Annotated in this window: 53 protein-coding genes and 6 pseudogenes (1 of these 59 cut by a window edge); 24 read left to right on the plus strand and 35 right to left on the minus strand. The window is 63.3% G+C overall.

Features of this window, described 5'->3' with window-relative positions; translation table 11 throughout:
- Positions 1-366 precede the first annotated feature (366 nt).
- On the minus strand, positions 367-1,941 hold the full coding sequence (gene mqo / locus NJG22_RS16915) for a malate dehydrogenase (quinone) (protein ID WP_253096121.1): 1,575 nt from the start codon (positions 1,939-1,941) through the stop codon (positions 367-369).
- A 150-nt stretch (positions 1,942-2,091) separates the two neighbouring features.
- Here mqo and NJG22_RS16920 point away from each other — a divergent pair, with 150 nt between their 5' ends.
- From NJG22_RS16920 to NJG22_RS16930, 3 genes are all read left to right on the plus strand, one after another.
- Complete coding sequence (locus NJG22_RS16920; RefSeq protein WP_253096124.1) at positions 2,092-3,879, plus strand: thiamine pyrophosphate-requiring protein; 1,788 nt, start codon at positions 2,092-2,094, stop codon at positions 3,877-3,879.
- Positions 3,880-3,965: 86 nt separating this feature from the next.
- Entirely contained in the window at positions 3,966-5,186 is a 1,221-nt protein-coding gene (locus NJG22_RS16925) for a putative DNA modification/repair radical SAM protein (RefSeq protein ID WP_253096126.1), read from the plus strand.
- Complete coding sequence (locus tag NJG22_RS16930; RefSeq protein WP_253096278.1) at positions 5,177-6,031, plus strand: TIGR03915 family putative DNA repair protein; 855 nt, start codon at positions 5,177-5,179, stop codon at positions 6,029-6,031. Before NJG22_RS16925 ends, NJG22_RS16930 begins: the two co-directional genes overlap by 10 nt.
- 111 nt (positions 6,032-6,142) lie before the next feature.
- Here the strand turns inward: NJG22_RS16930 and NJG22_RS16935 are convergent, their stop codons facing one another.
- The 20 genes from NJG22_RS16935 to NJG22_RS17030 all read right to left on the minus strand — a co-directional run bounded on the left by NJG22_RS16935 (position 6,143) and on the right by NJG22_RS17030 (position 24,631).
- The gene (locus NJG22_RS16935) at positions 6,143-6,979 is read right to left on the minus strand and encodes a CsgG/HfaB family protein (protein ID WP_253096128.1); all 837 of its coding nucleotides are present in this window, start codon (positions 6,977-6,979) and stop codon (positions 6,143-6,145) included.
- 33 nt (positions 6,980-7,012) lie between these two features.
- A complete protein-coding gene (locus NJG22_RS16940) occupies positions 7,013-7,432 on the minus strand; it encodes a curli assembly protein CsgF (RefSeq protein ID WP_253096130.1) in 420 nt (139 codons plus the stop codon).
- Complete coding sequence (gene csgE, locus NJG22_RS16945) at positions 7,429-7,824, minus strand: curli production assembly/transport protein CsgE (RefSeq protein ID WP_217848009.1); 396 nt, start codon at positions 7,822-7,824, stop codon at positions 7,429-7,431. The genes NJG22_RS16940 and csgE overlap by 4 nt, the downstream gene beginning before the upstream one ends.
- On the minus strand, positions 7,821-8,342 hold the full coding sequence (locus NJG22_RS16950) for a type II secretion system protein (RefSeq protein ID WP_253096132.1): 522 nt from the start codon (positions 8,340-8,342) through the stop codon (positions 7,821-7,823). Before NJG22_RS16950 ends, csgE begins: the two co-directional genes overlap by 4 nt.
- Positions 8,317-8,691, minus strand: a complete 375-nt coding sequence (locus NJG22_RS16955; protein WP_217848011.1) for a type II secretion system protein — start codon at positions 8,689-8,691, stop codon at positions 8,317-8,319. Before NJG22_RS16955 ends, NJG22_RS16950 begins: the two co-directional genes overlap by 26 nt.
- A gap of 5 nt (positions 8,692-8,696) precedes the next feature.
- On the minus strand, positions 8,697-9,170 hold the full coding sequence (locus tag NJG22_RS16960) for a type II secretion system protein (RefSeq protein WP_253096133.1): 474 nt from the start codon (positions 9,168-9,170) through the stop codon (positions 8,697-8,699).
- Complete coding sequence (locus tag NJG22_RS16965) at positions 9,167-11,044, minus strand: secretin N-terminal domain-containing protein (RefSeq protein ID WP_253096135.1); 1,878 nt, start codon at positions 11,042-11,044, stop codon at positions 9,167-9,169. Before NJG22_RS16965 ends, NJG22_RS16960 begins: the two co-directional genes overlap by 4 nt.
- Positions 11,041-11,535: a hypothetical protein gene (locus tag NJG22_RS16970; protein WP_253096137.1), complete on the minus strand. Its 495-nt coding sequence runs from the start codon at positions 11,533-11,535 to the stop codon at positions 11,041-11,043. The genes NJG22_RS16965 and NJG22_RS16970 overlap by 4 nt, the downstream gene beginning before the upstream one ends.
- A complete protein-coding gene (gene pilO / locus NJG22_RS16975; protein ID WP_253096140.1) occupies positions 11,535-12,086 on the minus strand; it encodes a type 4a pilus biogenesis protein PilO in 552 nt (183 codons plus the stop codon). The genes NJG22_RS16970 and pilO overlap by 1 nt, the downstream gene beginning before the upstream one ends.
- Positions 12,073-12,615, minus strand: a complete 543-nt coding sequence (locus tag NJG22_RS16980) for a PilN domain-containing protein (protein ID WP_253096142.1) — start codon at positions 12,613-12,615, stop codon at positions 12,073-12,075. Before NJG22_RS16980 ends, pilO begins: the two co-directional genes overlap by 14 nt.
- A gap of 1 nt (position 12,616) precedes the next feature.
- Positions 12,617-13,399: a hypothetical protein gene (locus NJG22_RS16985; RefSeq protein WP_253096144.1), complete on the minus strand. Its 783-nt coding sequence runs from the start codon at positions 13,397-13,399 to the stop codon at positions 12,617-12,619.
- Positions 13,380-15,068 carry a GspE/PulE family protein gene (locus NJG22_RS16990; protein ID WP_253096146.1) on the minus strand — a complete coding sequence of 563 codons (1,689 nt, stop codon included), beginning with the start codon at positions 15,066-15,068 and terminating at the stop codon, positions 13,380-13,382. Before NJG22_RS16990 ends, NJG22_RS16985 begins: the two co-directional genes overlap by 20 nt.
- 53 nt (positions 15,069-15,121) lie before the next feature.
- Positions 15,122-15,655: a response regulator gene (locus tag NJG22_RS16995; protein ID WP_253096148.1), complete on the minus strand. Its 534-nt coding sequence runs from the start codon at positions 15,653-15,655 to the stop codon at positions 15,122-15,124.
- A gap of 239 nt (positions 15,656-15,894) precedes the next feature.
- The gene (locus NJG22_RS17000; RefSeq protein ID WP_253096150.1) at positions 15,895-16,530 is read right to left on the minus strand and encodes a SurA N-terminal domain-containing protein; all 636 of its coding nucleotides are present in this window, start codon (positions 16,528-16,530) and stop codon (positions 15,895-15,897) included.
- An 87-nt stretch (positions 16,531-16,617) separates the two neighbouring features.
- Positions 16,618-18,108, minus strand: coding sequence for an ABC transporter substrate-binding protein (locus NJG22_RS17005; RefSeq protein WP_253096280.1), 1,491 nt, complete (start codon positions 18,106-18,108; stop codon positions 16,618-16,620).
- 197 nt (positions 18,109-18,305) lie between these two features.
- A complete protein-coding gene (locus NJG22_RS17010) occupies positions 18,306-18,953 on the minus strand; it encodes an SCO family protein (RefSeq protein WP_253096153.1) in 648 nt (215 codons plus the stop codon).
- A complete protein-coding gene (locus NJG22_RS17015) occupies positions 18,950-19,603 on the minus strand; it encodes an SCO family protein (RefSeq protein WP_253096156.1) in 654 nt (217 codons plus the stop codon). The genes NJG22_RS17010 and NJG22_RS17015 overlap by 4 nt, the downstream gene beginning before the upstream one ends.
- Positions 19,600-21,579, minus strand: coding sequence for a YncE family protein (locus NJG22_RS17020; RefSeq protein WP_253096158.1), 1,980 nt, complete (start codon positions 21,577-21,579; stop codon positions 19,600-19,602). Before NJG22_RS17020 ends, NJG22_RS17015 begins: the two co-directional genes overlap by 4 nt.
- Before the next feature lie 417 nt (positions 21,580-21,996).
- Positions 21,997-23,397 carry a hypothetical protein gene (locus tag NJG22_RS17025; RefSeq protein ID WP_253096160.1) on the minus strand — a complete coding sequence of 467 codons (1,401 nt, stop codon included), beginning with the start codon at positions 23,395-23,397 and terminating at the stop codon, positions 21,997-21,999.
- A gap of 211 nt (positions 23,398-23,608) precedes the next feature.
- Positions 23,609-24,631 (minus strand): zinc-dependent alcohol dehydrogenase family protein, encoded by a 1,023-nt coding sequence (locus NJG22_RS17030; RefSeq protein ID WP_253096162.1) that lies wholly within the window; start codon positions 24,629-24,631, stop codon positions 23,609-23,611.
- A 207-nt stretch (positions 24,632-24,838) separates the two neighbouring features.
- Between NJG22_RS17030 and NJG22_RS17035 the strand changes: the two genes are divergently transcribed.
- Positions 24,839-25,753, plus strand: a complete 915-nt coding sequence (locus tag NJG22_RS17035; RefSeq protein ID WP_253096165.1) for a LysR family transcriptional regulator — start codon at positions 24,839-24,841, stop codon at positions 25,751-25,753.
- A gap of 109 nt (positions 25,754-25,862) precedes the next feature.
- On the opposite strand, the gene NJG22_RS17040 is transcribed toward NJG22_RS17035, so the two are convergent.
- From NJG22_RS17040 to NJG22_RS17055, 4 genes are all read right to left on the minus strand, one after another.
- Positions 25,863-27,863, minus strand: coding sequence for a tetratricopeptide repeat protein (locus NJG22_RS17040; protein ID WP_253096167.1), 2,001 nt, complete (start codon positions 27,861-27,863; stop codon positions 25,863-25,865).
- A 38-nt stretch (positions 27,864-27,901) separates the two neighbouring features.
- Positions 27,902-28,729, minus strand: coding sequence for a hypothetical protein (locus tag NJG22_RS17045; RefSeq protein WP_253096169.1), 828 nt, complete (start codon positions 28,727-28,729; stop codon positions 27,902-27,904).
- A 260-nt stretch (positions 28,730-28,989) separates the two neighbouring features.
- Positions 28,990-31,455: a DEAD/DEAH box helicase gene (locus tag NJG22_RS17050; protein WP_253096171.1), complete on the minus strand. Its 2,466-nt coding sequence runs from the start codon at positions 31,453-31,455 to the stop codon at positions 28,990-28,992.
- A gap of 1 nt (position 31,456) precedes the next feature.
- A complete protein-coding gene (locus NJG22_RS17055; RefSeq protein WP_112253705.1) occupies positions 31,457-32,257 on the minus strand; it encodes a hypothetical protein in 801 nt (266 codons plus the stop codon).
- 452 nt (positions 32,258-32,709) lie between these two features.
- Here NJG22_RS17055 and NJG22_RS17060 point away from each other — a divergent pair, with 452 nt between their 5' ends.
- The 3 genes and pseudogenes from NJG22_RS17060 to NJG22_RS17070 form a co-directional block, all read left to right on the plus strand.
- The gene (locus NJG22_RS17060) at positions 32,710-33,027 is read left to right on the plus strand and encodes a type II toxin-antitoxin system PrlF family antitoxin (protein WP_253096173.1); all 318 of its coding nucleotides are present in this window, start codon (positions 32,710-32,712) and stop codon (positions 33,025-33,027) included.
- Complete coding sequence (locus NJG22_RS17065; protein ID WP_253096175.1) at positions 33,027-33,488, plus strand: type II toxin-antitoxin system YhaV family toxin; 462 nt, start codon at positions 33,027-33,029, stop codon at positions 33,486-33,488. The genes NJG22_RS17060 and NJG22_RS17065 overlap by 1 nt, the downstream gene beginning before the upstream one ends.
- A 223-nt stretch (positions 33,489-33,711) precedes the next feature.
- A pseudogene (locus tag NJG22_RS17070) lies at positions 33,712-34,418 on the plus strand (tyrosine-type recombinase/integrase); the annotation flags it as partial.
- 379 nt (positions 34,419-34,797) lie between these two features.
- On the opposite strand, the gene NJG22_RS17075 reads toward NJG22_RS17070, so the two are convergent.
- A complete protein-coding gene (locus tag NJG22_RS17075) occupies positions 34,798-35,781 on the minus strand; it encodes an IS5 family transposase (RefSeq protein ID WP_253096177.1) in 984 nt (327 codons plus the stop codon).
- A gap of 351 nt (positions 35,782-36,132) precedes the next feature.
- Here NJG22_RS17075 and NJG22_RS17080 point away from each other — a divergent pair, with 351 nt between their 5' ends.
- Complete coding sequence (locus NJG22_RS17080) at positions 36,133-36,327, plus strand: hypothetical protein (RefSeq protein WP_253096179.1); 195 nt, start codon at positions 36,133-36,135, stop codon at positions 36,325-36,327.
- Between the two features lie 41 nt (positions 36,328-36,368).
- On the opposite strand, the gene NJG22_RS17085 is transcribed toward NJG22_RS17080, so the two are convergent.
- Both NJG22_RS17085 and NJG22_RS24595 read right to left on the minus strand, forming a co-directional pair.
- The gene (locus NJG22_RS17085; RefSeq protein ID WP_253096182.1) at positions 36,369-36,797 is read right to left on the minus strand and encodes a hypothetical protein; all 429 of its coding nucleotides are present in this window, start codon (positions 36,795-36,797) and stop codon (positions 36,369-36,371) included.
- Between the two features lie 117 nt (positions 36,798-36,914).
- Positions 36,915-37,037 carry a hypothetical protein gene (locus NJG22_RS24595; RefSeq protein WP_290445137.1) on the minus strand — a complete coding sequence of 41 codons (123 nt, stop codon included), beginning with the start codon at positions 37,035-37,037 and terminating at the stop codon, positions 36,915-36,917.
- A gap of 439 nt (positions 37,038-37,476) precedes the next feature.
- Here NJG22_RS24595 and NJG22_RS17090 point away from each other — a divergent pair, with 439 nt between their 5' ends.
- Together NJG22_RS17090 and NJG22_RS17095 are read left to right on the plus strand one after the other, a co-directional pair.
- Positions 37,477-37,761, plus strand: a complete 285-nt coding sequence (locus NJG22_RS17090; RefSeq protein WP_253096184.1) for a hypothetical protein — start codon at positions 37,477-37,479, stop codon at positions 37,759-37,761.
- Between the two features lie 62 nt (positions 37,762-37,823).
- Entirely contained in the window at positions 37,824-38,054 is a 231-nt protein-coding gene (locus NJG22_RS17095; RefSeq protein WP_253096186.1) for a hypothetical protein, read from the plus strand.
- Positions 38,055-38,184: 130 nt separating this feature from the next.
- Here the strand turns inward: NJG22_RS17095 and NJG22_RS17100 are convergent.
- Positions 38,185-38,437, minus strand: a pseudogene (locus NJG22_RS17100) (DUF1799 domain-containing protein).
- A 62-nt stretch (positions 38,438-38,499) separates the two neighbouring features.
- Positions 38,500-38,823: a phage tail assembly chaperone gene (locus NJG22_RS17105; RefSeq protein ID WP_290445141.1), complete on the minus strand. Its 324-nt coding sequence runs from the start codon at positions 38,821-38,823 to the stop codon at positions 38,500-38,502.
- Positions 38,824-39,288: 465 nt separating this feature from the next.
- On the opposite strand from NJG22_RS17105, the pseudogene NJG22_RS17110 reads away from it, so the two are divergent.
- Positions 39,289-39,426: pseudogene (locus NJG22_RS17110) on the plus strand (DNA cytosine methyltransferase); the annotation flags it as partial.
- Positions 39,427-39,738: 312 nt separating this feature from the next.
- Positions 39,739-39,927 (plus strand): annotated as a pseudogene (locus tag NJG22_RS17115) (hypothetical protein); the annotation flags it as partial.
- Between the two features lie 47 nt (positions 39,928-39,974).
- Here NJG22_RS17115 and NJG22_RS17120 read toward each other — a convergent pair.
- Positions 39,975-40,304: a hypothetical protein gene (locus NJG22_RS17120; RefSeq protein ID WP_253096190.1), complete on the minus strand. Its 330-nt coding sequence runs from the start codon at positions 40,302-40,304 to the stop codon at positions 39,975-39,977.
- A 133-nt stretch (positions 40,305-40,437) separates the two neighbouring features.
- Here NJG22_RS17120 and NJG22_RS17125 point away from each other — a divergent pair, with 133 nt between their 5' ends.
- The 4 genes and pseudogenes from NJG22_RS17125 to NJG22_RS17140 all read left to right on the plus strand — a co-directional run bounded on the left by NJG22_RS17125 (position 40,438) and on the right by NJG22_RS17140 (position 45,638).
- Positions 40,438-40,773, plus strand: coding sequence for a hypothetical protein (locus NJG22_RS17125; protein ID WP_253096191.1), 336 nt, complete (start codon positions 40,438-40,440; stop codon positions 40,771-40,773).
- 725 nt (positions 40,774-41,498) lie between these two features.
- Positions 41,499-42,691 (plus strand): annotated as a pseudogene (locus NJG22_RS17130) (tyrosine-type recombinase/integrase).
- 20 nt (positions 42,692-42,711) lie between these two features.
- On the plus strand, positions 42,712-44,298 hold the full coding sequence (locus tag NJG22_RS17135; RefSeq protein ID WP_134689693.1) for an ABC-F family ATPase: 1,587 nt from the start codon (positions 42,712-42,714) through the stop codon (positions 44,296-44,298).
- A gap of 161 nt (positions 44,299-44,459) precedes the next feature.
- Positions 44,460-45,638 (plus strand): MFS transporter, encoded by a 1,179-nt coding sequence (locus NJG22_RS17140; RefSeq protein WP_253096193.1) that lies wholly within the window; start codon positions 44,460-44,462, stop codon positions 45,636-45,638.
- On the opposite strand, the pseudogene NJG22_RS17145 reads toward NJG22_RS17140, so the two are convergent.
- Both NJG22_RS17145 and NJG22_RS17150 read right to left on the minus strand, forming a co-directional pair.
- A pseudogene (locus NJG22_RS17145) lies at positions 45,588-46,645 on the minus strand (dienelactone hydrolase). The gene NJG22_RS17140 and the pseudogene NJG22_RS17145 sit on opposite strands and share 51 nt — an antisense overlap.
- A gap of 129 nt (positions 46,646-46,774) precedes the next feature.
- On the minus strand, positions 46,775-47,386 hold the full coding sequence (locus NJG22_RS17150) for an FMN-dependent NADH-azoreductase (RefSeq protein WP_253096196.1): 612 nt from the start codon (positions 47,384-47,386) through the stop codon (positions 46,775-46,777).
- A 133-nt stretch (positions 47,387-47,519) separates the two neighbouring features.
- Between NJG22_RS17150 and NJG22_RS17155 the strand changes: the two genes are divergently transcribed.
- Positions 47,520-48,422, plus strand: coding sequence for a LysR substrate-binding domain-containing protein (locus NJG22_RS17155; RefSeq protein ID WP_253096198.1), 903 nt, complete (start codon positions 47,520-47,522; stop codon positions 48,420-48,422).
- Positions 48,415-48,777 (plus strand): MmcQ/YjbR family DNA-binding protein, encoded by a 363-nt coding sequence (locus tag NJG22_RS17160; RefSeq protein WP_253096201.1) that lies wholly within the window; start codon positions 48,415-48,417, stop codon positions 48,775-48,777. Before NJG22_RS17155 ends, NJG22_RS17160 begins: the two co-directional genes overlap by 8 nt.
- 15 nt (positions 48,778-48,792) lie before the next feature.
- Here NJG22_RS17160 and NJG22_RS17165 read toward each other — a convergent pair whose 3' ends face one another.
- Together NJG22_RS17165 and NJG22_RS17170 are read right to left on the minus strand one after the other, a co-directional pair.
- Positions 48,793-49,215 carry a DUF1294 domain-containing protein gene (locus tag NJG22_RS17165; protein WP_253096204.1) on the minus strand — a complete coding sequence of 141 codons (423 nt, stop codon included), beginning with the start codon at positions 49,213-49,215 and terminating at the stop codon, positions 48,793-48,795.
- On the minus strand, positions 49,215-50,045 hold the full coding sequence (locus NJG22_RS17170) for an undecaprenyl-diphosphate phosphatase (protein ID WP_253096207.1): 831 nt from the start codon (positions 50,043-50,045) through the stop codon (positions 49,215-49,217). The genes NJG22_RS17165 and NJG22_RS17170 overlap by 1 nt, the downstream gene beginning before the upstream one ends.
- A gap of 299 nt (positions 50,046-50,344) precedes the next feature.
- Here NJG22_RS17170 and NJG22_RS17175 point away from each other — a divergent pair, with 299 nt between their 5' ends.
- The 6 genes from NJG22_RS17175 to NJG22_RS17200 form a co-directional block, all read left to right on the plus strand.
- Entirely contained in the window at positions 50,345-51,979 is a 1,635-nt protein-coding gene (locus NJG22_RS17175) for a methyl-accepting chemotaxis protein (RefSeq protein WP_253096209.1), read from the plus strand.
- A gap of 188 nt (positions 51,980-52,167) precedes the next feature.
- Positions 52,168-52,734: a nicotinamide riboside transporter PnuC gene (gene pnuC, locus NJG22_RS17180; protein WP_217848156.1), complete on the plus strand. Its 567-nt coding sequence runs from the start codon at positions 52,168-52,170 to the stop codon at positions 52,732-52,734.
- The gene (locus NJG22_RS17185) at positions 52,731-53,282 is read left to right on the plus strand and encodes an AAA family ATPase (RefSeq protein WP_253096211.1); all 552 of its coding nucleotides are present in this window, start codon (positions 52,731-52,733) and stop codon (positions 53,280-53,282) included. Before pnuC ends, NJG22_RS17185 begins: the two co-directional genes overlap by 4 nt.
- Positions 53,283-53,583: 301 nt before the next feature.
- Positions 53,584-54,024 (plus strand): hypothetical protein, encoded by a 441-nt coding sequence (locus NJG22_RS17190; RefSeq protein WP_253096212.1) that lies wholly within the window; start codon positions 53,584-53,586, stop codon positions 54,022-54,024.
- 1 nt (position 54,025) lies between these two features.
- Positions 54,026-54,598, plus strand: a complete 573-nt coding sequence (locus NJG22_RS17195; RefSeq protein WP_253096213.1) for an adhesin — start codon at positions 54,026-54,028, stop codon at positions 54,596-54,598.
- 50 nt (positions 54,599-54,648) lie between these two features.
- Positions 54,649-55,528 carry the 5' portion of a heme utilization protein gene (locus NJG22_RS17200; protein ID WP_253096214.1) on the plus strand. Its footprint extends 431 nt past the window's final position, so the window shows 880 of its 1,311 coding nt (coding positions 1-880); the start codon lies at positions 54,649-54,651; its stop codon lies off the right edge, out of view.

The following is a 55,528-nucleotide window of genomic DNA, read 5'->3' on the forward strand; positions in this document are numbered from 1 at the left end:
GCACGGCAGTGCATGCACATGTTTCAACCGATCGGGTCATCAAGGCCGCTAAAACCAAAAGACCTTGAAAGGGATGGCCGTAAGGGCGGAAAGGTGACTAAGCGTCGATATAGCAAATGAATGCGCTTACATCTGTGAATACCTACACCGACCGTCTTTGACTTTGACTTTGACTTTGACTTTGACTTTGACTTTGACTTTGACTTTGACTTTGACTTTGACTTTGACTTTGACTTCAAAAACCATAACCTATTGAAGCCCTACCCGCCAATACAACAATCAACGCCATACAAAGAATAGCGAAACAAACACCCAAAAAGAAGGGATGCCACCCCACCTCCCGGCAGCAGCGAACATCCCCCCCAGCTACTGCCCCGCCACCTCACTGGCCGGCGCCAGTTGCAACACCTCGCTGGTATAAGCCCACTCCTCCTGAACCTTCTGCGGATGCTCGTTCAACTTGATCCCGTAGGACGGAATGATCTGCCTGACCTTAGCCTGCCACTGCGGCGTGGCCAACTTGTCCTTGAATACCTTGCCCAGCAAGTCGAGCATGATCGGCGGCGCGGTCGAGGCCCCCGGCGAGGCGCCGAGCAAGCCGGCGATGCTGCCGTCCTTGGCGGTGACGATCTCGGTGCCCAACTTCAGCACCCCACCCAGGTTCTCGTCCTTCTTGATGATCTGCACCCGCTGCCCAGCCTGCCACAAGCGCCAATCCTCCTTCCTGGCCTCGGGAAAGTAGGTCTGCAAGGCGGCGAAACGGTCATCGTCCGATTGCAACACCTGGCCAACCAGGTACTGCACCAGGTCGAATTCACGCACCCCGACCCGCACCATCGGCCAGGTGTTGTGCAGCGACATGCTGGCGAACAGGTCGAGCAGCGAACCCTCCTTGAGGAACTTGGTGGAGAACGTGGCGAACGGCCCGAACAGGATCATGCGCTTGCCATCGAGCACCCGGGTGTCCAGGTGCGGCACCGACATCGGCGGCGCGCCGGTGGCGGCGATGCCATAGGCCTTGGCCATGTGCCGCTGGGCGATGGCCGGGTTGTCGGTAACCAGGAACGAGCCCCCCACCGGGAAGCCGGCATAGTCCTTGGCCTCGTCGATCCCCGACTTCTGCAGCAGCGTCAACGCCGCGCCGCCGGCGCCGATGAACAGGAACTTGGCATCGGTGGCGGCGCTGCTGCCGTCCTTGAGGTTCTTGTACTGCACATGCCAACTGCCATCGTCGTTGCGGGTGATGGCCTCGACCTCGCTGGACAGCTTGAGGTCGAAGTTCGGCCGGGTCTGCAGGTAGCCGACGTATTGGCGGGTGATCTCTCCGAAGTTGACGTCGGTGCCGATCGGCGTCCAGGTGACCGCGAGTTTCTGCTTGGGGTCGCGCCCTTCCATCATCAGCGGCACCCACTTGGCGATCTGCGCCGGGTCTTCGGAATACTGCATCGGCTTGAACAGCGGGCTGGCCTGCAACGCCTGGTAGCGGCGCTTGAGGAAGCTGATGTTGTCGTCGCCCCAGACAAAGCTCATGTGCGGCGTGGTATTGATGAACGAGCGCGGGTTCTGCAGCACCCCCTGCTTGACCTGCCAGGCGAGAAACTGCCGCGTCACCTGAAACGACTCGTTGATCTCCACCGCCTTGCTGATGTCGATCTTGCCGTCCTTCTCCGGCGTGTAGTTGAGTTCGGCCAGGGCCGAGTGGCCGGTACCGGCGTTGTTCCAGCCGTTGGAGCTCTCTTCGGCGACCTTGTCCAGGCGCTCGACCATCTGCATCGACCAACTCGGTTCCAGCTCGTTGAGCCAGACCGCCAGGGTGGAACTCATGATGCCGCCGCCCACCAGCAGCACGTCCACGCGCTTGCTCTCGGCAGCCTGGGCATGCAACCCCAGGGCCAGGGCCAGGCCGGCCAGCGCCCATTTGCTCTTGTACGAGATATTCATGTGCTGCGTCCTCACCTGCGCGGGTCCTTGAAGCCTAACTGGGGCAAGCTTAGCTGACTGAAATGCTCAAGCATGGTGAGTGAATCAATATGAACGCCTGTCACCCGCCATCAGTCGGACCCTGAAACCGTTCGCGAACGAGGCATGCACATGACAAGCACAGTCGGCGATTTTCTGGTGGAACGCCTCTCACAGTGGGGCGTCAAGCGTATCTACGGGTATCCTGGCGACGGCATCAACGGTGTATTCGGAGCCTTGCGCCGTTCTGGCAAGATCGAGTTCATCCAGTGCCGCCATGAGGAAATGGCGGCCTTCATGGCCAGCGCACACGCCAAGTTCAGCGGGGAACTTGGCGTGTGCATCGCCACCTCGGGGCCAGGCGCCTCGCATCTGCTGACCGGCCTGTACGACGCCCGCCTGGACCACATGCCAGTGCTGGCCATTGTCGGCCAGCAGGCCCGCGGCGCCCTCGGCGGCCACTACCAGCAGGAGCTCGACCTGGTATCGATGTTCAAGGATGTCGCCGGTGCCTATGTGCAGCAAGCCTCGACCCCCGGGCAAGTACGGCACCTGGTGGACCGCGCCGTGCGCACCGCCTTGGGCGAGCGCCGGGTTACCGCCCTGATATTGCCCAACGACCTGCAGGAACAGCCCTACGAGGCCCCCACCAGAACCCATGGCACGTTGCATTCAGGCATCGGGTTCAGCCGGCCCCGCGTGGTACCCCATGAGCCGGACCTGGCCAGGGCCGCGCAACTGCTCAACGCAGGCGAAAAAGTGGCGATACTGGTCGGTGCCGGCGCCCTTGGCGCGCGTGAGCAGGTCCAGGCGCTGGCCGAAAAGCTCGGCGCTGGCGTGGCCAAGGCACTCCTGGGCAAGGCCGTGCTGCCAGACAACCTGCCCTGGGTCACCGGCTGCATCGGCCTGCTGGGCACCGAACCCAGTCTCAAGTTGATGGCCGAATGCGACACCCTGCTGATGATCGGTTCAGGCTTCCCCTATGCCGAGTTCCTGCCCAAGGAAGGCCAAGCGCGTGGTGTGCAAATCGACATCGCCCCAGACATGCTCAGCCTGCGCTACCCGATGGAGATCAACCTGGTAGGCGATGCCGCCGACACCCTGGCCGCGCTACTGCCGCTGGTCGAACACAAGCCCCGGCGCACCTGGCGCAACAGGATCGAACGCTGGCGCCAGGCCTGGGACGCCAAACTGGGCAAACGCGCGCTGGCCAAGGCCAGCCCGATCAATCCGCAGCGGGTGGTGCATGAGCTGTCCCCGCGCCTGCCGAGCAACGCCATCATCACCAGCGACTCGGGCTCGTGCGCCAACTGGTTCGCCCGCGACCTGCACATACAGCCAGGCATGATGTGCTCGCTGTCTGGTGGCCTGGCCTCGATGGGCGCCGCGGTACCCTATGCCATCGCCGCCAAGTTCGCCCATCCCGAACGTAGCGTGGTGGCGCTGGTGGGCGACGGCGCGATGCAGATGAACAACCTGGCCGAACTGATCACCGTGGCCAAGTACTGGCGCCAATGGGGCAACGGTCGCTGGGTCTGCGCGGTGTTCAACAATCAGGACCTCAACCAGGTGACCTGGGAGCAGCGGGTGATGGAAGGCGACCCGAAATACCTCGCCAGCCAGGCGCTACCCGACGTGCCCTACCACCTGTTCGCCATATCCATCGGGCTCAAGGGCCTCTATGTCGAGCGCGAAGAAGACGTCGCCCCTGCCTGGGAGCAGGCATTGGCCAGCGATGTGCCGGTGGTTATCGACTTTCGCACCGACCCTGACGTGCCACCGCTGCCACCGCATATTTCGCTCAAGCAGGCCAGGCAGTTCGCCGGCGCGTTGCTGCAAGACCCGGATCGCGCAGGCATCATCAAGCAGACTGCCAGGCAGTTGGTCAGCGGCGCACTGCCTGGGCGGCGCACCCCATGAGCGCACCTGCCTCCATGAATTTCGAGCTTGCCATCGGCCGATTCTAGAAATACTGTATGAATATTCAGTACTCTTGAGCCAACAGCATGCAACTGATCGCCAAGCTCGGCATCCTCGCCGATGCCGCCAAGTACGACGCGTCCTGCGCCAGCAGTGGTGCGCCAAAGCGCAGCTCGCGCGGCCGCGACGGCCTGGGCGCCACCGATGGCATGGGCATCTGCCATAGCTACACGCCCGATGGCCGGTGCGTGTCGCTGCTCAAGGTGCTGCTGACCAACTTTTGCCTGTACGACTGCCAATACTGTGTCAACCGCCGCTCCAGCAATGTACCGCGTGCGCGCTTCAGCCCCGAGGAGGTGGTGCGCCTGACCCTGGACTTCTATCGGCGCAACTGCATCAGCGGGCTGTTCCTGAGCTCGGGCATCATCCGCTCGGCGGACTACACCATGGAGCAACTGATCCGTGTCGCCCGCCTGCTGCGGGAGGAGCATAACTTTCGCGGCTATATCCACCTCAAGACCATCCCCGATGCCGACCCGCTGCTGATCGAGCAAGCGGGGTACCTGGCCGACCGGCTGAGCGTGAATATCGAGCTGCCGACCGATGCCAGCCTGCGACGCCTGGCGCCAGAGAAGCGCGCCAGCACCATCCGCCAGGCCATGGGCGTGATCCACCAGGGGCTGCAAGCCGTGGCCCATGAGCCGCACGCCCCGCGCTTCACCCCCGCCGGGCAGAGCACTCAAGTGATTGTGGGGGCCGACGCCACCGACGACAGCACCTTGCTACGCAACGCCGAGTCGCTTTACCAAGGCTATGGCCTCAAGCGCGTCTACTACTCAGCCTTCAGCCCGATCCCCGAGAGCCCGGCTAGCGTGCCGCTGGCGGCGCCGCCACTGCTGCGCGAGCACCGCCTGTACCAGGCCGACTTCCTGTTGCGCGGCTATGGCTACAAGGCCGGCGAGCTGCTGGGCGAGGTCGGTAACCTGGCCTTGGACATCGACCCCAAGCTGGCGTGGGCACTGGCCAACCGCGAGGTTTTCCCACTGGATGTCAATCGCGCCGAACCTGCATTGCTGGCGCGTATCCCCGGCATCGGGCTGCGCAGCGTGCAGCGCATGGTCGCCCTGCGCCGCGAGCGGCGCATCCGCTATGACGACCTGATCCAACTGCGTTGCGTGCTGGAAAAAGCCCGGCCCTTCGTGATCACCAGCGATTATCGACCGGCCCAGGCCGAGCTGCGCAGCGGCCTGTTGCGGGCGCGACTGCGCGAGCCTCGGGCCCCGATGCAATTGGGGCTCTGGGCATGATCGCGCTCGACTGCGGCGATGACTTCAGGACCTGGCGCAGCCAGGCTCGGCACCTGCTCAGCCATGGCTTCGATCCAGCAGAAGTCACCTGGAACCATGGCCCCATGGACGACCTGCTGGCAGTGCCCACGCCATTGCCCACCTCCCCAGGGCCATTCCGTGCCCAGGTGCCCGCCACCTTGCTCGATCAGCTCGAGCAGGCGTCACGCTTTCGCGGCGAGCAACGCTGGAATCTATTGTACGAGGTGCTCTGGCGGGTCGCCCATGGCGACCGCAGCGCAATGCTGGCCGGCGACCGGCTGGGCAGCGAGCTGCACAGGCGGATCAAGCAGGTCAGCCGCGAGGCCCACCACCTGCATGCCTTCGTGCGCTTCGTGCCGCTGCCAGCGCCATTGGCCGATACGCTGCAGCTGGACCTGGTCGCCTACCACGAGCCCGCGCACGCCATCCTCGACTGTGCCTGCGGCCATTTTGCCGAGCGCCTGGGGCGGCTGCGCTGGCTGATCGCCACGCCACGCGATGCGGTGCGCTACGATGGCCAGACCCTGGACTACCGCCGACGCTGTCCAGATCAGTGGCGCCAATGGGCGCGCAATGCCGACGACCCTGGGGCCGAGTTGTGGCGCACTTATTATCGGCACATCTTCAATCCGGCGCGGCTCAACCCCGGTGCCCTGCGCCAGCATCTGCCGGGGCGGTTCTGGCGCCACCTCCCGGAAGGGCCCCTGATCCCCGAGCTGGTCGGGCAGGCCCGCCAGGGTAAGCAGCGAGATGGCCAGGCGCTGCAAGTGGCTACGCTTGCAGGCAAACGCATCGGAGACAATCGCCCCACCGGCAAGCCCTGAAATCCACCCCATCAGGCGCCGGCCTTGCAGGGGGGCGGAAATGGCAGCGGCTGCGCCGCTATTCGCCGGCCAGGCCGGCGCCTACAGGGCCGTATCCTCAAGCCGGCGCCTTCATGGCTGCTGATACTGGCTCAGATACTTGTCCAGCAGCGCCTTGTCGCCCTCCCCGGCCACCTGCCACAGGCGCCGCTCGATACCCTGGGCCAGCAGATGCCCCACCGCCGCCTCGATCGCCGACAGCACGCAGAGCTGCGCCGGCTCGTTGGTGGTGTAGCCCACCTCGGCCTCGAGCAGCTTCTTGAACTCGATGAACTTGAACACCCCGGCGCTGCGGCCCACCGAGTAGATGGTCTTGCTGGTCATGACGTTGGCCAGCACCTGCCCGGTGCGTACATCCACCGCCCGCAGGTTGACCGTGACCTGGTCGACCCGGTACTCGCGGGACAGGTCGATGCCCAGGTAGCGCGCGCCCTCGCCGCCACTGCGCACATTGGTGTCGTAGGCGATGATGCCGCCCTCGAGCATCAGGTTGGCGGCCTGCAGCGGCGGCAGCTCGCCCTGGATATTCTCGGCCACGTCGGGCTTTTTCTGCGAGGCGCGGATGATCTTGCGCTCGGTCAGCAGGTTCTGCAGGCCTTCGCGCTCCAGCACCACGAACCAGCCACTGGCATTGAGCGCGTCCATCAGCATGCTGGCGGCGCCTTGGGTGACGCTGGTGGAAAACGAGCTGGCCGGGGTCGGCTTGTACTGCCCGGTCTGGTCGCGGAAACCATACACCACCGCCATCAACCGCCCCCGCGGCCTGGGCATGTTGATCAGGTCGTAGTAGGTCGAGGCGCGCGGCGTCAGGGTTGGGGTCTGGCTGTCCTGTTCGGCCGGCATCGGCTCGCGCAGGCCGCAGCCTTGCAGGGCGGCGAGGATCAGCAGTGTGCTCAGCAGACGTTTCATGGTGTTCTCTCCCCTTGGAAATGGCCGTCCCTCTCAGGGGTTCAGGCCGCTCACGTCGATGATCGAGACTTGCCCGGTGGCGCGGTCGGTGACCCGGATGCTCAAGGCACCGGAGTCGTCGATCACATCGATGAGAAAGGCATCGGTGGCCATGCTGCCGCCCTGGCCGTTGCCAATGTTGTCCAGCAGTTGCCCCAGCAGCCGCGATTCAAGCTGGTTGCTGAAGCGCTCCAGGGCGCTGGTAGTGGCGAACGCGGAGCTGCGGTCCTTGAGGTCGGGATCGTCATGGTCGTTCTGCGCCTGGGCGTTATTCAGCAGCCAGGTGCCGTTGAGCGGGTTGCCGCCGAAGGCCGGGTTGACCGGGGTGTATACCAGCTCCGTGGCCAGGGCCTGGTAACCGAGGCTGGCGGCCAGCAGGCAGGCGGCGACTCGCAGGGGTATGTGGTGGCTCATAGCTCGTCCCTCTCCAGATCGGTTGTGTCCTGCAGCAGCCGTTGCAACTTGCGCTGGATAATCTGCTGGCGGACCAGGTCGGCGGCCTCGACGGCCTCGTCATTGAGTTGCGTGGTGTTCGGCGGCAGGAAGCGCCGGTACACCACCTCGCGTTCGTACTCCACCGTCACCAGGCTGCCCCAGCGGGCATCCGGGCGCTCGCGCACCACCAGGTTGAAGTCGAGCCGGCTGGTGGCGCGCAGCCGGTCGCTGAAGGCGTAGTAGAAGTCGTGACCGATGTGCGAGATGGTGTTGTCGACGATGAACCCCATCATCTCGTCCTCGTCGCCGGCGTAAACCTGTGCCTGCGCCAGGGCCAGGCACAGGCAGGCCATGGCCGCCAGGCGCTTCATGGCGCATCTCCTGAGCCTGCATGGCTGCGGGCGCCGCTGGCGCTCTCGGCGAATGCCTGCTCGGCCACGAACTGCCAGTCGCTGTAGCGCTGCAGGCCTTCGAACGCGCTCCACTGGGCGTCGAAGCCGCTGCGCTTGAGCGGCGTGGCGTCGGAGCGGCTGTACACGCCGGTGATGCGGCCATCGACCGCGCGCAGCAGGCCCCAGTCGTCACTGCCGGTGACCGGGTCGGGGTACAGCCGACGCAGGTGCCGTTGCGGCGACGGGAAGCGGTTGTCCTCGAGCAGTTCGGCCAGCGCCTGCGGGTACTGGGCCAGCCCAGGGGAGGCGCGATAGAAGCTGCGCAGGGCCTGGGCGTACTGGCCGCCGACCCACAGCAGCTGGCGCTCGTGCTCGCGCTGCACGCAGGTGCTCCACAAGGTGCCGCTGGCGGCCAGGGCCACGCTGCTGACCGCGATCAGCAACAGCACCCCCAGGTAGGTGAAGCCACGTTCACCACTCGGCATAGAGGCTGCCATCACGCGCCCTCCCTGTAGCCCCGCTCTTGATGTCGGCGACGCCACCGGCCACGCCTTCGGGCGGTGGCACCAGCTGCCAGGCGTCGCGGCGCTCGCTGATCGGGTCCAGCGGCGCGCTGCGCAGGTAGCGTTGCTCCACCAGTTGCTCGAGGGAATCGGGGTAGCGCCCGGTGTCGCCGTAGTAATGGTCCAGGGCCTCGCGCAGCACCGCCAGGCTCTGGCGCAGGGTGGCCTCGCGGGAGGCCTCGAGGCTGTTGAAGTAGCGCGGCAGGGCGATGGTCATCAGGGTGGCGATGATGGCCATGACCACCAGCAGTTCGATGAGGGTGAAGCCCTTGCTCGGTTTCATCGCCGTCACCATTGCCCATAGGGGATGTTGTTCAGGCCCTTGCCCGGGGCCTGGGAGTACACGTCGAACACATCCTCGCCTTCGCGCGGGTTGTCCGCGGCGCTGTCGTAGGCGCGCAGGCCCCAGCCGCCCTGGTCGTCGGCCTTGGCCGCGCGCAGCGGGTCGTGGGGGATGCGCCGCAGGAAGTAGAACTTCGCGCCCTTGGCGCTGCGCACATCGCGCACGCCGTCCACCAGCACCTGCAGGTTCGGCGGGTAGCCGCTGGCGTTCAGGCGTTTTTCGATATAGCCGGCGTCGAAGGCGCGCTTGTAGGCGTCGATGGCGTCGCGGATCTGGTACAGCGCCTCGCGCAGCTGCTGCTCCTTGCCCCGGCGCACCACGGTCTCGGTCAGCGGCGCGGCCATGCTGGCCAACAGCCCGAGCAGCGCCAGGGTCAGCACCACCTCGATCAGGCTGAAGCCATGCTGGCGGCGGTTCATGGCCGTGGGCTCCGCTCGCTGGGCACCACCGCCATCTGGCCCTGGACCGCCGGCACGGCGTCGGTTTCCGGGCTGGGCGCGTCGGTCGGCACGGCGCCGCTGGGCAGCGGCTGGGCCGGCTGGCGCACCTGCAGGCTCGATTCGGTGCCGGTGGCGAACTCCATGTCCGAGGGGCTCTGGTACGGCAGGTTGCGCACGATGCGCGGGGTGATCGCCAGGACCAGCTCGGACTTGCTGTTCTCGTCATGGTTGCTGCCGAACAGCCGGCCCAGGCCGGGAATGTCGCCAAGGCCGGGGATCTTGTTGCCGCTGCCGGTCTTGTCGTTGCGCACCAGGCCCGCCAGTACCTGGGTCTCGCCATCGTGCAGGCGCAGGCTGGTCTGGGCGTTGCGGGTGTCCACCTGCACCGGGATGGTGCCCTGGCGGGTCGGCTCCAGGGGCGTGGCGTTGCTCACTTCCAGCGCCACCTTGATCGCCACTTCGTTGTTCAGGTGCACGGTGGGCTGCACCTCGAGCTTCAGGCCGACGTCGAGGTAGGTGACGCTCTCGGTGATCACCGGGCCCTGGGTCGACGGTACCGAAGTGGCGCTGATGATCGGCACCCGCTGGCCAATGTGGATGCGCGCCTGCTCACGGTTGCTGACGCGGATCACCGGGCTGGCCAGGGTGTTGATGTCCTTGTCCTGGGCGTTGATCTTGGCCTGGGGCGCCGGGGCGATGGAGATGCGCCCGGAGTTGATGCCGCGCAGCTGGTCGAGCACACCCACCGGGGTGCCGTCGCTGTTGATCACGCCGAAGGTGTTCGGCCATTGCAGGCCGAGGTCGAGGATGCGCGAACGGGCCACCTCCATCACCTCCACCTCCAGCACCACCTCGGGGTTGGACTGGTCCTGGGACTGCAGCAGCTTCTCGGCCATGCGCACGGCGTCGGGGGTGTCGCGCATGGTCAGGGTGTTGAGGCGCTCGTCGACGAACACGTCGCGGGTCTTGAGCATGGTCTTGACCATGTTCAGCGCGGTATTGGCGTCGATGCTGGTCAGGTAGAAGGTGCGCATGACCAGTTCCTGGTAGTCCTTGGTCTTTTGCGGCGAGTCGGGGTAGATCAGCAAGGTGTTGTCGTTGACGATCTTCTGGTGCAGCTGGTTCTGCTCCAGCAGCAGCGCCACGGCGTCCTCGATGCGCACCTCGCGCACGAAGATGGTGGCTTTGATGTCCGGGCGCAGGTCCTTGTCGAAGATGAAGTTGATCCCGGCGACCTGGGCCAGCACCTCGAAGATGGTCTTCAGGTTGGCGTCGCGAAATTCCAGGGTCACCGGCCGCTCCAGCTTGCTGCGCAACTGCGGGAACGGCGTGGCGGTGCGCGCCTGGACGTTCTCGATGTCGCTGCGCAGGGTCTGGCCCTTCTGGTTCTGCGGGTCGAGGCGCAGCACTTCGCGCATGTAGCGCTCGGCGCCGAACAAGTCGCCCTGGCGCAGCGCCGCCTGGCCCAGGGCGACGCGCTCGTCGAGGGTGCGCAGCAGCTCCAGTTGGCGGATGCCTTCCAGGGCTCGGCGATTGTTCGGCTCCAAGGTCAGGACCCGGCCATAGCCCATGCGCGCGCTGGCGAAGTCGTGGCGGCCGCGGTCGCTGTCGGCCTGGCCGAGCAAGGCTTCGACCGCGGTCTGCCGGCCGTGGGCCAGGGCGATGTTCAGCTCGGTGTTGCGCGGGTCATCGCGCAGGGCCTCTTCCAGGCGGGCGATGCCGGCCTCGTACTGGCCTTCCTTGATCAGGTCCTCGCCGTCCTCGCGCACGGCGCTGGAGCCGCAGGCGGCCAGCGCCGCGCACAGGGCCAGGAGCAGGAATGGAGCAGGCTTGCACGACTTCGAAGGCTTCATGGTGCGCTCCCGACAGACAAGGTCTGTGGCTGGTGCAGTGGCAGGTAGACCAGGCTCAGCTCGGTGGCCGAGACGCGGTCGAGGCGGTAGGTGTCGTCGATCACATCGCCCTGGCGCACGACGTAGAGCTTTTCGCCGCTCTGCAGGAAGACCTGCAGGTCGTCGCGCTCCCCCATGCGGCCGATGAACTGGAACGGCAGCGCCGGGGCACTGGGGGCAACGGGCGCGGGTGCGCTGAGTACAGGTTGTTCGGTGACCGTGGCCAGGGTTTGCGGTGCGGTCCATTGCTGGCTGGGGAACAGGTCGCGTGAAGGGCTGGCGGCCTCGTCGCCGGGCACGGCCGCTTCCACCTTGACGGGCTTCGCATGGGAGCGGGCTTGCCCCGTGATCGGGGCAATCGCCGCCACGCCGAACCAGTGCCCCGGCGCCCAGGCCAGCGCGGCGCTCAAGCCCAGGAAACCGACCCACATCACCGCACGCTGAGTGTTCATCACGACCTCGACAGGTAAAGGGTCATGCGGACACGGCCGCTGAGTTCGCGGTCGCCGATACGCTTGCGTTGCAGCTCCAGGTCCTCGAGCACCAGAGTCGGCAACTGGCCGCTCAAGCCCTTGAGGAAGCCGCGAATCTGCGGGTAGCTGCCACGCACCGGCAGGACGATCTGGTAGCGCGCCAGCTGTGTCCTGGGGTCGATGCCCAGGGCATATTCGCCGCGCGCCAGGCTGATGCGCTCGGCGCTGGCCAGGTGGTACAGGCGCTCGATCAGTTCGCTGGCCTCGGGTTGGCCGGGCAGTTGCTGGCGCAGCTCGTCCAGGGCCTGCTGCTCGGGCTTGGCCTGGACCTTCAGCTCGCCCCGCGCCAGGCGCTGAAGCTGCACCGTCGCGTCGGCCTCGGCGGCGCGCAGCGCCCGCACGGCCTGCCACTGCGGCAGCACCGTGGCCAGGGCGAAGCCCAGGGCCAGCAGGCCGGCCAGCAGCGCGGCCAGCCCTGCCCGCCCCAGGCGCAGGACGGCTTCATGGAGCAACAGGCTAGGGACGCGCATGGCCGGTCTCCCAGGTGGCGGTGAGGTTGAAGCGCACCGGGTGCTCGGCCTGCCCGGCCAGCACTTCGTGGTTGAGCAAGGACACGTCCGAGAGCTGTTCGCTGCGCTCCAGGCGCTGGTGGTACTGCAGCATCGCCTCGAGGTTGCGAGCCTCGGCGCTGATCCGCAGTTGGCCCTTGCGCGCGTCGGGGGTGAGGCTGAGCAGCGCCACGTCTTCCTGGGGCATGGCCTCGAGCATGGCGAACAGCTGCTGCCAGGGCCGCTGCAGCTGCAACGAGACGCTGCGCATCTGGGCCAGGCGCTCGGCCTGCTGACGGAGCACCGCGCTGCTCTGCGGCGCGGCAGTGGCCGGGCGCCGGCCGAGCTTGAGTTCGAGCTGGTGCACGCGGCCTTCGAGGGCCGCCTGCTCGCTCACCAGGTGCTGCTGGGCCAGTACCAGCACCGCCAGCGCGGCGCCGCCCAGGGCCAGCAGGGCCCAGGCTGCCGGGCCGCTGTGGCGGGGCTGGAATTCCAGGTCGAGGCGGCGCATCTCAGGCCACCGCCCGCCACATGGCGCACAGCGGGTCGGCCTCGGCGCCCGGTGGGCACAGCTGCACCGCGCCGATAACCGGGTGTGCGCCACGGCCCGGGGCATGCAGGTACACCCGCGGTGGTTGCGCGCCGTACAGCTCGCAGGTGCGCTCGATCAGCGCCTGCAAGGCCTGGTCGTTGTCGGCGCAGCCTTGGGCCAGCACCTGCTGCCAGGCACCGCCGGCGGCCAGCAGCAACACGCTGCGGCGCGGTTCGGCGAGGACGAAGAGAAAATCGCCCGGCTGCAACTGCGCCGCGCAGCGGTTGTAGGCGGCCATCAGGTAGGGCTGCACCGAACGCAGCCTCAGCTGGTTGTCCCGGCCTAGCGCCTGCAAGCCTTGCAGCAGGGCCTCGGGCAGCGCCGTGGCGATGCGCGCGGCGCCCGCCGGCTCGGGCGAAAGCACGATGCGCCAGTCGTCCAGGGCCTGGCCGTAGAGGTGTTCGAAGCAGGCTCGGGCATAGGCCTGCAGTTCGCGCGGATGACCGATGGCATCGCTCCAGGGCACCAGGCAGAAGCGGCTGTAGCGCGCCGAGAGCAGCACCTGCAACGGCGCGCCGCGCACCGGCTGCTCGGCCAGCAGGCCGCCCAGGGCGGTCAACGCCGGGGCCCAGGCCGGCTGGGCGGCCTCGCAGGCAACCTCGCGGCTGCCCAGCCACAGGTGTTGATGAGCGTGCCAGCACCCCAGGCCGACACTCTCGGCGCCGAGCACGGCGCAGTATTTGTCAGGCGATAAATGTGACACGGTTGATCTCCTCCAAGGTGGTGCGGCCCGCGCGGACCAGGTCCAGGGCCGAGGCCCGCAGCAAGCGCAGGCCGCGCTGGCAGGCCAACTGCTTGATCTGCCCGAGCGGGCGGCGTTCGACGATCATCTGCCGCAGATCGTCGTCCAGGTGCAGCAGCTCGGCGATGGCGCAGCGCCCGCGGTAACCGCTGCCACGGCACTGGCCGCAGCCGTGGGCGCGGACCAGCTGCCAGCCGCCGACCGCCTCGCGGCTAAGGCCCGAGGCAGCCAGCAGCTCGTCGTCCGCCTCGCAGGCCTGGGCGCAATGCGGGCAGGCCAGGCGCACCAGGCGCTGGGCCAGCACGGCGTTGAGCGCCGAGACGAAGCTGTAGGGATCGACCTGCATCTGGCTGAAACGGCCGATCACGTCGAAGACGTTGTTGGCGTGGATGGTGGTGAACACCAGGTGCCCGGTGAGCGCCGATTGCACGGCGATCTGCGCGGTGTCCGGGTCGCGGATCTCGCCGACCAGGATCTTGTCCGGGTCATGGCGCAGGATCGAGCGCAGGCCACGGGCGAAGGTCAGGCCCTTCTTCTCGTTGACCGGGATCTGCAGCACGCCGGGCAGCTGGTACTCGACCGGGTCCTCGATGGTGATGATCTTGTCCACGCCATGGTTGATCTCGCTGAGCATGGCGTACAGGGTGGTGGTCTTGCCGCTGCCAGTGGGGCCGGTGACCAGGATCATGCCGTAGGGTTCGCCGGCCAGGCGACGCAGCGCGCGCAGGGTCTGCTCCTCGAAGCCCAGGGCCTGCAGCTGCACGCCGCTGACCTGGTCGCACAGCGCCTGCTTGTCGAGCACCCGCAGCACCGCATCCTCGCCGAAGATGCTCGGCATGATCGATACGCGAAAGTCGATCTGGCGCTCGCCGATGGCCACCTTGAAACGGCCGTCCTGGGGCACGCGCTTCTCGCCGATATCCAGCTCGGCCATCACCTTGATGCGCGAGATTACCTGTTCGGCAAAGCTGCTGCCGCTGGCCTTGCCGGCAGCGTTGAGGACGCCGTCGATGCGGTACTTGATCACCAGGCCCTGGCCGGTCATGCCCAGGTGGATATCGCTGGCGTGCTGCTTGAGGGCGTCGTAGAGGGTCGAGTTGACCAGCTTGACCACCCGGCTCTGGTCCTCGCTGATGCTGGTCAGCGACAAGCGTTGCAGCGGGTCGGCCTCGGTGCTGGCCTCGCTGTCCTGGCCGAGGGCCTCGACGGCGTGGAAACTTTCTTCATGGCGGGCAAGGTAGGTGGCCAGGTCGGCGGCGTGGGCCAGGTACAGCGGCAGGCCTTGCAGGCAGTCGTCAATCCAGGCCAGGCGGGCACTGTCGAAGGGGTCGGCGAACACGCCGATCAGCGCGCCGTCGTGCTCGACCAAGGCGAACTCGCGCTTCAGGCATTGCGCCAGGCTGACCCGGTCAAAGGCCGGGGCGCAGGCGAACAGGGTCTGGGTGGCGAGCATCGGGTAATGCAGGGTGACCGCCAGGCGCTGGGTGAAAGTGGCCGGGGTGTCGCCGCAGAGGCGCTCCAGGCAGGCCAGCAGGCGCTCTTCGCCGGCTTGCTGGCGGGCCTGGGCGATGAGGTCGCGGGGGTAGCCTCGCGCTGGGTCCAGTGGATCTGTATCGAATGCCTGGGACATGGCCTGCGACTCCGCTCAGGGGCGGCGCCGCAGGCCTGTGGCCTTGGGCGCCGCTATTCCCCGGTGAGCAGTTGTTCGTCGTCAGGTTCGGCGGGCTTGCCACCGTTGCGTCGGCGGTCGGCCAGGACCCAGCTGCCATCGTACAACTGCAAGGGGAACGAATCGTTCCTGTGCTGGCGTCGCTCGACGAACCCCGCGGCGGGGTGGTCCGTGGCCCTGCGCTGGCGCTCGATGCCCATCAGGTCGAAGACGGCGCGGGCCAGTTCCATCAGCGGGAACGGCTTGAACAGGACATGGCTCACCCCAAGCTCGGCGGCCCGCTCACGGACCTCGGCGGTCGGGTGGGCGGTGATCAGCACGAAATGGCACTGCCTGTTGCTGCGCACGGCCTCCAGGACCTGAAATCCCTCCATGTCGGGCAAGCGGTAATCCAGCACGATCACGTCCGGTGCCAGGCTCGTGGCCAGTTCGATGCCTGCGGCACCGTCGTGGGCGAGATGGACCTCCAGGCCTTGCGCCTGCAAATACGCCTGCAGGTTCTGTGCAAGGGTCTGTTCGTCATCGACTACCAGTACTCTGTTCACCAAGGTCCACTCCCCTGAACTGCCCGGTTCCCCGGTCTGCGAAGTGCGGCCTTGTAGAGGCTTGAGCAGGCTTCGTGCCAGGCATGAAAATCATCGCAAACCGCTGTTAAACCACTGATATTGCTGAAACTAATTTGTCGCCTTGGGCCGCGCGAGCGGTCGGGTCCCCACAACCGGGGAAGCTGATGGCACATTGCCCTGCGGCGATTCCCCAACACTGGGGAATCGCCTTGGCTGGCCCCTCAATCGGCGCGCTCCACTGTAGCCCAATCACGCAAACGTTGGCGCGCCGCTTGCCGCGCCTGGGCCTGCAATTGCGCGACAAGCGCATCCCTGGCCAGGCGCAGGCCGTGTTCAGTTGAGACAGAAGTATTATCACTTTGGTTCTGCTTTGCTTGCAGTGCTTGGCCTTTGGCCTCATGGAAGGCGGCGACTTCGGCGGCACTGGGCTCGGCGATGACGGTCAGCCGGGCATAGGCCTGCTGTGCGGCCAGTTCATGACGAGTGTAGTCAGCGAAGCCCGCCCGATCGAAGCCCGCCTCCTGCAACCGCCGCTCGAACAGCGCCGGGCTGGCGAACGCCGCCTCCAGTGCGGCCACCTGGGCCTGGACCTGCGCGTCGCTGATCTCGATGCCCTGGCGCCGCGCCTCCTGCCACAGCAGCTCCTTGTCGATCAGCTCATCCAGCGCCTGGTCGCGCAGGCGCTTGTACAGCGTGGGGTTGCGGATGCTGGTCAGCGCCCGGCCCTGGGCCTGGAGGTAGTCGCTGAAGTAGCGCTCCAGGCGCAGCACGCCGATTTCCACGCCGTTGACCCGCGCCACCGGCTGCTCGGCGCAGCTCAGCTGGGCGAACAGCAACAGGCAAAGCAACATTCTCATCAGCGCATCCTCGCTACCAACCCGTAGAAGCCAGCTTTGCCGGCGACCCCTGGGACGTCCCGTCCCCGCGCCAGATCCTGGATTCGTTCATGGCATCTGCGCCGGTGCACGATACGGCGCCACCTCGACAAACCGCGGCCCCGGCAAGCTGACCGCCACCACATAGGCACCTGCCAGGCCCTGGCGCCGCCCCGGGCCAAACCCCAGCAACGGGGTGAGCCCGGTGTCGACGTCATGCAACTGCTCCAGGGCCGCCAGCAACTGCTCGCGGCTGGCATCGCGGCCAACCTGCTGCAACGCCTCCGTCAGCAGCCGCCAGGCGCACAAGGTGCTGATCTGCAACGAGGCTTGCCGGGCATCCAGCCCCTGGCGCCGCTGCATCCCGGCCAGGGCCGCCCTGCCCTGCGCGGTCCAGTCGCCGGGCACGAAGGGGTAAGCCAGGAACACCCGCTGCGACCACTGCGCCGGCAAACCTGGCAGGGCACTGGCCACCTGCGCCGAGGCCGCGAACAGATAGGGGGTGCGCCCAACGGCCTGCAAGCGCCCGGCCAGTTCGGCGAAGGCCTGGGCTCGGCCAACAAAGACGATGGCCTCGCCCTGGGCCTGGGTGCCGACGGTCTCTTGCGGCGGCGGTGGCGACCACCCCAGCTGCTGCAGGCGCTGGCGCAAGGCCTCGGCGTCGGCGGCCTGGTCTGCTCCGGCATAGACGATCTGCAGGTTCTCCAGGCGCAAGGTTTCGCGGGCATGCAGCGCAACGCTGAGCAACTGTTCGGGCACGCTGGGCAAGGGGTCGAATACCAGGCTGGCGCCGCCTGTACGAGGCGTGCTGCCAATCAACGGCACGCCCGCGCGCTCCAGGGCCTGGGTCTGGAGCAGCGGCGCCACGGGCGCGACCAGCGCGAACACCTGTTGTTGCAACAGCGCCTGCAATGCCTGCTGGGTGCTGACCGGGTCGTACCCCGGATCCTGCACCACCAGTTGCACGCGCCGGCCATGCACGCCGCCCAGCTGGTTCAGTTGCTCGACACTATCCTCCAGCACTGCGCGCACCACCCGCCCGGCCTCAGCCAGCGGCCCCTGCTGCGGCAGCAAGGTGCCCAGGCGCAAGCTGTTCTCTTGCACCCCGGGATCACGGTCCTCGCCCAGGCGCTTGAGGTAGGCCGTGAGGTTGCGCTGGTCGGCCAGGCTCAGCTCGAAGCGCGGCATCGCCGGGTCGAGGCGGTTGCCGGCAGGGTCGATGCCAGTACGGATGACGCGCGCCAGGCTGGCGTCGCTGTAGGCCGGGTAGCGCCGGCTATTGCTTTCGCGCTCGCCCTGGCCCAGCGCCAGGCGCTGCCAGTCCAGGCTCGGCGGGCGCACCCCGCCTTCGCTGCGGCCACGGCCGTCGTTGCCATGGCAACTGGCGCAAGGCAGCACGCTGGCCGGCACGCTGATGTCGCTGGCGCCGACCCGGGCGGTGAGTTGGGCGTCGCTGCTGGACTGGCCTTCCCGGTACAAGCGTTTGCCGGCTTGTTCGTTCGCGCTGAGGTCAAGGGCCACGGCCGGGTCCTGGGTCGCCAGGCAGTAGATAAGAGCCATCATCCATGAAAGCCCCAAGCGCAACCTTGGGGGAGCGGCCTTGCGTCGCGAAAGGGGCACGCAGCGTCTCCAGGATGTCAGCGCAGGCACCTGAATCGCCAGGGCTGCTTCGCAGCCCTTTCGCGACGCAAGGCCGCTCCTACAGGCCCCGCGCCAGCGCTCGACAATGTGTTGCCACAGCGACCGGCCCATGGCTGCTATCGCCCGGCCAGGGGCTGGGCCAGCAGTTGCAAGCGCTGGGCAATGGCCGCAGGCGGCGCGTCTGGGCGGATCTTGCTCCAGCGCTTGCCTGCCACGTCACCGGCGATCAGCTGGGTCGAGTGCTGTTCAGGGCTGGGCAGGAAGTGCCCCAACCGCCCGAGCACCAGCTCGACGCTGGCCTTGTCGCCGGTGAGGAACAGCCAGTTCGGTCCATCCACCCCCTGCTGGCCGGCAAAGGCCTTGAGCACCTCGGGGCTGTCGTTGAGCGGGTCGCTGCTCACCGAGACAAAGGTCACCTGCGCCGCCAACGCCGGCCCCATGGCCTCGCGCACCTCGCGCAGCTTGCGGGTGATCAGCGGGCAGGCATCGTTGCAGTGGGTGAAGATCACATTGAGCATCACCACCTTGTCCTTGAGCACATCGCTGTAAAAGCGCAGCGCGCGGCCGTTCTGGTCTTTGAGCACGGTATCGGTGAACCAGGCCTGTGCATCGCGGGTACCGCCGCCGCTGACCATCGGCTGCGGCGCAGGTTGCGCGGTCGGGGCGTGGCCCTCGTGGGCCAACGCCATCGAGGTGAAGATCCACAGGCAGGCCGCCAGCACCAGCCAGTCGAGGCTGCGCATGCGTGAAGTGTGGCTACTCATGGTTGAGCCTCCTGGCCGGCAATGGCCGTGCTCTTGGCATGCACCCGGCGGGCGCCGAGGCGGTTGATCTCGGCGACCAGCACGTTGGGGTCGGTGAAACCGTAAAAACGTGTCCAATGGCCACTGCGCCCGTCACCGACCAGGATCAGCGGCGGGTGCTCGCTGAGGTTGGCGCTGAAACTGCCCAGCCCCTTGAGGGTTTCGCTGATGGCGTAGGGCGAGCCGGTCAACCAGCTCCAGCCCGGCCCGTGCTGGAAGGCCCGGGCATACCCGGCCAGGCGCTTGGCATCGTCGCGCTGCGGGTCGATGCTGATCGACACCAGGCGGATCTCCTCCCCCACCCGACCGCCGAGCTGCTGCTGGACCTTGCTCATGATCGACGACACCACCGGGCACACCGTGGTGCAGCTGGTGTAGATGAAGCCCATGACCACCAGGTGGTCGCCGACCAGGTCCTGTTCCAGGCGCACCGGCATGCCGTCCTGGTCAAGCAGCGGCACATCGGCGAAGCGCACGCTGGCCTTTTCCTGGCGCGCGGCGGGCGGCTCGGCGGGCTTGGCGCCGTGCTCATGGCCGGCATGGGCCAGGGCCAACGGGCTGGCCAGCAACAGGCTCAAGCCCAGCAGGGTGGTGGCGGTGGGTCGGTTCATCGCAGGCTCCTGGGTTCCTCTTGGGAAACAGTAGGCGCCGCCGTGGCCGGCAGCACGCGCAGGCTGGTGTAGTTCTCTTCGGCGAAGGTGCGGCCAAGGCTGGGCGACTGCACGTGCAGGTACCAGGCGCCGGCCTCGGCCAGTTCCAGCGCGGCCTGGTAGACCCCCTCGCCCATGTCCACCAGCTGCACGTTGCGCGGCAGCGACGAGGGCGCGAGGAAGTAGCGCAGGGTCAGGTCGCTCAAGCCGGTGCGCGGTTGGCCGTCCTCGCCGAGGATGCGCACCCGGGCCAGGTACGGGCTGTGCTGGCGCGCCAGCTGGTCGGCACCGATGAACTCGGCATGCACGCGCTTGTGCAGGCTGGACTGCGGCAGCGCCGCCACTTCGGTGCTGAAGCAATGGATGATCTGCGGCTGGTTGAGCAAGAACGCCACATCGAAGGTGCCGGCGGCCGGCAGTTTCACCGTCGAGCCATACACCCCCGGCGCCACCTCGCGCAGGCTGCGGTCGATGACCATGGCCGCGCGGGCCTGCTGGCCGCGGTTGTTGTAGCCGGACATCGGCGCGTTCATGCCTTCGGCGTAGAAGTAGGTGGTGTTGTCCACCGGGTTGACCACGAACACCGCGTTGTCGTCGCGCGACACGCTCACGCCCTGGGCCAGTGGCAGGTCGCCGGCCTGGCGCGGCGCCGCGGGCCCGGCCTCGAAGCCCTGGACGATCGGCTCACGGCCCTGGCCAAGGCTGGCCAGGTTGATCATGCTGACTTTCGCCGAGGCCAGGCCGCGCACGTAGGCATAGCCCTTGGTGAAGGTCAGCTGGTAGGGCTCGGCAGCCACCGGGATGCGGTGGAGCAACTGGTCGTTGCTGGCATCGATCACCAGGGCCTGGTTCTCCAGGGTGTTGAGCACCACGCCATAGCGCCCGTCGCGGCTGAAGCGCATCGGCCCCAGGCCCTGCTCGGCCTTGACCTTGTGGCGCAACTGGTGGCTGCGGGCGTCGATCACCCACACCACGCCCTCCTCGCCATCGACCACATACACCGCCTGGGACAACGGCGAATAGGCCACCGCCAACGGCTGGCGACCGACCTCAAGGGTTTTCACCAGGCGCATCTGGGCGGTGTCGATCACGCTCAAGGTGCCGGCGTCGCGGTTGCTGACGAAGGCATACCGCGAGTCGGCGCTGAAGGCGATCTCGTGGTGACCGGAGCCAGTGGCGAACGATTTGAGCGTGGTGCGGCTGGGCACATCGATCACCGTCACCCCGCCCTTGGCCGGGTCGCTGCTGTTGTTGCCCACCCACAGCAGCCGCTGGTCAGGTTGCAGGGCCACCCGCAGCGGCTGTTCGCCGGCCTCCAGGGTGGCCACGCGGGTGAAGGTCTCGGTGTCGACCAGCGCCACCTGGTTGCGTTCGGGCATGGACACGAACACCAGCTTGTCGTCGCCGGTGGCCACCCAGTCCATGGGCCGGCCGGGCAGATCGATGCGCGCCAGGGTGCTGGTGACCCCGCCCACCGAAACCGTGGGGTCGATCACCGTGAGGCTGGCGTCCTTGTTCAGCACCAACAGGAAGTAGCTGTTGAGGTCGAGCAAGGGGCGGGCGCCGATGCTGCTTTTGAGGAACAGCGCCACCCGTGCCTTGCAGCTGCTGTCGCGATCACCGAGCGGCGCCGCTTGCGCCGGATCCAGCCAGGCACCGGGGGCCATGCCCGACAGCGGCTGGCCGCTGGCCTGGTCGCTGACCTTGAAGCGAATGCTGGCGAAGTCGCCCTCGCGCAGTTCGCTGCCGCTCAGGGGCCGCGCCTCGAACTCGACGGTCACCCCGTCGCGGCTGAGCCGATGCAGGGCCTGGGGATCGGCGGCTTCCTGCAACAGCTCGCGGGGGTCGCACCAGAGCTTTTCGTAGGCGATCCCCAGGCCGATCAGCGCGCCGCCCAGCAGCAGGCCCAGGTATACCGGGCGTAGCTTGCGGTTCATGCTGACACGCGGGGGCGCGGGAGTTCGAGGGGGATGAGCATGCTGCACCTCCACGGGTTCAAGGGGGCTCTGAAGGGGTGGAAGCAAGCGTTATGCCATGAAATAAAGGCTTTTTAATCAAGGGCTTGGATCGGGGCTGCTCGAGAATGCTGGGGGGTGTGACCCAAAGCCGGGGGGACGAGGCGGGTTTGGTTGATGGGGGAAGTAGCCCTGGTTGGTGTTGTTCGCTGGCGCCCTGTGCCAAGGCTGGCAACCATGGCCTGACAGTAGCTCCGGATCGATGTGAAGCCGCTTTTCAGCCCCTCAAATGGCGTTGGCGACTCGCCAGGAATAAACGGCTCCAATCAAAAATCCGAACACCGAGCCGATAACCCAGCATGTGCTTGGGACGACGAAACAGCATGACGGCGTAACACGTCAGCATAGAGACACCGGCCCCTGGCAGCAGGCCAATTCGGGTACCCGCCGCAGCCACAGGTCGCGTTGCGCCAACAGCCGATACAAACGCCATACCTCAGGCCGCAAAGTACTTGCATAGACCGCCCGCAGCTGCACAAGCGTCAACCCGCTGGTCTCGGTCAGCCACTGGCTGACCGGGCCAGGACATGATCTGCCCTGTAGTGCCCTGTGCAGATAGGGCAAGGCGACCCGCATAGTGGGATGGCAGCTCAACACGAAGGCCTCAAGGTTGCGCCCATGCGCATCGAAGGGCTTGAACAACAAGCACTGCAGCTGTTTCTCGCCCACTCCATAGGCGTCACCCAGGCGCTCCTGGGCCTCGGTGCGCAACACCGTACCCTGCGGCCAGGCCACCGGGGCCTCGCCCAGGCCAGTGAAGTACGCCTGGGCTCCCTCGCGATAGCTGCGTTGTTCGACAGCTTGGGCCCTCAGGCCATGCAGGTGCGCCAACGGCAGCGGATCGAACAGCCCCGCCGGCCCCTGGGGCTGGCAGGTGTCGGTCAATTGCCGGCCAAGCATGCGCTCGAGCGGCGCGGCTTGCTCCGGGTGCGGCAATAACGCCTCGACCGAAACCACCCGCACCACCCGCCCCCCCTCTGCAGTGGGTTGAGATGAAGGGGGTCGCAGCGGATCGGACAAGGCATCGCCCAGTTGCTTCATGCCCTCGGCCCAACTGACGACACTGTCAGTGCCCGCGCTTTGCGCCACATGTCCGGTATGGCGCAGGCAGCGCCGCCCCCAGGCCATCAGGTGATGCAGGCGCGACGGCGCGATGGCGCTGACCAGCAAGTTGGCGCCGTCTTCGTCGCCAAGCGCCTGTGCCAGGCTGGCCGCCAGTTCCACGTAGCCCCTGGCGCCAAGCAGAGCATCGGGCGCAGCACCGGTGAGGTGGCCGAACAGCAGCCAGGCCTGGCCCGCTTCGCTTGCCTGGCTGGGCGAACAAGCCGACCGGGCGCCGAACGGACCCAGCTGGCCGCCGTCGGCGCGCAGCAGCTCGACCCGAGGGTCGTCCTGGAGGAACAGTGCACTGAAGCAACGCTCGTGAAGGGCCAATGCCTCGCCGTCCAGGCCGGGCAACCTGGCCACCAGCACCTGCAAGCGGAACGTGCCGGCATGGCGCAGGGCAATGATCAACTGGGCGGCCCGCAGGCAGGCCAGCAGGTGCGTGCTGCGCGAGTCCAACCCCTGTAGCACCAGCACCCGGAAAGCGCCGATGTTGTCCGCGCCGCCACCCATCACCAGCATCCGCTGTACCAGCAACTGCACCGAGGCGCGCTGCGCCTGGTTCATGTGATCGAGCAGGCGCTGCAGTACCTGCTGGTAGATATAGTGCATGGCCTGATCGTGGGTTGTGCTCATGCGTTCGCTCCATCTTCCTGACGGCTTCTAGGTGAAGCCCGGATTCTGGCAGTGAATACAGCACCACAGTTGAAGGACGCTTCCTATAACCCTGTAAGACAATTATCGGAATGCCGTGTCAGGACTTGCAGCCGCCTCCCCCGCTCTAGTCCTGCGCCCATGAAAAAGCCCGGGTCGATACCCGGGCTTCGCTATCAGGCCAGCGCGCGCATCATTGCACGCCCATGTCCAGCACCACGCGCCCGCCACAGGGGCACTCATCCATGTAGCGATGCGCCTCGACCACCTGGTCGAACGGGTAGACCTTGATGATCTGCGGCGTCAGCAGCTGATCGGCGGTGAACTGGTTGATATCGCGCAGCGCCCGTTGCAGCGCCACCTGGTCCTGGGCGATACCCAGCTCCGGCTTGCCGGTGAAGTTGCCGATGCAGTGCACATGGAACTGAATGTTCTTCTGGAACGCCGCGCAGGCCGGAAACGGCGTCTGGTTGCCGCCCTGCAGCCCATACAGCACCAGGCTGCCGCGGGGCGCCAGGGCATCGCCGAGCAGCGACATCTGCGGCCCGCCCATGCCATCGAGTACCATGTCCACGCCACGGCCATCGGTGTACTTGCCCACCTGCATCAGCAGGTCCTGCTCCTCGCTGACGATCACCTTGTCGGCGCCCAGGCCCAGCAGGTACTCGCGTTGCTCCGGCTCCTTGGTCACGGCGAACACCTGGAGCCCCAGGGCCTTGCCCAGTTGTACGAAGGCCGGGCCCGCGCAATGGCTGGCGTCGGTGATCAGCGCGGTCTGCCCGGCCTTGGCCCGCGCCAGGTCGACATAGGCGAAATAGGCGATCAGCAGCGGCGTGTAATGCACGCTGGCCTCGATCGGGGTCAACACGTCGGGGTAACGGGTGATGGCGCTGCGCGGCAGGACGATGACATCGCCGTATACCGGGTGATCGTTGGGGCTGGTGGCCGGGAAGCTGGCGACCCGGTCGCCCAGGGCAATGTCGTCCACGCCATCGCCGACCGCCGTGACCACACCGGCCATCTCGTGGCCGATGCCCGCCGGCAGGCGCGCCTGGGAGGGGGCCAGGTTCTGCCGCCAGAGCACGTCATACCAGCTGACGCCGATCGCCTCGACGCGCACCTGCACCTCGCCGGCCGCCGGGGACGGCGCGGCCTGCTCCTCGCAACGGAGCACATCGGCCTGGCCGAACTTGTGGAAACGGATCATGCGGGACATCGCATACCTCGCCTGTGTGAATCTCGTATTACCACGGACTTTATCCGGGCTTTGGCGGATCGACCATCAGTGGCTGTTAATAGTCGACATGCCTGTCATTGATTGGGCCCCTGACTTTTATGTGCATTGGCCCCCGGAAATCGGTGCAGGGTAACAGCCTTTGGCCTTAAGATTCACCCCTGCCCCACTTCTGGCGAGCCGCATCGAATGAATCGTAACGACTTGCGTCGCGTAGACCTCAACCTGCTCATCGTGTTCGAGACGCTGATGCACGAACGCAGCGTGACCCGCGCCGCCGAGAAGCTGTTCCTCGGCCAGCCGGCGATCAGCGCCGCGCTGTCGCGCCTGCGCAACCTGTTCGACGATCCTCTGTTCGTGCGCACCGGCCGCAGCATGGAGCCCTCGGCCCGGGCCCACGAAATCTTCGCCCTGCTGTCGCCGGCGCTGGACTCGATCTCCACCGCGGTCAGCCGCGCCGCCGAGTTCGACCCGGCCACCAGCAACGCGGTGTTCCGCATCGGTTTGTCCGACGATGCCGAGTTCGCCCTGTTGCCGCAGTTGCTCAAGCGCGTGCGTGCCGAGGCGCCCGGTATTGTCCTGGTGGTGCGCCGGGTCAACTACTTGTTGATGCCGACCCTGCTCGCCTCGGGCGAGATCTCGGTGGGCGTGAGCTACACCAGCGAACTGCCGGCCAACGCCAAGCGCAAGGTATTGCGGCGCAGCAAGCCCAAGCTGCTGCGCGCCGACAGCATGCCGGGCAGCATCGGCCTGGACGATTTCTGCGCCCGACCGCATGCGTTGGTGTCGTTCGCTGGCGACCTGTCCGGGTTCATCGACGAAGCCCTCGACGAAATCGGCCGCAAGCGCCATGTGGTGCTGGCGGTGCCGCAGTTCAACGGGCTGGGGAGCTTGCTGGCGGGGACCGATATCGTCGCCACGGTGCCGGACTACACCGCCGATGCGCTGACCGCCGCGGGCGGCTTGCGCGCCGAGGACCTGCCGCTGGAGGTAAGGACGTTCGAATTGCACATGGCGTGGCGTGGGGCGCAGGACAATGACCCGGCGGAACGCTGGTTGAGGTCGCGGATACAGATGTTCTTCGGGGACCCTGACAGTCTTTAGGGGCTTCGTCCTCGACCGACTGAAGTCGGCCGATTGCTGCCTTGGCCATCGGCAGAGATCGGCCAAATGCAGGCGTTTGAGAACGCCCGAGGCGATTCTAAATCCTCGGTCAGTGAGTGCTTGCTCGCCGTTTCAGCTCTTCCAACCTCCCCGACAACGCATCCCTATACTTCCCCGCCTGGCACGACTCCAGCGCTGCCTTCGTTTGCGCGATCGCAGAGTCTGTCGCACCCAATGCTTCGTGACATTTACTGAGCAACTCATGATAACTAGCGATGCGCTCAAGCCCTTTCTTATCATCTTTAGCAAGCGCAAGAGCACGTTCAGCGGTGCTCAGTCCATCCTCCAGCTTGTGAACTCCCAATTCTGCCTCAGCCTTGCGGTACAGGAGCCAATGGTCCTTGTTGAGGGCTTCAGTCGGAATCTTCATGATTACATCCAGCGCCTCCGCCGGCATCCTTGCGAAAAGGAACATTTTGGCTACTGCGCGTGCGTCAAAGCTCCTAATTCCAGGCTTGCTCCCCAGAGCCGTGGCAAATACAACGCCCGCCGCCGTGATTCGGTCGCGCAAATTAGTCTTGCCTGCACTGTCGGCAGCTGCTGCAGTATTACCAAGCGACTCGCACGCGCTACTCCATTGGCCCTTATCAACCAACTCAGGGGGCGTGGAGAGAATCTCCGGGAAACCCTCGGCCAGCGCCACGCAAATCTCCGGGTGCGGATAAGCAAAAATCGAGGTGAAGGACAGGTAGGCCTCATAAAATTGGTCTAGCCCCTCTAGAGCCGACAGAGCAATCACGTCTGCGAGAGCCCGCACTTGCTCAGTATTGCTCACCGTCTCGTCGGCGACTTTCCTGTAAGACCGGAGTCGCGCGACGGACGCCAACGAGACCCGCAATGGCACATCCCACGGAGCTTCGATAACTCGGTCGACGAGGGTTTGCATCGCATGTGCTCCCGCCATTTTGATTGGGTCATCGGCATCCTTCTGTGTTCCCATATGCGCAATCTGCAGACAAGTCGCATGCCACTCGGGCCGAATCTCCAGAAGCTTTTGAAAGCAGGTCAGAGCCTCATGCAATCTGCCGCAACGGCGCAATGCCTTGCCCTGGTGGTGCAAAAGCTCGAGGTTTACTTCAGATGCTGGATCCCCTTGCTGAGCCTTGCCATATTCTTCCGCCCAAGCACTAAAGTGCTGACGCCGATCGTCGTGATCCAATGAATAGGCAAATGCCTCTTGCGCGTCGATGACACAAAGTAGCTCTTGCAATGGCGCTCCCCCGTGAGTACTCCGGCGATGCAGCTCCTGCTCTTGCACAAGACTACGGCCACTATCCAGTTGCAGCAAAGCGTAAGTCAGCCAGTCTGGCTGCTGGGCTTGGCGCCGCTGATAGATCTCCGTCAGCTGGGATGCGCACAAGTGAATCTGTCGAATTACACTGGGGATCATCTCCCCCGAGTGTTTTTCGACATACTTCGTGACGGCGGTAGCGATAGGTTCGGCATCTGGTTTGTCGCGAACGGCCTGGCAGATGAGATCGTGCACAGACAGAAGCCCTGGCGCGACTGCCGGTTTCAGTATCGACAGACGCTGAAGGTGAGACTTTACAGCGTGTCCCAGGAAATGCCCGAGAAACCTGGCGTCGTTCGAAAATGATCCAGAGTTTGCAATCTGTTGCAGGCCTCGGAGATATCTTGAATCCAATCGCCGCAAGATACTGCCCATAATTGCCGCGCCATTGCTATCTGAAATGACCTGCGGTTCTGCGAGTATTTCTTCATAGAGCTCTTCCCGCGGTACGCCTTCCGCTTCGACCAGCTTGCGTACAGTTGCGAGGATAAGGGGAGAGAATCGACAAGCCTCGATAAATCTTGCTGCAGTTGCGTTTAGCTTGTTCCTGTCCTCGCCCAAAATGGCGGCAGCCGCTTCCGTCGAAATTGTAGGCATATGAAGCACTGATTTGCTCGCTGGATTGAGCTGTGAGGTCACTATCACATGACCGCCTCGCCCGAACCCCTTTGAGAGGTCATCGAGTGAGTTCTCGACCAATTCACGCTCCAGGCTGTCGATTACGAGCAACGTCTTGTAGCTGTTGAAGATGCCCGCCACATTGACAGCAACGCCACCTCTAACGCGTTGAACTGAGCTTAGCGAGGTGTCTGGCTTCCAGTCCCCCCAGTGATCCACATGTAGTTCTCGTAGTACTTACCTTCCTGTTGCAGGTAGTCAACAGTCGCCTGCGTCTTACCAGAACCGCTGATTCCGGTCAGCAGACAAACGCGGTTGCCCTGATCGAAATGGTCCCGTATTGCAACCACTACGGCAGCATCGGAGACGTGATATTCACATGATGCAGGTGCCTTACCGTAGTAGGCATAGTTGTCGAGGTCTTGGGAAAAACCAGGGAAAAATGTAGTGTAGAAAGCGGCAGCGGTCTGATTCTGCGTAGAGAACTCGAAGATTAGCCTTGCCAACTCCCGCGCATCAAGAATGTTAAGACGCTCTCCATGCTCCTTAGCGATCCCCGTGCGATTGAACTTCGCGCGAAAAGATTCTGGCTCCTCCTGGCTACATATCAGATAAATTTTTTGGGGCAGCTTGCCTGCGGCATGGTCAAGGACATGCTGAACGTCTTTTTCGATCTTGGCGTAAGTCGCTACGGGGGCTTCGGCGTTCGCGCCCTCCGTATCTTGCCCTTGTGAGGAACCTTGCCCGTCTGGTGCCTTGCTTACCTTGCCAAGGAAGTAATCTTTCTCGGCGCTGTATTCGCCGGCGACCAGGAAATCTTGCGAAAAGGTGTCGATCGTGTATCCGACAGGCCGATAGTCCTTATTAAGCCCGTGATGGATCAGGCGATTATCCTCGAGCAACTCAATGAGGCTATGACCAACAATTTCCAGAGAAGAAGCATCTAGTTCGACGACCTCGCCGATCAGGTTACCAATAATTCTTTTTTTAATAAGATCGGACTGCATATGCTTTCTGTCTCGAGTAAGGACCGGTCAGCTGAGCGCTGAGACGCTAGGTGCGACAGCTGGAGGGGCGACTCCACGATAATCACCACCCACTCGCATGGTGACTAGTACGCGCAGCGATTGGAAGCCTGGACTGTAAAGATTAATTGGCCGATATGAGTGGTCAGGCCCAAGAATCACGTAGATTGGGCTTTCGGAGGCTGATGACCGACGCCAGGGAGGCAATCTGATAACCTCCCAAGCGCTTCCAGAAGCCTCAATCAAACAGGTTTGAGGTTCATCTTGGCTTCAAAAATCAGTAGATCGCTTTCCTCATTGTTGATCATCATGTTGACTAGGCGAGGACTCACTTCGATGTCTCCGCCTAGCGTCGCACGCACGGTTTCGGGGTAGCGTTCAAGCATCAGATCCGCCAAACCATGACTGTAGCCATCCCGGATGAGCTTGATCTTGGTGTCATCTGCAGTGCCGTACTTGATGAGCTTGTAGAAGCCAGGATCCAGGGCGCCTACCCCATTCAGCACCTCGACGAACTTGAAGATCTTGTTGTCGAAGAAATCGTCCTCGTCCTTGAGACGAACGATCGCCAGGTTAATCCGCTCAGCGTCATCTTTCTGGGAGATCCTTACCCAATTTTCGTAGTTGCTGTCGCGATACTTGGTATCACCCCATTTCCCCACGAACACGTGATCGCTATGGCTACTCTCTACAAGCTTTTTCCAGTACGCGAGCGTCAATCGGATCGTCTGCTTAACGCTGAGTTTCTTCAACTTCCAATCCAGAATCATGGCGTAGAAATTCCGGGCAGCCTCTTGATTGAGACGCACCAGGTCGCTGTACTCTCGACTCTTATCGAAGTGGTCAATGAACGATTTGGAGATGGCAAGCATTAATCTGTCAACGGTGTTGATGACACCGTTCGCCTCGATGCCTCGCTTGATCTTCCGCTCAATCGCCTCCTCCTCTACGAACACATCAATTTCACTAACGCTGTTCGCGATGAGGAGCTTGCCCACCTGAGTGGTCACGTACCGGCACTCCCGGTCCTTAACCACGCCAGGATGTAGATTCTCAAGCCGAGCCACAGCGTCGTCGTAGAGAACCGAGACCTTCCCATCGATGATCTTCGTGGCCTCAAGCAGTACGTTGCTAACCGTGTCCTTCACTACTTTGGAGACGTTGACCGATTTATCGTAGAAGGTTTCAAGCGCCGCATTGTTGCGGGTGTAGCCATCCACGCCCAACAGGTAGATGCTGGACTCCAGCTTTCTCAACGCAGCCTCAGCGCCAGGCGCGAAGACCTCACTGAATCGGTTAACGCGCCCGATCAAATTCTTGAATTGAGATGGCGTCAGCGTTTTCTTCCCTTTGAAGTAATCAAAGACGAAGAGCCGTTCGATCGGCAGGTTCACCCCTTCCAGAAGCGTGGAGTTGCAGACCAGAAACCTCATCTGCTTAGAGCTACTGAACAGGTTCTCTAGATACAGGCGGATGGTGTCAGGGATCGAACCATGGTGGTACATCACCCCTTTACGCAAGCATCCGATCAGTTTGTAGCGTCGGTCAAAAAGCTCTTCGAGCTCAGCACAAGCCGTCTGGATCAGCGGACAATCCACGGGCGGCAACACCGCTGCCAGTTCGACCGCGAATGACTCAATGCTCTTCTTCCTGTTGCCATAAACGATGTTTTTGGACAGTGCTTCGCCTTTGATGAGCTCAAAGCAGTTGGCATACCTCCGATCAAACTCCATCCAGTCATTCAGGAAGTGGTCATAAAGCTTGAGCTTTGTCCGCTCCCTCCCCGCCCTGAAGTCCTTGATGTAGAAGCGCTCAGATTTGATGTACTCGTCGATTTTGAACCCGTTCGGGATCATGTCCAGGAAGCGCACACGGACATTGAGCTCATCACACAGGAAGGGAGTCAGGAACTTGAATGACGTTTCAGGGTTACGCGCCCCCAGAATGCACAGCATGGCAGCCAGCAACTCACTTCTGCGATCACTCTGCAAGAGATTGTGGGCCTCGTCGACGAAGACCATGTCGAAGGTCAGCCCGGCGTTCTCGTTCAAGAGCCTGTTGAGCCGTTCCTGGGTTAGGACAAATGCCCTGTTATTTCGCTCAACCGAATACATTTCGGGGTGGGTGACCACCTTGCCCAGGCCCTCGATGTCCGCGTAGATCAACCGCTTCTTCGTCTGTGCCAGCAGGGCCTTCGAGGGGACGAGAATCAACACTCGCTGCCCCGGATTCTCCTTCACCGATTGGATGATGAGCTCAGATTTGCCGTAGCTGGTCGGTGCAACCACGACTGACGACTTACGGTACTCCGACTGTACAAATGTTCGCAGTGCGTCCTGTTGCTCAGTGAGCACGATGCCCTGATCACGGAAGGTATCGACGTAGCTGCCCACGATGTTTCTGATGAACGACTCGCTGCGGTGGTCGTCCTCGGAAAAATAGCTGCTGATCACCGCTGAGACAGGGTGTAGGCCACTGTCGAGCGCCACATCGTAGAGTGCCTGGTACTGACCCGTAGCGTTCCCGTAAAACAAGATGATTCGGTAGCCAAGACGCCGAATTTCGGGGGTTTTGTGGTTTAGGAGCAGCACGGCGATGGCCAGTAACTTTACGGTCTGCGTGTTACCCAACTCGTCTCCCTTGAGGAGTTGAAAATACAGATCCTTGAACTTGGTGTTGCCCAGCTTCCTGATGGTCAACTCTTCCATGCTACTGCTCCGCCTCCTGCCTCAAGAACTCTTCCAGCTTTTCCATAGTGCCCTTGTGCAGGGACAGTACCCACACCGTCTTGAACACCGCCTCCGCCACAAGCTTCGTGGTGAAATTTGATACGGTCTTCTCGGCGATGGCCTGGGACACATCGCTGAACAGGGCAGAGATCAGAAACACATTGTTGTCCGAGGCAGTCGCACCGTCTTCTTCGGCTAGATCACCTTCCATCTCCAAAATCTCAATCACCGAGTCCCGGTAGTTGGCTTTGTTGTGGATCGCATTTTTCGCGGCATTGATCGCGTTGAGCCAGTGATTGAGCTCCGGCTCTGCCAAGCGCTTCTTGAGATCATCCCGAGCCAGGCGCAACAGCCCGCTGGTGGCGGAGCAAGAGGTCTTGTCCGCTCCTCGCCCCCCCGATTTGACCTCGGTGATCCAGACGTTGTTGGTTGAGGTCTCGTACAGAAGGAGATCGAAGCCCTTGCGAATGCTCTTTTCTTCCATGTTGAAGAACGGCGAGACGACGTCGAAATCGGGGAAAAGCTTCAGAATGATGACGTGCGACAGAAGCTCGCCGAGCATGCCGATCCGGGTTTCCCAGGGCTTTTTGCAGTAGCGCTCGTTCCAGAAATGCCTGATCGTCGCAGGGTATTTGTAGATGGCCCTGTCCTTGCTGGCCTGGTCGGCGCCGTGGCAGATTCGCGTGAGGTTCTCCCTCAGCGCGAGCTTGAGCTCCTCAGAGAAATCCTCGACACAACACAGGGCATATTGATCTACCTGCTTGAAGCTCACGCCATCCATAACACTTCCCACAAACACGAAACCGCAGAATCCTCATGCGGTTGCTGCGCACGATCAATGATCCCGCCCTGTTTAAGGGTAGGCACCAGCTGAGCAGCAGTGTGCGCATGCGAGGACTAGTCGAAGGACGAGCGATAGCGGCACTGTGCCAGCGTTGCCGCAAATTAGCGTGATTGATGGGGAGCGGTAAACAAGATTGAGGACAATTTTGGTGCAAATCGTCTGAAATTGCGTAAAGACTGGATATATAACCAACCATTTGTGAATCAAGCCGCGTCAGACTCAAAACTCGCGGCACCGTAAAAGCTCCTATCGTGTCCTAAGGGTTGGTGTAACTCATGCTGCGGTGCTTCCGAGCTTTTATCCTGCTTATGCTTGATCAGCAGAATACCAAGATTGACCAAGTAAGGATTATTCCTTACGATTCAATCAATACATCCGGGAGAACGCCCATGCCTGCCATCCACGAAATCGCCACGTTGACCTCGAAGGGACAGGTCACACTGCCCAAATCCGTTCGCCAGCTTTTGGGCATTGACACTGGTGGCAAGATTGCATTCGACGTGCGCGGGGGTGAAATCGTGGTCAGCCGTGTAGAAACCACCCACGAAGACCCTGCCATCGGTGCATTCCTGGGTTTGCTGGAGGCTGATATCCGAGGCGGCCGCAACCTCACCACTCTGCCGGAAGACTTGGCGCAAACCATGCTCGCCAACGCAAACCACTGCGTAAACCTGGACGAAGATATCGATGGTGAGGTCGCGATCTGATGCTGCGACATGGCTGGACACTGTTGTTCCATGAAGGTGTGATTTTACAGCTACGCAAATTGCAAGAAGCCGCCGCCCGGGCCGAGCAGAACGACCCGCAAGGTTTTGAAAGCAACGCCAACGTCAAGCTGTTTCGGGCATTGAGCCATCTGATCATGGAGGCTGTGCCTGCCGACCCAGGCCGTGATGAGTTCCGTCAAGGCAATACGCTGGGCACTGCCTACAGACATTGGCGCCGCGCAAAAATCGGCAGGCGCTTTCGGCTGTTCTTCCGCTACGACTCAAGATCCAAGGTCATCGTCTATGCGTGGGTCAACGACGAAAATACCCTAAGGTCTGCAGGCAGCAAATCCGATCCCTACGCCGTATTCGAGAAGATGTTGGGCCGCGGCAACCCTCCTGATGACTGGGATGCGCTGACTGCCGCAACGCGTAGCGACTGGGACGAGCCCAAAGCATGAGTTGCGCAAATGGGTGAGGGATTGCACGTTCTGCGCCAGCCCCGCCCCCGGTGCGTCCACTGTAATCCACTCGTAGCTGCTGTAGAAAAGGGGTACATCTGGGGGTACAAAACCAATTCCCCATTCATAACCATTTGATTTATATGAATGGCCAAATGTTCTTCGGCGATCCGGACAGTCTTTGAGCAAGTTCCAGAGAAATCCAAAAAACCCAAAAATTACCAATCACATTCTCCCTGCGATTGGTAAGAAGCCAGTAAGCGATATCAAGCTGGACCACATCACCACAATCATTACCGAGCTGCGGCGTAAGTGCACTATGGCCATGGCGCGTCGCGTTCGCACTATAATTCGCGCGACCCTGGGGTTCGCCGAAAGGCGTGGCTGGGTGGAGCGCAATGTGGCGCTGAGTAACATCGAAGAGCTCAAAATCAGGCATGTGGTGACCAGCAACCCTGCGATCGAAAAACCAAGTGATCTCGGCAGGTTTTTACTTCGCCTGGATAACTGCAGCACCGGGAGTTTTTCTACAGCAATGCGCCTGCTGGTCATGCTGCCAGTCCGTTCTGGCGAATTGGCGGCAATGCGCTGGGAGGACGTCGATCTGGTCAGCGTCGATTGGCGATATGTAGTTGGCAAGACCAAGCATATAGTCCCTTGCCTGAGCGAGCGCTAAGCCTACTGCTCGATCTTCGGAAAACAAGTGTGGTGGACAGCCAAGGCGAGGGCTGAGTGTTCGCCTCTCCGGTCTACCCCAACCGGCCGATCAATCCGACTTCGATGCTCAAGTCATTTCAGCGTATTTGGCCGGAGTACGAAATTACCGCCCATGGATTTCGAGCGACATATCGGACCATAGCGCATGAACACGTGGGCATCGCCCCCATCGTGCTGGAGCTATCGTTATCACACCGGATGCCTGGCTCATTGGCATAGGCCGCCATGACTAAACGCCCTATCCTCAAGCGGCCGCGTCAAATGCAGGTGTGCTAGCAGTTTCCGGGATATGCCAATATTCGGCCATTGCTCCAAGTCAACATCATCAGCACACAGATCGCGCCCGATTGAGATACTCAAGTTCATTCAGACGCACCGAAATGCTTGAGGCAAACGGGCAACGGTGATTGGCACAGCCTGCGCCTGACGCAGTGCCTCGAAAAATAGAGCAAACACTGCGTTTTGATAATCTCTAAGGAACCTCCGAACAAGTCGCCCAGCAACCCACAATGGACGACTTTTGGCCTCAGAAAGGCTCGATTTACAGGCGCTGATTATTGAAAAACCAGAGCAAAACCCTGGTCATCAGGCCTTACGGGCGCACCTCTCCTGCAGCAGCCAATAAATGCCGGCGCACCATCCACAGATTCGATAGCGCAAACAGCGTGGTCAGTTGCGCCGTGTTCTTGGCCAACCCACGGAAGCGGGTTTTCACATAACCGAACTGGCGCTTAATCACGCGAAAGGGATGCTCGACTTTCGCCCGCGTCTGCGCTTTGACCTTCTCGATCTGACGTTTGGCTTTGTAGAGAACACTGCGTTTGCTCAAGTGCTTGTAGGTACTGTGGCGGGCTGCGATCTGCCAGATCACTTGCCGCCCTTCATGCTCTGGACTTTTCTCCACGCCGGTGTAACCCGCATCGGCGCATACGACGTTTTCATTGCCATGCAACAACTGAGCGACTTCCGTCACATCAGCCACATTCGCGGCAGTGCCGTGGAGGTGATGCACCAGACCCGACTCAGCATCGGCGCCGATATGCGCCTTCATGCCGAAGAAGTACTGGTTGCCTTTCTTTGTCTGATGCATTTCCGGATCGCGCTTGCCTTCTTTGTTCTTGGTCGAGCTGGGCGCGTGGATGATGGTGGCGTCGACAATTGTGCCCTGGCGCAACGAAAGGCCTTTGTCTCGCAGGTAATTGTTGATGGTTTCCAGAATGCCCGTCGCCAACTGATGCTTCTCCAGCAGGTGCCGGAAATTCATGATCGTCGTGTCTTCGGGGATCGGAGCGCTGAGCGTCAGACGAGCAAACTGGCGCATCGAAGTAATCTCGTACAGCGCCTCTTCCATGGCTGGATCGCTCAACGAGAACCAGTTCTGCAGCAGGTGAATGCGCAGCATGGTTTCCAGTGGATACGGCTTGCGGCCACCGCCGGCTTTTGGGTAATGCGGCTCGATCAATGCCACCAAACCGCTCCACGGCACCACCTGTTCCATCTCGGCCGGGAAACGCTCGCGACGGGTTTGCTTGCGCTTACCGGCGTACTCGCAATCGGAAAAGCTCATCTGACTCATAGGATAGCGGGCTTGTAGAGGGCAGTTGGACGGAGGGCTATTTCAGCACAGGTCAGATGGCCTGTGCTGACTTGATCGGAGGTTCCCTAAAGGCCATCAAAGTGCCGAAAGCATTCAGCCCTCCACGCTCCGTCCCCATTGAATAGCTAAAAAAAGCTAGAAACCCCAACACGAGCAGCCTTACGACAAACATGTGAACCCCAGGCCCAATGACCACGGCCCATCCATGGCTAATGACAGCAATCTACCACAGCGCGGCAACCGCCGACGTTCACTGACAAACGCCATCCGCCACTACTCCCATTTGGTCTACCCTTACCCACCCCAGCCACTCACATGAAGGGTGCGAAGATGCCCGACGATGAGAAGCGGAGATTTGCCGAGGCGCTGGAGCATTGGGCGGAGGCTGTGGACGCGATCCGCGCCCGGGAGCGGGCCGAGGCCATTGCCCATGTCGAAGAACTACGGAGCATGCACCTGATGCGGGCTTTCCACACCAGCGCGCTATGGGAGCACTATGCGTGGAAGCCCCGGGGCCAGGGGTGAGCCCAGACGCACAATGCCCAGCGCAAGGCTGGGCTTACGAATCACTGCTCCTGGGCAGACCAATTGAACTTGTAGTTCAACGGGGGCAATTCGTAGTGCTGGCTAAGGTACAGCCCTAGCATCTCGCCTTCTTTCCGGTATGCGTCCTCCTTGGACGGCATCTCGCACCAGCTGACCCACAAAGTCTCAATGGGGAAAGGTTTGCTGAGGGCGGAGTTAAAAAGCCGCCAACCTGCCATATGCCCTTTAGCGTGGCGGCCTTGTACGCAGCCAACGAACCGACCTAGACGGTCACGAAGATTTCCACTCTCCCCGATCGTCAGAATGCCATTCTCATCCACGCCTACTGCCCGATTGATAGCGTGATCAGCGCAGATCAGATAGACACCAGGACCGGTTGGAGCTGCGCGATAATGATCCACTAGGTTCAGCCAGTCACGCTCCCAGCCATCCCAATTTTTGACCTTCATCGAACGCTTCCAATGATAGAGGCAAAACGATATCACGACCTCCCTCTACCCAGGGGGGCAAGATGCAAAAAGCACAGCGCGGGCTGGGCTCTAGTCAGGAATTATTTGCAGGGGTACCTATTGCTGCAACTGCTCCACCGCCCAACGCCGCACCTGTACCCGCCACGACCGCAGTACCAGCAGCCATCCCGCCACCGCCAGCTGCAACTGCACCACCGCCCAAAGCGGCAAGCGATGCATTAGTGAGGGCTGCACCGTGGAGGGTGCTAATTGCCGTGCCTGTGCTAGCAGCTCCGAGCAGGCCAGCAGATCCAGCTACTGCTGCAATGGCCGGGGCGGCAACAAAGGCTACTCCACCTGTAGCAGCTGCTGCGACGACCGCCGAGGCCACAGGATTTTCCTTTACAGTATCCTCCACGGCTTGAGCCGCGTCTCCAACGCGCTCCACGACTGTGTCACCAGCCGATAGCACAGTGCGCAAACCCGAATCTAGAGCGTTACCTATAGAACCGAAAACGTCCCAGATGCCCATGATGGTTTCCCCGGATCCAAAATGCTATCATCGCTCACCTGTAGCTTGTGGAACAGCCTGTCCACCCATCCACCCTGGACGGAAAACCAGTAACCAACCAGTTGGACGCCGTAGTAGCGTTGTGCTTCTAGCTATAAGGAGTGAGGCATGCTTACTAACAAGGAACGTGGAGAGATGATAAAGCGCTCCATTTGCAAGCCGGGTGCTACCGACCTCCCAGTATGTAATACGCGATCCACGGTTCTAGACGCGTTCAAAGGCACAGACGTTTCGGGTTCGAAGGTCTGCGATGCGTACGCGCCTCTAAACCGCGACCGAAAGGTTACTCAAGAAGACATCGATGAGCTCAACGATCTCGCAGATCAAGTTCGTGACAGTGATGATCCGCGGCTAACAAGTATCGGAGAGCTGGTCGACATGACGTTAATTTGAAACCGCCCCGGCCCGTTGCCGGAAAGCCCATGGACTCGGGCATCTACGACCTAGGAGGTCAAATGCAAACTGTAGATCAGCGCCTTCAGGCGCTAGAGCAGAATATGAACAACGTCCCATTCGCCGTGCTCAATGCCCTTCTGGCAGTCGTTACCGCGCTCAACAAGCAGAGCTCCATCGATAAGGCAGCGCTTAAGCACGAACTCGAGGAGCTGAAGTCGATTACGATCGAGAACGGCAACTCTGCCGCCTACAAAGACATCATTTCCCTGGTTCAGTCGCGGATTTCGTAACTGCTTTATCGGCGCCTACAGTAGTAGGTGTCCCAAGGCCGAAGCCCGCAGCGGCCTTTTGGCCGTTGCTCAGTGCGACAACTTCAGTTTCATGCCCTTCTCCTGCGGCTCCGTCGCGTCAGTCGTTGCCCTACTCCGCCGCTTCAACCATTACGGCCAGAGCTTCGTGCTCCATGATGCGGAGATCGGGGAAAAATGTTGGTGAGATCTCGGCGCTTGATTCCGAGCATCGACGCGACCGCGGGGATGGCGGTGTAGTCCAAGCCAGAAGGCCCGCCCTGCCCCAAACGCCATTGCGTGCCGAGTGCCTCGAATACTCGGATTGCCGGCCAAGCATCCGGCCAAACCTCCACCTCTTCCTCAGGGAGGTCGGCCAGGGTCAGCCCAATGGCCGCCAACTGCTCGGCGGACGGGCTGCGCTCGTACAGTGTCCGCGCCGCCGCCCTCAGTTTCCCAAGCGGGCCGGGTTGTAGGCCGCCTGGTAGGCATCGGTCACTGCCTTCGGCGCGCCGGTGCAGGTGCTCACAAGCTCAACGATCGCCACCTGGCTGAACTCGTCCCCCAGATCCCAGCCGATGATGATCTCGCCCAGCTGCTCGGCCTGCAGGGTGATTTCACCGGCGGTGACCTCCTCCCAGCTCACGCCATCCTTCTGGGCCTTTTCTGCCCAGGTGTCGCGCGCTTTGTTCCAGCGGTCGAACATGCCGGCCAGTGTCACACGGTCCATGTACCGGAACTGAAACTCAACCGGAACCGGCTCAGGGTCCAGTGCATCGACCTGAGCAGCTTCCCATTTCGGTTACGGCTCGATCACAACAGGCCGTAGTACCTCATCCCCCATCGAAATGCCATATCTCTGTAACAATTTCAGAGGGCGGCGCATGCATGGAGAAAGCCATGAAAGACCAAGAACGCTCCGAACTCGCCGCCCGCGTCGCTGAAGACCTGGCCCAGCACGAATACACCCAGCTGGTGAATGAGAACGGTGTCGAGGTTTGGCGCTGCCAGCAGCCTGGCACCCGGGTCTACCACTTCGATATCTGCGTCACCGCCTACGGCATGTCGATGTTCGGCGATATCGACGGGCTGCTATGGCATGTGGGCGCTGACTACGGCATCAACTTCCTGCGACACCAAAGCGACGGGTATCTGCACGAAAAACTGGAGAGTACCTGCAAGCGCGAGGTCATCGACTTCGACAGCATTCGCGATACGGTTTGCAGCTGCATCCGAAGAACTCCAACCGCCAGGGGGCAAATGGAAGGACGCTGGTTGTGTGCATGGACCCACGCGAACAGTCGCATGGCGGGTTCTGGATGCCCAATATTTCGGCCTGGCCCAACGACGCCGTCGTGTGTTCGTTGTCGCAAGTGCTCGAGCAGGGTTCGATCCTGCACTCCAGTGCGGCTGCGGATACGTCTTCGGTCTAGACCAGGGCCAGCTGTCGATGTTCTGGCCGGCGTGCCTGCCTACGGTGGCCATGGCCTGCAGGGCGATGTCAGTCAGGCAGCCACGCTAACCGCGAAGGACACTCGCCTGGACATCGAGAGTGAGACATTTCTTGTGCACGGAGTCGATGTGCGGAATGGCTCCGTGACTGGAGAGGTATCCCACACACTGCAAGCTGGAGATCATGCCCCCGACCCCGGTGGGACGCCGCACACCATCGAGAGACAGGGGGGGGGTACGCCGCCTCACTCCACGCGAGTGCGAATGGCTCCAGGGCTTCCCCGGCGACCACACCCGCATCCCCTATCGCGGCAAGCCCGCCGATGAATGCCCAGACGGGCCGCGCTACAAGGCGATCGGTAACAGCAAGCGCATTGAGGTGCGACCGCTGTTCCTGGCCAAACAAGAACGGAAGCCCTCCTGACCACAGGAGTACGGATGTACTCCACCCAGCTGTAACCCCTCTCCTCTCTACTTTGCGAGTCGCGCTCCCTTCCTCGGCAAGGACTGTCTTGCTGGAACGAGTATCGCCGGACAGGTGGTTGCAACCCATGCCCTCGCACGCTCCTGCGCCCATGCCATAGCCGCACTCATCGTCTGCCCCTTGCAGTCGTCATAGCTCTCTTCAAGCAGCATTTCGCCCTTCTCTTTGTAGATACCAAAGAAGAGCTGGGTAGCCCCGAGAGGTGAAGTGCGCACTTGTACATTGATCAGGGTGCCGCAGGACAGACGCTCATCGCAGTTGCGGAAATGCAGCTGCGGATCGGCCCAATCCCAGTACACCTTCCCGCGATTACGCATGGTTGGGCCTTCGATAAGAATGGAAAGTTGACGGAACGGTCAGCGTATAGAAGTTCCTTCACTTCTCCAGAAATAAATTGAAACGGTTACGAACTTTCACAAATTGCCGCGATATGGCGGCCAAGGAATCGACATGCACGAAGAAATCAAGCTGATCCAGCCGGCGCCGGTCGTGCGCGACGAATACGGGATGTTCGAGCATCCCGACCTGCCCGACTTCGACGAGGGCGATGGCGATGGCGAGAAGTGCAAGGCCTGGATGGCACAGCAAGGCCTGCAGCTCGTCATGTTCCACCTGGAGACCGACGCACCGGAGGCGATCGCTGATCGGTACTTCGCATCCGATGAGCCGCATTGCGGCTACTGGGAGCCCAGCAAGCCAGAGGGCGATGGCTGGTTCTGCCTGGCCATCCACGACACCGACGACGGCCCTGTGTGCTGTTGGGCACGCCGCGAGGTTCAGCCATGACGAAAAAACACCACCCGCTCGACGTGCACGCTCGTCGGCCAATCGCGGGGCGGATTCGAGATCGACGCCGTGGTCCAGAAGGTCCGCAAGCTGGCAGGCAATTGGTGCCCACCAGATCCGGAAGAGGATCCTGGTCTGGAGCGGATCGACATCCGCCTATCTTGCGGCAGTGTCCTGGTCAGCTGCGAGCGCGCCGGCCCATTCGCCTACCGCTGGCCTTTCGGGAACATAACCTTCACCAGCAAAGACTTCGGCGCCGACATCGTCGCGTGGCAAGAGTCAGCCGCGTCGAAAGCCTAACCCCTCACCCAACTACTCAAGCTCGCCGGCGAAATCCAGCAGCTAGTAGTACAAGGCCTGGCACCAACAAGCCAACAGCGGTGTAACCGAAAGCAGCCTGCCCAGATGCTCCGATAGCGGCGAATGCAGCGCCGATCGCAATCAGTGGCGCAGCAACGAAGTAGAACGGTTTGGCTGTCTTGCCCATATCGATCCTCCTGAATGAGACCCCATTTAATCACAACTGCGCCCGCCGGCGGCGTGGAGACCATCCCATGGAAACCGAAAGCAACGGTGACGTCGACAAGGTCACCGAGACACTCATGGCCGAGCTCATCGGCTGCACCAAGCGCGCTTGAACACCGGCGCCAGGAAGGCAAGATCCCCGAGGGCGTCTGGATGAAGCACGGCGGCCGGATCATCTACAGCAAGAAGAGGTACGACGAATGGCTGGAAAGCCAATGGATTTACCCCGAGGGGTCGAAGTCTTCCGCGGCTCCCTCCGCCTACGTTTCACATGGGATGGTGTCCGTCGATGTGAAACGCTCCCCTATCCCCCGACACAAAAAGGGATCAAGGCTGCATCCAGCCTTCGCGATCAGGTAGCCAGCCTCAACAGCTCGGCCTGCTGGACCTGGAGAAATATGCTGAGCTCTTTCCCGGGTCCCAGACAGTAGTGGGTGGAAAGCCGACATTCGGCGAGTATGCCCAGCTCTGGCTGGACAGCCGAGAGATCACCCAGGGCACGCACAACAACTACAAGAGTGCGCTGAACCTGTACTGGATGCCAAGGCTGGCCATGGTGCGGATCGACCTGATCACCACCACCTTAATCCGGCGCATCATCACGGAAACCGAGTGGACGTCCGCGAACGTCAAGCGTAACGCGATCACCAGGTTGTCGACGATCCTTGCCGCCGCGATGCGGGAAGGCCTGCTGAGCAAGAATCCAGCGGAGGTGATCGACCTGCCGAAGCGGTCGCGCAAAGAGATCGACCCATTCAGCCTTGAGGAGGCGAACGCGATTATTGCCAGGCTGTACGAACACCCGCACTGGCCGAGCCGTATCTACGCCGCGCTGTTCGAGTTCATGTTCTTCACCGGGCTCAGGTTGTCCGAGGCCCTGGCGGTACGGTGGGAGGTGATCGACGAGGAGAAAAGGACGGTTCACGTCAGAAGGACCTTCGCCTTGGGCGAGGTTGAGGAAAGGACGAAGACAGGGAGGGATAGGTTCGTTCTGCTGAACGAGAGGGCTTTGCACGCGCTGCAGTACGCCAGGGAGTACGCCGAGCGGCGAAAGCAAGGGAAGGGATTGGCGGCCAATACGCCATACGTGTTCCCCCCGTCGAAAGGGAGCGAATACGTGAAACAGACGTCGGACCTGCACAAGCAGTGGGTACCGGTGCTGAATGAGCTGGGGATCAGGAGGAGCCCCCCATACAACTGTCGTCATACCTATGCGACAATATGCTTAATGTCTGGCCTCAACCCCGCATTTATCGCCCAACAGCTGGGTCACAGCGTGCAAATGCTGCTGTCGACGTATGCGCGTTGGCTCAACTCAAGCTCCGACTGGAGCGAGCTGGAAAAGCTCAAGATTGGTATCAAATCGGTATCAGCCGAGAATCCAGCCGCGTAAGTTACTGATAGGTAAGCGCTTTGATCTCCACCGCCAATATCACCATGCAGTTCGGCTCCAAGCCGCTGTTCGAAAACGTCTCGGTCAAATTCAACAACGGCAACCGCTACGGCCTGATCGGCGCCAACGGTTGCGGCAAGTCGACCTTCATGAAGATCCTCGGCGGCGACCTCGAGCCGTCCGGCGGCCAGGTGATGCTCGAGCCGAACACCCGCCTGGGCAAGCTGCGCCAGGACCAGTTCGCCTACGAGGACTTCACCGTGATCGACACGGTGATCATGGGCCACGAACAGCTGTACAAGGTCAAGGCCGAGCGCGACCGCATCTACTCGCTGGCGGAGATGACCGAGGAAGACGGCATGGCCGTCGCCGAGCTGGAAACCGAGTTCGCCGAAATGGACGGCTACACCGCCGACTCCCGTGCCGGCGAGCTGCTGCTGGGCCTGGGCATCCCCCTGGAACAGCACTTCGGCCCGATGAGCGAGGTGGCCCCCGGCTGGAAACTGCGTGTACTGCTGGCCCAGGCGCTGTTCTCGGACCCGGACGTGCTGCTGTTGGACGAACCGACCAACCACCTGGACATCAACACCATCCGCTGGCTGGAAACGATTCTCACGGCGCGTAACAGCACCATGATCATCATTTCCCACGACCGTCACTTCCTCAACAGCGTCTGCACTCACATGGCCGACCTGGACTACGGCGAACTGCGCCTGTTCCCGGGCAACTACGACGAGTACATGACGGCTGCGACCCAGTCACGCGAGCAACTGCTGTCGGACAACGCCAAGAAGAAGGCGCAGATCGCCGAGCTGCAGACCTTCGTCAGCCGCTTCTCGGCCAACGCCTCGAAGGCCAAGCAGGCCACCTCGCGCGCCAAGCAGATCGACAAGATCCAGCTGGCCGAGGTCAAGCCTTCGAGCCGCGTCAGCCCGTTCATCCGCTTCGAGCAAACGAAGAAGCTGCATCGCCAGGCAGTGATCGTCGAGAAGATGGCCAAGGCCTTCGACGACAAGGTACTGTTCAAGGACTTCAGCTTCACCATCGAAGCCGGCGAGCGCGTGGCGATCATCGGCCCCAACGGTATCGGCAAGACCACCCTGCTGCGCACCCTGGTCGGCGAAATGCAGCCGGACGCGGGCGCGGTGAAGTGGACCGACAGCGCCGAGGTGGGCTACTACGCCCAGGACCACGCCCACGACTTCGAGGACGACATGACCCTGTTCGACTGGATGGGCCAGTGGACCAGCGGCGAACAGGTGATCCGCGGCACCCTGGGGCGCATGCTGTTCTCCAACGACGAGATCCTCAAGTCGGTGAAGGTGATTTCCGGTGGTGAGCAGGGCCGCATGCTGTTCGGCAAGCTGATCCTGCAAAAACCCAACGTACTGGTGATGGACGAACCGACCAACCACCTGGACATGGAATCGATCGAGGCGCTGAACCTGGCGCTGGAAAACTACCCTGGCACCCTGCTGTTCGTCAGCCACGACCGTGAGTTCGTGTCGTCGCTGGCCACCCGCATCATCGAGCTGACCGCCGATGGCGTGGTGGATTTCAGCGGTACCTACGACGACTACCTGCGCAGCCAGGGCGTGGTGGTCTGACCTTCCCGAGGCGCTCCGCGCCCCTCAGGAGCCGGCCTTGCCGGCGCCTGAGGGGCTTGCTCGGGCTGGAGGGCTGGGCGGTTAGATAGTTAGCCTGCTTTCTTTTGCCTCGCGCAGCGGCCATGATGGGCACAGCCCACCGCCCGCCCGCGAACGAGCCCATGACCACGCCCCACAGCACCCCCGGCATCATCCGGCAGATCCTCTCGATCGTCTTCTACACCTTCATCGCCTTCCTGTGCATCGGCCTGCCGATCGCGGTATTGCCCAGCCACGTGCATGATCAACTCGGTTTCGGCGCGGTCATTGCCGGCCTGACCATCGGCCTGCAGTACCTGGCCACCCTGCTCAGCCGGCCCTTTGCCGGGCGCGTGGCCGACACCCTGGGCGGCAAGCGCGCCATCCGCTACGGCTTGTACGGTATCGCCGGCTGCGGCCTGCTCACCCTGTTCTCGGCCTGGGCCCAGGCCCTGCCCTGGCTGAGCCTGGCGCTGCTGTTGGGTGGGCGCCTGCTGCTGGGCATCGCCCAAGGGCTGATCGGGGTGGCGACGCTGAGCTGGGGCATCGGCCAGCTAGGCGCGCAACACACGGCGCGGGTGATCTCATGGAACGGTATCGCCTCCTACGGCGCCATCGCCATTGGCGCGCCGGCGGGGGTGCTGCTGGTGGATGCGCTGCACTTCGCGGTGCTGGGCCCGGCCCTGCTGGTGCTGGCGCTGCTGGCCCTGGCGGCGCTGCGCAGGCACCCGGATGCGGAGGTGGTGCGTGGTGAGCGCCTGCCGTTCTGGTCGGCCTTCGCCCGGGTGGCACCCTGCGGCCTGGGGCTGACCCTGGCGTCGATCGGTTATGGCACCCTGACGACCTTCGTCACCCTCTATTATCTGGAGCGCGGCTGGGTTGGCGCGGCCTGGTGCCTGAGCGCCTTCGGCTTGTGCTTCATCGTTTCGCGGCTGCTGTTCGTCAACGCGGTCAACCGCTTTGGCGGCTACAACGTCGCCATCGCCTGCATGAGCACCGAGGCCCTGGGCCTGGCGCTGCTATGGCTGGCGCCAACGCCGCTGTGGGCGATGCTCGGTGCCGGGCTGACCGGGTTCGGCCTGTCGCTGGTGTACCCGGCGCTGGGCGTCGAGGCGATTCGCCAGGTGCCGAGCAGCAGCCGTGGGGCCGGCCTGGGCGCCTATGCGGTTTTCTTCGACCTGGCCTTGGCCATTGCCGGCCCGGTGATGGGCGCGGTGGCGGTACACCTGGGGTATACCTCGATCTTCTGCGTCGCCGCCCTGCTCGCGCTGTCAGGGGTTGCGCTGAGCTGGTGGCTGGCCCGGCGTAGCCAGCGCGGCTGAACGCTCGGTGGGCGCCGGCGCGCCCAGGGCCTGGCTGAAGAACGCCGTGCTTGCGCTGCGCAACGAGCGGTGGATATGCCGGCGGTCGACACCCTTGGCGTCTGTGCACAGCACGGGCATGCGCTGGTGCTGCTCGGCATCGCAGGGCGCCATGAACACGAAGTGCCCGGCCCCCGACAGCAGCCGGTAATCCGGGCTGACCGGCAGCTTGCGCGCCAGGGCGTCGGCGTTATGCTCCAGGCCAGCAACTGGTCGCGATCGCCGCTGTAGATCAACGCCGGCACCTGCACGCCGGCCAGGGCGTGACGCCCGAACATCAGGCTCTGTGGCGCCATCAGCATCACCGCCCCGACCCGAGGGTCGGCCCGTGGCACCAGTTCGCTGTGGTCGGCAATCAGCACGCCATGGGTCTTGCAGGCATCGCCATCGCCCGGACGGGCCTTGCAGTAGCGGCGCAGACGCTCGAGGTCAGGCCTGGCGCCGGACAGGATCAACGCGGTTTCACCCCCGGCCGAATAACCGATCACCCCGACCTTGCCGTCATTCAGGTAAGGCGCGAGCAAGGCATCGGCACGCGCCGCCGTGATCGCGGCGCTTATCTGCAAAGGGCGGCCATAGAGGTTGCTGAGGGTGCCCAGGCGACTGTGGTCGCGGCTGTTGTCACCGGGGTGGGTCACCGCCACCACCACGAACCCCTGGCGTGCCAGGCCATTGGCCAGGTCGTGCAGGGCCATCGGGCTGCCGGTGTTGCCGTGGGAGATCACCAACAGCGGGAACTGCCCCATGGCCACCGGCGCCTCTTCGGCGACCTGGGTCTGGTAGCCCTCGATCCGCACGTTGCGCACCGGGCCATTGGCCGGATAGAACACCAGCGCCTGCATGGGCCGCGCGTCGACCGGGTCGGCCAGGGTCAGACGGTGCAAGCCGGCAACCCATGGCGCCGCGTCGGCGCGGGCCAACAGGCCGGCGAACAGCAACAGGGCCATCAGGGTGCGGGTTCGGTTCATCGCGGTGCGTCAGCCGGGCAGCGGTATGGGCCAGCATAGAACCCGCTGCGCCGCGGCCACATGAAAACTGGATGAAAAAAGCCGACTGGCTCACGGGGTGCCAGTCGGCTTGCTTGCCGCAATGCTGGGTCAGGCAGCGGCGAACAGTTCACCGGCAATCTGCGCCTGGGCGGCGTCGATGGCCTTGGCGCGGTGCTCGGGGCCATAGGCCAGGCCGTGGGCACGAACGATTTCCAGGTCACTGATACCGATGAAGCCGAGGAACACCTTGAGGAAGTCCTCATGGCCGACTCCGGTCGGCTGGCCCTGGTGCAGGCCACCGGCGGTGGACACCAGGATCACCTTCTTGTCGCCGCACAGCCCTTCAGGGCCGGCTTCGGTATAGCGGAAGGTCTTGCCGGCGACGGCCACGCGGTCGATCCAGGCCTTGAGCTGGGTGGGCACGGTGAAGTTGTACATCGGCGCGCCAATCACCACCGCGTCGGCGGCCAGGAACTCTTCCAGGGTTTCGGCGCTGAGCTTGGCTTCGTGGGCCTGGGCGGCGTCGCGCATTTGCTCGGGGGTGCCGGCGGCCACCAGGGTGGCGGCGGAGAAATGGCTGATAGCGTCGGCGGCCAGGTCACGGTAGACCACCTCGATGCTCGGATCTACGGCTTTCCAGGCGTCGACCACTTCGCGGCTCAGTTGGCGGGAGGCGGAATTGTCGCCCAGGATGCTCGAATCGATATGCAACAGTTTCATGGGACTCTCCTGTGAATGAAGACCGCGGCGGTGGGCGATCAGGTTGGAGAGAATCCTACCGATACGGCGAATAGCTGATAAGTCGGCAAAAATGCGTTAGTTTGTTCCACTGATGGAACAATGAGACCGCCATATGCAAGACCTCAACGACCTGTTCTACTTCGCCCAGGTGGTCGAAGCCGGTGGTTTCGCCGCCGCCGGGCGCCAGCTGGGCATCCCCAAGTCGCGGCTGTCGCGGCGCATCGCCGAGCTCGAAGAGCGCCTGGGCACCCGCCTGCTGCAACGCACCACCCGCCAGCTCAAGCTCACCGCGGTGGGCGAACGCTACCTGAGCCACTGCCAGGCCATGCTGCTGGAGGCGGAAATGGCCGACGAAGTGGTGGCGAGCATGTCCAGCGAACCCCGTGGCCGCCTGCGGGTGTCCTGCCCGGTGGCCCTGGCCCATGCCTTCCTGCCGGATGTCATCAGCCGCTTTCTGGCCCAGTACCCTCAGGTGCAACTGGACATGGTGCTGCTCAACCGTCGCGTCGACCTGATCTCCGAGGGTATCGACGTGGCCCTGCGGGTACGCGACCTGGGCGATGAAGACCCGGCCCTGGTCACCCGCCGCCTGCGCCAGGCGCAGATGCAACTGGTGGCAGCGCCAGGCTTTGCCGACCATATCAACGAACCAGCACAACTGGCGACATTGCCGGTGCTGGGGGCGACCGAGGCCGACCGCCTGGTGCATTTTCGCCTGTTCGGACCCGGCGGCCGTGAACAGGAAGTGGCACTGGAACCGCGCCTGGCCATCGACGACTTCGTCGTGCGCAACGCCGCGGTACGCGCGGGCCTGGGCTTTACCGCCCTGCCCAGCATGTTCTGCGAGGAGGAGTTGGCGCGTGGCGAGTTGGTGCGCCTGCTGCCAGACTGGTCGCTGCCGGGCGGCTACCTGCAGGCGGTATACCCGCACCGGCGTGGGTTGCTGCCGGCGGTCAGGGTATGGATCGACCACTTGGCGGCTTCGTTCGAGGCGTGTGGAGAGCGTTATGTCTGAGCACAGGATGACGGCAGATCAGGTCGCAGCCTTCTGCCTGGCCCTGCCCGGGGCGCAAGAGGACTACAAATGGGGCGGCATACGGGTGTTCTCGGTGGCCGGCAACAAAATGTTCGCGATCCAGGGCTTGAGCGGCGACGGGCTGGCGTTCAAGGTAGCCGACGAGCTGTTCCTGGGCTATTGCGACCGCCCGGGGATACGCCCGGCGCCCTACCTGGCGCGGGCCAAGTGGGTCAGCCTGGAACAGCCCTATCCCATGGCGCGGGAAGAAATGAGCGACTTGCTGCGCCGCTCGCACCAGCTGGTGGTGCGGCGCTTGCCCAAGCGGCGGCAGGTGGGGTTGCTGCTGGACTGATGTACTGGCATGGAATCAGAACCAGTGCCCCAGCCAACGGCCATTCAGCAGCAGGTGATCGATCCAGAACAGCTGGTGCACCGCAACAATGGCCCAGAACACCAGCTGATACGACAGCTTGCGGGTCTTGTGGCGCAACAGCTGCTGGGCCAGCAATGCCCCCGGCCAGCCCCCCAGCAGCTCGCTGGCATGCAACACCTTTTCCGGCGTACGCCAGGCCTGGGTGCGTGCCTGCTGCTTGTCCTGCCAATACAACAGCAGGCTGATCACGCTCACCGCCGGATACAGTGCCAACGGCAACCACGACTGGCCGCTGAGGCCCATCTGCAGGCCGCCCAGCACCGGCAACAGGCACAGCCCCGCCAATACCAGCAACTTCAGGCGCGCATTGCGCACGCCCTGGGCCTCTACCCGGCCCTCTGTCCGTGCCCGCGCCATCAGCCGCGCGCCGTCGCCCAATCGACCCAGCCAAACTCCCAGGTGGCCAGGATCAGCAAGCCAAAGGCAATGCGGTACCAGGCAAATACCGCGTAACTGTGGTTGGCGATGAACTTGAGCAGTCCGCGCACGGCAATCATGGCGAAGATGAACGACACCACGAAGCCCAGGACGAACACCGGCAAGTCGCCGGGCTGGAACAGCTCGCGGTACTTGTACCCCGAATACACCGCCGCGCCGACCATGGTCGGCATGGCCAGGAAGAACGAGAACTCGGTGGCCGCCTTGCGCGACAGGCCGAACAACAGGCCGCCGATGATGGTCGAGCCCGAGCGTGAGGTCCCCGGGATCATCGCCACGCACTGGATGACACCGATCTTCAAGGCATGGCTCCAGCGCATCCCGTCGACATGGTCGACTTCCACCCGGTGCTCGCGCCGCTCGGCCCACAGCATGATCACGCCGCCCGACACCAGCGCGGCTGCCACCGTGACCGGATTGAACAGGTACTCATGAATCAGGTCGGCGAACAGCACGCCCAGCACCACCGCCGGCAGGAAGGCGATCAGCAGGTTGGCGGTGAAACGCCGCGCGGGGGCCTGCGTCGGCAAGCCGAGCACGACATCGAGGATCTTGCGCCGAAACTCCCACACCACCGCCAGGATCGCGCCCAGCTGGATGATGATGTTGAACGCCATGGCGCGTTCACCGCCAAAGCCAATCAGGTCGGCAACGATAATCTGGTGCCCGGTACTGGAAATCGGCAAAAACTCCGTCAGGCCTTCGACCACGCCCAAGATGATTGCCTGCAAGGCACTCCAAAAATCCATCCATCCCCCAAGTGCGACGCTGCCCGTGGCAGGCCGCATATTTTGATTTATCTACAGGTACCGCACGCGGCGACGCTGTTTTACAGCGACCGTTGGTCCCGAAGCCAGCTGAAAAGTTCAGCGGCCTAAAGGTTTCATCTGGCGCGGCCGAAATCTTATCAAAGCCAGTGTTGCAGCTCCTGTATTACCTGCAACATGGCTTGTCAGGTTTTACCCATTAGCCGTTGGTCGTCTGGGGGCCTGTGGCAAAGCATGCTTGGATGCAGACGAAAAAAAGAACAAGACTGGAGTAACGCATCATGAAGACCCTGAGGTCGATGTCGATCAGCCGCCGCCTGTGGCTGATCCTGCTGGTGGCGGTGGCCATGCTGGTGGTCCTGGGCCTGTTGCTGTTGCGCCAGTTGCATGGCGACCTTTACCAGGCCAAGGCCGAGAAGACCCGCCACGTGGTGCAGACCGCCGCCGGCGTGCTGGCCTACTACCAAGGCCTGGAAGCCGCCGGCAGCCTGACCCGCGAGGCCGCGCAGCAGCAGGCCCTGCAGGTGGTGCGCGGGCTGCGCTACGACCACAACGACTATTTCTGGATCAACGACCTGCAGCCAAAGATGATCATGCACCCGGCCAATCCCAAGCTCGATGGCCAGGATCTGTCGGCGATCCGCGACCCCGACGGTTTTGCCGTGTTCAACGAAATGGTCGCCCTGGCGCGCAGCCAGGACGCAGGCCCGGTCGACTATCGCTGGCCCAAGCCCGGCGCCAGCGAACCGGTGGCCAAGACCTCCTACATCCAGCTGTTCAAGCCCTGGGGCTGGGTCATCGGCTCGGGGGTGTACATCGACGATGTGCAAGCCGAGTTCGCCCGCCAGTTGCGCGATGCCTCGCTGGTCGGCCTGGCCATCGCCCTGGCGATGGCCCTGCTGGTGATGCTGATCGCCCGCAGCATCGCCCGTCCGCTGCAAGAGGCGGTACAGGCCATGGGCACCATCGCCAGCGGCGAAAGCGACCTGACCCGGCGCCTGGACACCCACGGCCGCGACGAGATCACCCACCTGGGCGAACACTTCAACCGGTTCAACGGCAAGTTGCAGGGGGTGATCGGCCAATTGCAGGGCGCCGCCCATGCCCTGGCCGAGTCTGCCGGGCATGTCGGCGACAACGCAGGCGCAGCCCAGGCCCGCAGCGCCCAGCAGTCACTGCAGATGGACCAGGTGGCCACCGCCGTCAACGAAGTCACCTACGCCGTGCACGACGTGGCCAAGCACGCCGAGCAGGCCGCCAGCGAGATGCGCAACGCCCAGGCCCAGGTTGGCCATGGCCAGCAGGCGATCCATGGCAGCCTGCAACAGATCGACCGACTCTCGGCGACCATCGACCAGGCCGTACAGGTAATCCGCGAGCTGGCCAGCCACAGCACCAAGATCGGCGGTGTGCTCGAGGTGATCCGCTCGATCGCCGAACAAACCAACCTGCTGGCACTCAATGCCGCCATCGAGGCGGCGCGTGCCGGTGAACAGGGCCGTGGCTTCGCCGTGGTCGCCGACGAAGTGCGCCTGCTGGCCCAGCGCACGGCCCAGTCGACCGCCGAGATCCAGACCATGATCGAGCACCTGCAAGGGCAATCGGAGGCAGCGGTGCGCGCCATCGATACCAGCAGCGAGGCTTCGCGCCAGACCGTCGAGCAGGCCCGTGAGGCCGGCAGCAGCCTGGATGCCATCAGCCAGGCCCTGGGCAACCTCGGCGCGCTCAATGCCTCGATCGCCAGTGCCACCTTGCAGCAGTCCCATGTGGTCGAGGAGATCAACCGCAACGTCACCGAAACCGCCGACCTGTCGCAGCAGACCGCCGAAGCGGCGCGCCAGTCCAGTGATGCGGGCAGTGCCCTGGCGCAGTTGAGCGAGGAACTGGAGCAGCTGCTCAAGCAGTTCAAGGTGTAGCGCGGGGACTTGGAGTGTGCGGCAGCGCTGTTGCCCCGCCATCGCACCCGCCAGAACAATGACCATCGCGGGGCAGGCTCGCTGCACAAGGCGCGCCCTGCCCGCACACCGGCGATGAAGCGACTTCGCTTGAAGCCTGTCGCTCGAAGCTTGTAGCATCGCCCCCTTTCCCAGCCCAAGGATCGCCGATGTCCGGCCTCGAACTCTTCGCCGCCGCGCTCGGCGTCATCGCCGTCTGGCTCACCGTCAAGCAGAACCCCTGGTGCTGGCCCATCGGCCTGGTGATGGTGGTGCTGTACAGCTGGATCTTCTACGAAGTGAAGCTGTACTCGGACATGCTCCTGCAACTGGTCTACGCCGTGCTGCAGCTGTACGGCTGGTGGCAATGGACCCGCCCGGACCGGGTCGAGGACGCCCGCCAGGTCAGCCGCCTGGCCGCCGCGCCGCTGCTCAAGGGCCTGGCGGCGGGCCTGCTGGCCAGCCTGCTGCTGGGCGCCGGCATGGCCCACTGGACCGACGCCGCGCAGCCCTGGCTGGATGCCGCCCTCACCGGCTTCAGCCTGGTGGCGCAGCTGTGGATGGCGCAGAAGCGCCTGCAATGCTGGGCCCTGTGGGTTGTGCTGGACGTGATCTTCGTCGGCCTGTTCCTGTACAAGGGGCTGTACCTGACCGCCGCCTTGTATGCCTTGTTCACCCTGATCGCGGTGCGCGGCTGGCTGGAGTGGCGCCGCGACCCGGCGCTGGTCGCGGCATGAAGGTCCTGGTGCTGTGTGGCCCGGAATCCAGCGGCAAGAGCTGGTTGGCCGGCGAGATCCAGGCCCACTTCGGCGGCGTGCTGGTGGGCGAGTACGTACGCCACTTCATGGAACGCGAGCAGCGTGACACCTGTTACGCCGACATCCCTACCATCGCCCGAGGCCAGCTGGACTGGGAAGACCAGGGCCGGGCCCAGGCGCCGGAGCTGCTGATCCTCGACACCCACCTGCTGAGCAATATCCTCTGGAGCCGCGCGCTGTTCCATGACTGCCCCGCGTGGCTCGAGCAAACCCTCGCCGAGCGCCAGTACGACCTGCACCTGCTGCTGCGCCCCGAGGGCGTCGAGTGGATCGGCGACGGACAGCGCTGCCAACCACGGCTGGAAGATCGCCAGGCATTCTTCGACGATAGCCTGGCCTGGTTGCAACGCCATCGGCAGACCGTGCAGATCATCGATGGCGACTGGGCGTGGCGCAGCGCCGTGGTGCTGCAGGCGGTACAGCGGCTGCTTGATGGCAAGCCGCCATACTGCCCCACCGAGTGTTAGCCTGCCGTTACAAGCTGCCCCGCCCCGCCCCCCGTGTTTGCGGGCCCAGCGCCAAATCTGGGGGGAGTGTCTCAGGCGCGCAACAGCTTTGTGAAAACCTCGTGGATTCCCCGTCAATGCCGGGTTTGCCGACAGTGCGCCTGTGGGTTTGTCTCAGCACTGATACAACGACAAGCCGGCCCGGCCTATCACATCGCACAAGCCATTGATTCATAGGCGCTAACAAAAAGCGGCACACCTTCTGCTCTGCCCTTGGCAACGCGCGGCGCCAGGCCGACACGCCAAAGAAGGAATTGCCATCGTGGGGAAACCAGAAAAAGGCATGTACCGCCTCCTGCTGCTCGGCTGCGCACTGGGCTCGGGCCTCAGCCTGCCGGTACAGGCCGACAACGGCATCGTCGTCATCACCCGTGAAGTCCAGGTACGCAATGCCATCCGCCCGCCAGTGATCCCCGACCCCAGCCCGGTCACCGTCAACACCAATCCCTCGGCGCAGATCCTGCGCCAGACCAACGAACTGAGCGACGGTGACTTCGCCGGCATCAGCAGCGGCGCGGGCATCAATTCGCTGATCACCCAGCAGACCAGCAGCCTCGGCACCAGCATCAACACCCAGACGCAACTGCCGAACATTGCCGGCGGCCGCGGCTCGAGTTCGGCTGGCAATGGCATCGCCAACATGGTCAATGCCAACGTTCAGCAAGGCCTTGGCGCGCTGAAGATCCTCAATGGAGGCCAGTGACATGAGGCGCTCGCTGCTGATGCTCGTCACCCTGTGCAGTGCTTCGGTCTTCGCCCAACCCCCGGTGGTCAACAGCGCCACCATCGACAGCTCCGGCGCCCGCTACCAGGGCAACCTGGGGGGCAACCAGGCCGCCGGCGACCAGCAGCAGCAGGTCAACGCGCGGGCCATCGCCATCGGTCATGACGCCACCGCCAGCACCCAGATCCGCCAGCGCTCGCGCAGCCTGGTCGACCCGGCGCTCGATGCCCAGGCGAGTATCCAGGGCAATGCCTTCAGCCAGGGCAACGGCATCCTCGGGGTCAACCAGGGCGCCGGCGCTAGCAACCAGCAAGCCAACGCACTGCGCATCAGCGTCAGTGCCCAGCCACAAAGCATCGACGACAGCGTCCTTCTGCAACAGAACGTGGCGCTGCTCAACAGCTCGGATTCAACCGCCCCGACACCCGGCCATCGCCAGGTCAGCACCAGCGACCAGGCATTCACCGGTAGCCGTGGCGTGGTGCAGTTGAATCAGAGTGCCGGGGTGGGCAACCGAACGGCCAACACCCTGAGCATCCGGGTCGCTGATTGACCCAAACCTGCAAGACAACACTTAACCTAAGAAAAGTACGGAGAATCACCATGAAACCCTCGATGGCACTCAAGCCTCTGGTTTTCGCAATCGCTGCGATCATGGCTGTAGCTGTACAAGCTGGGCAGAACGACCGGCGTGGCAATGACCACCATAATGGCCACCATAACAACGGTCACCACACCCCTCCTCCGACCAAGATCCCTGTATATGCCACCGCCAATGCCTGGGACAAGCAAAGCAGCACTGGCAACCGCATCCGCAACGAAGGGACTGTCAATGAAGCTGAAATGAGCAGCTCGGCCTCCGGCACCAGCGGCAACGTGGGTGTCAACGTGGCGGCCGGTGCCGGCAACCAGCAGGACAACGCCGCCGCCATCGCCAATGCCGGCGCCGACTCCAGCCTGGACAACAGCTTCGTGTTCGGCTCCGCCTCGGCCACCGCCGATGTGCGCCAATACAGCAACAACAACCGGGTCGACAACTACGGCACCACCAACTCCGGCATCATGAGCGGCTCGGGCAACAATGGCAGCGGCAACATGGGCATCAACGTGGCCGGTGGCGATCTCAACCAGCAGAAAAACACCATGGCCATTGCCAACTCCAATGCGCCACTGGGCAACGCCACCGCCACCGCCTCGGCCGACCAGAACGGCCCAGGCCTGACCGTGAACAACAACGCCGACCGCACCTACCGGGTCGACACCCTGTCGTTCACCACTACCAAGTCCGGCAGCGCCTCTTACAACAAGGACTCGAACTACAGCAAGGACAGCAGCGCCTCGTCGAGCTGGGAAGCGGCCGGCGCCAACAGCTGGAGCGCCAATGGCTCCAACAGCTCCAACGCCAGCGGCTCGCATAGCCGTGACTCCAGCTCGTCGGCCAGCGGTTCGTTCAACGCCTCGCTGGAAGCCTCGGCAGACGGCA

Source organism: Pseudomonas sp. VA159-2, from assembly GCF_024126635.1.
GTDB classification, from domain to species: domain Bacteria; phylum Pseudomonadota; class Gammaproteobacteria; order Pseudomonadales; family Pseudomonadaceae; genus Aquipseudomonas; species Aquipseudomonas muyukensis.

What these genes read in the sequence shown, in the direction of transcription:
- NJG22_RS16925 (WP_253096126.1), top strand. Translation starts at nt 3,966, where the DNA reads ATGCAACTGATCGCCAAGCTCGGCATCCTCGCCGATGCCGCCAAGTAC.
- NJG22_RS17030 (WP_253096162.1), bottom strand. Translation starts at nt 24,631, where the DNA reads ATGTCCCGCATGATCCGTTTCCACAAGTTCGGCCAGGCCGATGTGCTC.
- NJG22_RS16950 (WP_253096132.1), bottom strand. Translation starts at nt 8,342, where the DNA reads ATGGCAGCCTCTATGCCGAGTGGTGAACGTGGCTTCACCTACCTGGGG.
- NJG22_RS17095 (WP_253096186.1), top strand. Translation starts at nt 37,824, where the DNA reads ATGCAAACTGTAGATCAGCGCCTTCAGGCGCTAGAGCAGAATATGAAC.
- NJG22_RS17185 (WP_253096211.1), top strand. Translation starts at nt 52,731, where the DNA reads ATGAAGGTCCTGGTGCTGTGTGGCCCGGAATCCAGCGGCAAGAGCTGG.
- NJG22_RS17120 (WP_253096190.1), bottom strand. Translation starts at nt 40,304, where the DNA reads ATGCGTAATCGCGGGAAGGTGTACTGGGATTGGGCCGATCCGCAGCTG.
- NJG22_RS17140 (WP_253096193.1), top strand. Translation starts at nt 44,460, where the DNA reads ATGACCACGCCCCACAGCACCCCCGGCATCATCCGGCAGATCCTCTCG.
- NJG22_RS17175 (WP_253096209.1), top strand. Translation starts at nt 50,345, where the DNA reads ATGAAGACCCTGAGGTCGATGTCGATCAGCCGCCGCCTGTGGCTGATC.
- NJG22_RS17060 (WP_253096173.1), top strand. Translation starts at nt 32,710, where the DNA reads ATGCCTGCCATCCACGAAATCGCCACGTTGACCTCGAAGGGACAGGTC.
- NJG22_RS17065 (WP_253096175.1), top strand. Translation starts at nt 33,027, where the DNA reads ATGCTGCGACATGGCTGGACACTGTTGTTCCATGAAGGTGTGATTTTA.
- NJG22_RS17050 (WP_253096171.1), bottom strand. Translation starts at nt 31,455, where the DNA reads ATGGAAGAGTTGACCATCAGGAAGCTGGGCAACACCAAGTTCAAGGAT.
- NJG22_RS17155 (WP_253096198.1), top strand. Translation starts at nt 47,520, where the DNA reads ATGCAAGACCTCAACGACCTGTTCTACTTCGCCCAGGTGGTCGAAGCC.
- NJG22_RS17085 (WP_253096182.1), bottom strand. Translation starts at nt 36,797, where the DNA reads ATGAAGGTCAAAAATTGGGATGGCTGGGAGCGTGACTGGCTGAACCTA.
- NJG22_RS16970 (WP_253096137.1), bottom strand. Translation starts at nt 11,535, where the DNA reads ATGAACACTCAGCGTGCGGTGATGTGGGTCGGTTTCCTGGGCTTGAGC.
- NJG22_RS17015 (WP_253096156.1), bottom strand. Translation starts at nt 19,603, where the DNA reads ATGAACCGACCCACCGCCACCACCCTGCTGGGCTTGAGCCTGTTGCTG.
- NJG22_RS16940 (WP_253096130.1), bottom strand. Translation starts at nt 7,432, where the DNA reads ATGAGCCACCACATACCCCTGCGAGTCGCCGCCTGCCTGCTGGCCGCC.
- NJG22_RS16935 (WP_253096128.1), bottom strand. Translation starts at nt 6,979, where the DNA reads ATGAAACGTCTGCTGAGCACACTGCTGATCCTCGCCGCCCTGCAAGGC.
- NJG22_RS16980 (WP_253096142.1), bottom strand. Translation starts at nt 12,615, where the DNA reads ATGCGCCGCCTCGACCTGGAATTCCAGCCCCGCCACAGCGGCCCGGCA.
- NJG22_RS17025 (WP_253096160.1), bottom strand. Translation starts at nt 23,397, where the DNA reads ATGAGCACAACCCACGATCAGGCCATGCACTATATCTACCAGCAGGTA.
- NJG22_RS17080 (WP_253096179.1), top strand. Translation starts at nt 36,133, where the DNA reads ATGCCCGACGATGAGAAGCGGAGATTTGCCGAGGCGCTGGAGCATTGG.
- NJG22_RS16990 (WP_253096146.1), bottom strand. Translation starts at nt 15,068, where the DNA reads ATGTCCCAGGCATTCGATACAGATCCACTGGACCCAGCGCGAGGCTAC.
- NJG22_RS16960 (WP_253096133.1), bottom strand. Translation starts at nt 9,170, where the DNA reads ATGAACCGCCGCCAGCATGGCTTCAGCCTGATCGAGGTGGTGCTGACC.
- pnuC (WP_217848156.1), top strand. Translation starts at nt 52,168, where the DNA reads ATGTCCGGCCTCGAACTCTTCGCCGCCGCGCTCGGCGTCATCGCCGTC.
- NJG22_RS17125 (WP_253096191.1), top strand. Translation starts at nt 40,438, where the DNA reads ATGCACGAAGAAATCAAGCTGATCCAGCCGGCGCCGGTCGTGCGCGAC.
- NJG22_RS17090 (WP_253096184.1), top strand. Translation starts at nt 37,477, where the DNA reads ATGCTTACTAACAAGGAACGTGGAGAGATGATAAAGCGCTCCATTTGC.
- NJG22_RS16965 (WP_253096135.1), bottom strand. Translation starts at nt 11,044, where the DNA reads ATGAAGCCTTCGAAGTCGTGCAAGCCTGCTCCATTCCTGCTCCTGGCC.
- NJG22_RS17035 (WP_253096165.1), top strand. Translation starts at nt 24,839, where the DNA reads ATGAATCGTAACGACTTGCGTCGCGTAGACCTCAACCTGCTCATCGTG.
- NJG22_RS17075 (WP_253096177.1), bottom strand. Translation starts at nt 35,781, where the DNA reads ATGAGTCAGATGAGCTTTTCCGATTGCGAGTACGCCGGTAAGCGCAAG.
- NJG22_RS17170 (WP_253096207.1), bottom strand. Translation starts at nt 50,045, where the DNA reads ATGGATTTTTGGAGTGCCTTGCAGGCAATCATCTTGGGCGTGGTCGAA.
- NJG22_RS17165 (WP_253096204.1), bottom strand. Translation starts at nt 49,215, where the DNA reads ATGGCGCGGGCACGGACAGAGGGCCGGGTAGAGGCCCAGGGCGTGCGC.
- csgE (WP_217848009.1), bottom strand. Translation starts at nt 7,824, where the DNA reads ATGAAGCGCCTGGCGGCCATGGCCTGCCTGTGCCTGGCCCTGGCGCAG.
- NJG22_RS17005 (WP_253096280.1), bottom strand. Translation starts at nt 18,108, where the DNA reads ATGGCTCTTATCTACTGCCTGGCGACCCAGGACCCGGCCGTGGCCCTT.
- NJG22_RS17150 (WP_253096196.1), bottom strand. Translation starts at nt 47,386, where the DNA reads ATGAAACTGTTGCATATCGATTCGAGCATCCTGGGCGACAATTCCGCC.
- NJG22_RS17055 (WP_112253705.1), bottom strand. Translation starts at nt 32,257, where the DNA reads ATGGATGGCGTGAGCTTCAAGCAGGTAGATCAATATGCCCTGTGTTGT.
- NJG22_RS17160 (WP_253096201.1), top strand. Translation starts at nt 48,415, where the DNA reads ATGTCTGAGCACAGGATGACGGCAGATCAGGTCGCAGCCTTCTGCCTG.
- NJG22_RS17000 (WP_253096150.1), bottom strand. Translation starts at nt 16,530, where the DNA reads ATGAGAATGTTGCTTTGCCTGTTGCTGTTCGCCCAGCTGAGCTGCGCC.
- NJG22_RS17195 (WP_253096213.1), top strand. Translation starts at nt 54,026, where the DNA reads ATGAGGCGCTCGCTGCTGATGCTCGTCACCCTGTGCAGTGCTTCGGTC.
- mqo (WP_253096121.1), bottom strand. Translation starts at nt 1,941, where the DNA reads ATGAATATCTCGTACAAGAGCAAATGGGCGCTGGCCGGCCTGGCCCTG.
- NJG22_RS24595 (WP_290445137.1), bottom strand. Translation starts at nt 37,037, where the DNA reads ATGCATCGCTTGCCGCTTTGGGCGGTGGTGCAGTTGCAGCTGGCGGTG.
- NJG22_RS17010 (WP_253096153.1), bottom strand. Translation starts at nt 18,953, where the DNA reads ATGAGTAGCCACACTTCACGCATGCGCAGCCTCGACTGGCTGGTGCTG.
- NJG22_RS16955 (WP_217848011.1), bottom strand. Translation starts at nt 8,691, where the DNA reads ATGAAACCGAGCAAGGGCTTCACCCTCATCGAACTGCTGGTGGTCATG.
- NJG22_RS16920 (WP_253096124.1), top strand. Translation starts at nt 2,092, where the DNA reads ATGACAAGCACAGTCGGCGATTTTCTGGTGGAACGCCTCTCACAGTGG.
- NJG22_RS17045 (WP_253096169.1), bottom strand. Translation starts at nt 28,729, where the DNA reads ATGCAGTCCGATCTTATTAAAAAAAGAATTATTGGTAACCTGATCGGC.
- NJG22_RS17020 (WP_253096158.1), bottom strand. Translation starts at nt 21,579, where the DNA reads ATGAACCGCAAGCTACGCCCGGTATACCTGGGCCTGCTGCTGGGCGGC.
- pilO (WP_253096140.1), bottom strand. Translation starts at nt 12,086, where the DNA reads ATGCGCGTCCCTAGCCTGTTGCTCCATGAAGCCGTCCTGCGCCTGGGG.